The following is a 57,671-nucleotide window of genomic DNA, read 5'->3' on the forward strand; positions in this document are numbered from 1 at the left end:
ATCGCAATAGGCTTTATGCTATTTGCGTTCTTTTTGGGAGCTGGCAATATTATTTTCCCTCCTCTAGCGGGTCAGTTAGCGGGTGAAAACTTGCTACCTGCTATGTCCGGTTTCTTGCTAACAGCGGTAGGTCTGCCTCTTATTACTATCGTTGCTATTGCTGTTGCAGGAGGTACTTGGGACCATCTCACGCAAGATCTACCGAAAAAAGCGGCTGTGATTATGGCGGCGCTGATCTTCATCATCATTGGTCCTGCATTTGCGGCGCCACGTACTGGGTTAGTGGCTTACGAAATGGCGGTTAAGCCGTTCTTTATTGAAGCGACTCAGACGCACCTTACTGCGTTTTCCGTGATTTTCTTCTGTGTGGCAATGCTGTTTTCTTGGTTCCAAGGCCGTCTTATCGACCTCATTGGTAAAGTATTGACGCCGGCGCTATTCATTGGTTTGTTGGTCCTTGCTGTAGCAGTATTTGTCGATCCGCAAGGCGATATGATGTCGGCGCATGGCGAGTACCTAACCCAGCCGCTAACCAAAGGCTTTTTGGAAGGTTACAACACCATGGATACTTTTGCTTCGTTGATGTTTGGCATGTTAATGGTCGATGCGCTGCGTGGCAAAGGCATTACTGAACGTTCAGCAACCACTAAGTATCTGATCTTTGCCGGTTGTATTGCTGCTGCTGGTTTGGCGTTTGTTTACATTTCACTATTTTACCTTGGCGCAACGAGTGCGACTGTTGCCGCGGGTGCGGATAATGGTGGTGTGGTGTTAAGCCAATACGTTCAAGCATTGTTTGGGCCATATGGACAAATTGTGTTGTCAGTGATTGTGCTTTTAGCCTGTTTAACCACAGCCATTGGTTTGATTTCTGCTTGTTCTGATTTCTTTGCTTCTAAAACATCGCTGTCGTACAAGCACTGGGTGCTGATCAACGGTGCAGTGTGTGCGTTGGTTGCAAACGTTGGTCTTACGCAGTTGATAGCGTTGTCTGTACCAGTATTGTTTGCACTTTACCCGGTGGCGATTGCGTTGGTTGCACTGACATTTGTGCGTAGCAAGCTACAAAACACACGTTTTGCTTATCGTGCTGTGTTGTTGGTATCACTACTGTTTGCCTTAGTCGATGCGGCGAAAGTTGCAGGTATTGATGTGTCGGCATTTAACTTCCTACCATTGTTTGAATATGGCATGGGGTGGGTACTACCGACTTTCGCAGCAATTGTTTGTATGTTCTTTATCTCGAAGCCTCAAGCCGAGCTTGCAGAAAAAGCGGCGTAATTGCGCTGAATATACGTGACTATCACTTGATACTCATTGAATAAAAAAGCTCGATGGCGTCATCACGTCCATCGAGCTTTTTTGTTTTCTATGCTTGGTATGAGATTTACAGCGTATCGTGAAATTCAACGAGCACTTGCTCACACCACTTTTCAATACGCTCATCGCTGAGCTCATATTGAGAGTCTTCATCTAACGCTAAGCCAACAAACTGACTGCCGTCCTCGGTTAATGCTTTTGAGGCTTCGAAATTATACCCTTCATTTGGCCAGTAACCGATAAACTGGGCGCCCGTGGCTTTGAGCTCGTCATGAAGCAGTCCCATTGCATCTAAGTACCATTCGCCATACCCTTCTTGATCGCCCAGACCAAACAATGCGACGACTTTGCCTTTTAGCGGCGTTGATGAAATGTCTTGCCAAATTTCATTCCAGTCTTCTTGAATTTCGCCAAAGTCCCAGGTTGAAATACCAATGAGCAATAAATCGTAATCCGCCATTAGTGAAAGCGGGGTTTCTTTCACATTGTGAATGTCGACAAGATCTTCTCCAATCATGTTTCGAATTTTTTCTGCTGCCATTTCGGTGTAGCAGGTCGTTGAGCCGTAAAAGAGTCCTATTTTCATTGCTTATGTCATTAGTTTTTGTTGCTGTTGGGGAGGATTTTAACCTTAAATTGATGCTGAATGCAGCGAATATCGTGAGATTGCTTAACTAAGGCAATTTTTTATAGCATTCAACGGGGCGCTGCCTTACTCTCATCAAATAGTAGTAAATAGAGAAAAGGAAGCATCCATGACGGCACAACAGCCTGTCAATCAACAAGATTTTGCTTTGGTAGAGCAGTTCTTGGATACGATGTGGATGGAGCGTGGGCTGTCTGAGAACACATTGGCTTCGTATCGAAATGATTTAGTTAAATTGCTCGTGTGGATGGAGCAGCAGAGGTATCGCCTTGATTTCATCAGTTTATCGGGGCTGCAAGAGTATCAAACCTACTTGGTTGATTTAGATTATAAGCAAACCTCACGAGCTCGGATGTTGTCCGCTATTCGGCGTTTATTTCAGTACTTGCATCGAGAAAAAGTTCGCGGCGATGACCCCAGTGCTTTATTGGTCAGTCCGAAGTTGCCTCAGCGCTTGCCTAAAGACATCAGTGAAGAACAGGTCGATGCCTTGTTGGATGCTCCCGATCCGAATGACCCCGTTGAGATGCGTGATAAAGCGATGTTGGAGCTACTCTACGCGACGGGCTTACGTGTTACCGAGTTAGTAAGCCTAACGATGGAGAACATCAGTTTGCGTCAAGGCGTTGTCCGTGTCACGGGTAAAGGTGGGAAGGAACGTTTGGTGCCCATGGGAGAAAGCGCGGTAGATTGGATAGAAGCGTTTATTCAACAAGGTCGTCCCGCACTGCTTGGCGAAACCTCTTCTGACGTTGTTTTTCCGAGTAAACGGGCCAGACAAATGACGCGTCAGACGTTTTGGCATCGGATTAAATACTATGCTGTGATCGCGGGTATCGATACGGAGCAATTGTCACCACACGTTTTACGACACGCGTTTGCGACACATTTATTGAACTACGGCGCAGATCTCAGGGTCGTACAGATGCTGCTGGGTCATAGTGACTTATCGACCACGCAAATTTATACTCACGTGGCGACTGAGCGATTGAAGCAGATCCACAGTCAACACCACCCAAGAGCATAATGATAGAATTTTAAGGTGAATTTAATGAGCGTATTACGCCGACTAACTCTACTGACGTTACCCTTTTTTGTTGCCGCCTGTGGTGCAGAAGAGAGTCAGGCAAAAACGGAAACCCCAGCACCTCAGATCGCAGCTGCGGCAACACAACACTTTGACGAAGCGGAATTGAAGAGTAAATTTTCGAAGTTGGGATTGTCGGTAATTGACGTCCAGCCATCGGATGTTGCAGGTTTGGTTGAGATTCAGACCAATGGCGGTGTGTTGTTTGCTTCGAATGATGGTGATCACTTTATTGCTGGGACGCTCTATGCTCTTGATGAGAATGGCGGATATAAAGATGTTATCGCAGAGCGTCAAGCGCCTATCAATGCTGCAAAACTGGCGAAGTTTTCTGATAGCGTGATCGAATATAAAGCGGACAACGAAAAGTATGTAGTCACGGTGTTTACGGATATCACATGCGGTTACTGTGTGCGCTTACACAGCCAAATGCAGGGTTACAATGACTTAGGCATTACGGTCCGCTACATGGCTTATCCTCGCCAGGGAGTTACAGGCCCTGTGGCTGAGCAAATGGCAACCATTTGGTGTGCGGAAGATCCTAAATCCGCAATACATAACGCGAAAGTAAACCGTACTTTCGAAAACCCAGCGAAAGATCTAGAACAGTGTAAACAAACGGTTCAACAGCATTATGACCTGGGGCGTGAGTTAGGTATCTCAGGCACTCCTGCGATTTTCTTACCGAATGGCGAGATGGTTGGCGGTTACCTACCTCCTGCAGAGTTACTCAAACGGTTACAGCAACAATAATCCTTTAAGGAGTGGGGTTGTGATATCACCAACTCCTTTTTATCATGATAGAAATTCAACGACGTCCTGAGCCGGACTTGTCCCGTTTACCCGATTCGATACCACCCATTTTAAAGCGTATTTATATCAACCGTGGCATCACAGATATCGCGCAACTCGAGACTTCTGCTCGAGGCTTGCACTCATATCAAAAGCTTGGCGGCATTGACCAGGCGGTCACATTACTCTTCCAAGCGATTCGAGAACAAAAGCGAATTATTGTCGTTGGCGATTTTGATGCCGATGGTGCGACAAGCTCCGCTTTGTCAGTCCTCGCATTAAGAATGCTAGGCAGTTCGAATGTCGATTATTTAGTCCCCAATCGGTTTGAAGACGGTTATGGCTTAAGCCCCGAAGTGTTGATCAAGCGTTGGAACTCGGAGCGGAGATGATAATGACCGTGGATAACGGCGTCTCCTCCATTGATGGAGTTCGCTACGCTAAACAAAACGGTATTACTGTGTTGGTGACGGATCACCACTTGCCTGGACAAGAGTTACCCGACGTGGACGCCATGGTGAACCCCAATCTAGAAAGTTGTGCTTTTCCGTCTAAAGCCTTAGCGGGCGTCGGTGTGGCGTTTTATCTTATGATGGCGTTGTGTGTCCACATGCGTAAACACAACTGGTTTACTGAACAAGGGATGCAAGAACCAAAGCTCATGGAGCTGATTGACCTTGTCGCGTTAGGTACGGTGGCTGACGTCGTGCCTCTGGACGAGAACAATCGAATTCTGGTCCATCAAGGTTTGCAGCGTATTCGTGCGGGCAAAGCGCGACCTGGGATTCAAGCGCTGATCGAAGTGGCGAAACGTGATGCCCGACGGCTGGTTGCTTCTGACTTTGGATTTGCTCTTGGTCCTCGTATCAATGCCGCAGGTCGTCTCGATGATATGTCTTTCGGTGTCGAGTTATTGATGTGTAACAATATCCATGCTGCACGTCGTATGGCAAGTGAGCTCGATGGGTTGAATCAAACTCGAAAAGAGATTGAAGAGGGGATGAAACAAGAAGCGATGGCGTTTTGTGAACGCCTGCAGTTTGGTGAAAACAGTAACCTGCCACACGGCCTCGCGCTGTTTCAACGCGACTGGCACCAAGGTGTGATTGGTATTTTAGCTTCTCGTATCAAAGAAAAATTCCACCGTCCCGTCATCGCGTTTGCCGATGGGGGTGAAGGCACCATCAAAGGCTCTTGTCGTTCCATCCCCGGTTTGCATATGCGAGATGCATTGGATTTTATTGATACGCAAAATCCGGGGTTGATCATGAAGTTTGGTGGTCACGCGATGGCGGCTGGCTTAACCATCAAAGAGCAGGATTTTGAGCGTTTTAGCCGCTTGTTTGATGATGTTGTGAAAAAAGAGTTGGATCAGGCGGCACTAAAAGGGGTAATTCTGTCTGATGGTGAGCTTAAACCAGAAGAGTTTTCCATGCATGTTGCGGAGCAGCTCCGTGCAGGTGGGCCCTTTGGTCAGGCATTCCCAGAGCCGGTTTTTGATGGTGAATTTAAAGTATTGCACCAAAAGTTGGTCGGAGAAAAACACCTTAAACTGATGTTAGAGCCGCTCTACAAAGGTCTTCCTACCAACGTCATGATTGATGGTATTGCCTTCAATATTGATTTGCGTCGCTGGCCGGATGCCTCAGTAAAAACGGTGCGTTTGGCATATAAGCTGGACATCAACGAGTTCCGTGGTAACCAATCTTTGCAATTGATGATTGATCATATCGAAGCGAAGTAAACGCTAATTTGAGCATGGCCTTGTGGGATGTCGAGGTCGTGCTTCATTCCATCGTAATCTCATTTCTCATTCGAAATTTTCCTGTATCTCTGTCACATTTTTCAGTAGAATTCCTCGGTTAAATTCTAGTCTAAAATGTTGAGTAAACATGTTTGAAATCAATCCAATTAAAAACCGTCTGCAGGACGTGTCTGAGCGCACGAATGTCCTGAGGGGGTATCTTTGACTATGACGCTAAGAAAGAGCGTCTAGAAGAAGTTAACGCAGAACTTGAACAACCGGATGTATGGAATGAGCCTGAACGCGCACAAGCGCTGGGTAAAGAGCGTGCATCTTTGGAAGCCGTCGTTGAAACGATCGACCAACTTGACCAAGGTGTAGAAGACGTTGACGGTCTTCTCGAGCTTGCGGTTGAAGAAGAAGATCAAGAAACATTTGACGAAATTGAACCAGAGCTTGTTGAGTTAGAAGAAAAACTAGCCAAGCTTGAATTCCGACGCATGTTCTCTGGTGATCACGACAGCTCCGACTGCTACATCGACTTGCAGTCTGGTTCTGGCGGTACTGAGGCACAAGACTGGACCAATATGTTATTGCGCATGTACTTACGCTGGGCAGAAGCAAAAGGCTTCAAAGCGGAAGTCATTGAAGTGTCAGAAGGCGAAGTGGCAGGTCTTAAATCTGCGACAGTCCGAATTTCTGGTGAATACGCTTACGGTTGGTTACGTACAGAAACTGGTGTCCACCGCTTAGTGCGTAAGTCGCCATTTGATTCTGGCGGCCGTCGCCATACATCATTTGCGTCTGCGTTTATCTACCCTGAAGTAGATGAAAATATTGATATCGACATTAACCCTGCGGATCTACGTATTGATGTATATCGTGCGTCAGGTGCAGGTGGTCAGCACGTCAACACCACGGAATCAGCGGTGCGTATTACTCACGTACCAACCAATACAGTGGTTCAGTGTCAAAATGACCGTTCTCAACATAAAAACAAAGATCAAGCGATGAAACAGCTTCGAGCGAAGCTATTTGAGCTTGAGTTGCAAAAACAGAATGCGGAAAAACAAGCCAATGAAGACGCGAAGTCAGACATCGGCTGGGGCAGTCAGATCCGTTCATACGTATTGGATGACTCACGCATTAAAGATCTCCGTACAGGCATTGAAAACCGTAATACCCAAGCGGTGCTCGATGGCGACCTTGATAAATTTATTGAAGCTAGCCTGAAATCAGGTCTATAACGCTTTTCACCGACAAAAACAGGATACATCGAAAATGACTGATGCTGTTCAAAACGAAACCGCACAAGAAGAGAATAAGCTGATTGCTGAACGCCGCGCTAAGTTGGATGAAATCCGAAAGAGCTGCAAAGCAAACGGCCACCCAAATGATTTCCGTCGTGATGCTCTGGCTGGCGACCTGCAAAAAGAGTTCGGTGAAAAGACCAAGGAAGAGCTAGAAGCGCTTAACCATGTGGTTGCGATCGCGGGTCGTATTATGGCGAAACGTGGTCCATTCCTTGTGATTCAAGAAACGTCTGGTCGCATTCAAGCGTACGCGGCAAAAGATGTACAAAAAGAACTTAAAGCTAAATATCAAGGTTTAGATATTGGTGACATCATCGGTGTGAAAGGTGCACTGCATAAATCTGGCAAAGGCGATCTGTACGTCAACATGGAAGAGTACGAGTTGCTAACCAAAGCATTGCGTCCTCTACCAGAAAAATTCCACGGTCTGACTGACCAAGAGATGCGTTACCGCCAACGTTACGTTGACCTGATCGTGAATGAAGATTCTCGCCAAGCGTTTATCGTTCGCTCTAAACTGGTTTCTGCGATTCGTAACTTCATGAGCTCAAAAGGTTACTTAGAAGTAGAAACGCCAATGATGCACGTGATTCCGGGTGGTGCGACTGCGCGTCCATTCATCACGCACCACAACGCACTAGACATCGATATGTTCCTACGTGTGGCACCAGAGCTATACTTGAAGCGTCTGGTTGTTGGTGGTTTTGATCGTGTATTCGAAATCAACCGTAACTTCCGTAACGAAGGTCTTTCGCCTCGTCACAACCCAGAATTCACCATGATGGAATTCTACCAAGCTTACGCTGACTACAAAGATCTGATGGATCTGACGGAAGAAATGCTCAGCACAGTCGCAATGGAAGTTTTGGGCTCTACATCCATGCCATACGGCGAGGAAACGGTTGAATTCGGTGGTACTTACGCACGCATGAGCATGTTTGAAGCGATCAAACATTACAATCCAAACCACGAGCAAATTCAGGCATTGACTGAAGAAGATCTGCAAAACCGTGATCTTATGGTTTCTATCGCGAAGTCAGTGCATGTAGAAGTGGAATCTTTCTGGACTTGCGGCCAGTTGTTGGAAGAAATTTTTGGTGAAACCGCTGAGCCTCAGTTGATTCAACCAACATTCATCACTGGCTACCCAGCGGATATTTCTCCACTGGCACGTCGTAGCGATGATAATCCATTCTTCACTGACCGTTTTGAGTTCTTTATCGGTGGTCGTGAAGTCGCGAACGGTTTCTCTGAGCTTAACGATGCGGAAGATCAAGATGAGCGTTTTAAAGCGCAAGTAAACGCGAAAGATGCGGGTGATGATGAGGCAATGTATTACGATGCCGATTATATTACCGCTCTTGAACATGGCCTTCCGCCAACAGCGGGTCAGGGTATTGGTATCGATCGTCTTGCCATGCTGTTCACGAATACACACACGATCCGTGATGTTATCTTATTTCCAGCGATGCGTCCGCAAGCATAATTCGTGCTGAATGTTTAAAAAGCCACCTGCGGGTGGCTTTTTTTGTGTCTGTTATTTAATTTGAAATATTAAGTTGTCATTTATGCTAGACATATGAGTCATATAGTGGATTACAGGCATTATTAATTATAATAATTAGTTTAATAATAAAATCGTGGTTTATATTAGCACCATATCCTGCTTTGTTTAGTGACTTGAACAGGTCCTATCTGAGAGGTGTATCGAGTAGATATAAAAATGAGTGTTAGCAAAATCTCAATTTATTGCATAGTCTTAATGTTAAGACAGACTTGGCAAAAAGTAGTCTCGATAATGTTACTCGTCCGCAAAGTAGATTTGTGACGCGAAATTTCTATTAATAATGCATAAAGGGTTAGAAAATGGCTGGGCAGTTTAAGATGGATTCCATTCCGGGATCGCTTGTCGTCGTTGGCGGAACTTACGAACCTTGGTTATCAGTACTAGAACAAGTGGGTTGGAAGTGTCACCAAGTGGGTGATTTGCGTAAAGCCAATACTTTATTAGAAGATATTGGACCGTGTATTGGTATCGTCGATCTCAGCCAAGATGAATTCAGCTTAAATGGTTTAGCCAACTTGGTCAGCACGCATAAACATGTTCGCTGGTTGGCATTTATCCGTGAGTCTCAATTAGGCACTGACACGATTTGCCAATTCATCGTCAATTTCTGTATCGACTTTTTCACCGCGCCCATTCCGGACGCTCAGTTACTCAGCACCATTGGTCACCAGTTAGGTATGCTGAAACTCGAGAAAAAAGTTTGGCCGACATTTGGTAGTAGCTTAGATATGGGGCTAGTGGGCGAATCCATTCCGATGAAGCGCCTACGTGACCAAATTAAACGTATCGGTCCTACAGATGTCAGCATCCTGATCTCTGGTGAAAGCGGAACAGGCAAAGAGGCTGTTGCACGCTCTATACACAAAGTGTCTTCACGCTCTCATAAGCCCTTTATGTCAGTCAACTGTCGAGCTCTAAGTGAGCAACGTTTCCAAGCGGAAGTGTTTGGTGGGGAAAATTGTGCGGATTCTGGCCCTAGCATACTAGAACAAGCTGACGGTGGTACGGTACTGTTTAACGACATCCTCACCATCTCTAAAGAGCAGCAGATGAACCTGTTGAGGTTCTTGCAAGAAGGCACTCTCGAGACGAAAGATGGCTTAAAAAATGTCAATGTGCGTGTGTTAGCTGCTAATTCAGCCGATGTTGAGAAAGCCCTGATCAATGGTGACTTCAATGAGGAATTGTACCATTACATTAATGTACTGCGTATCAACGTGCCGAGTTTGAAAGAGCGCGCTAGTGATATCGCATTGTTAGCTCGATTTTACTTATTAGAGTTTTCAAAAGAATATAACTCGCAAGCGAAAAGCTTTTCAGAAGACGCGATTAAAGCGTTAACCCGCTACTTTTGGCCTGGTAACGTGCGCGAATTGATGAACCAAATTAAGCGTGCGGTATTGATGTCAGATAGCATTATTATCGAAGATTTTCACCTAGATTTACCACAGCGTAACGAAGCAAAGAGAAGCTTAAAATCGATCCGTGAAAAAAGTGAGCGTGATGCATTGCTCGTGGTTTTAGAGTCACACTCTGGTCAGGTTTCCAATGCGGCAAAAGAGCTTGGTGTTTCTCGCGCGACCATGTACCGCCTATTGAACAAGCATAACCTAATTTCAGAACCTGCTATGTAGTGGTTTTTATATCTGAAGCAACAGCAAAAAAGGAGCGATGGTCGCTCCTTTTTTTGTTTTTTAGAGTCATTTCAGGGTGATGAATTAATGGGTGTTCATGCTAGTGATGAACTAATGACAGCGTTAAACTTTGCATAATAATTATTCATTAGGCGAATGTTTTGTGTTTATTTATATATGCAACTAAGCCTTGGTGGATTGGTTTGTTTTTAACCAAAAGTTAAAAAACTGTTTGATATAAATCCTCATTTGCATACAATTTAACCATAACTCAAGGAGTTATATCACTTATTAAACGGATTAATTTTTAGCTAGGAGGCGCAAGATGAAACATTACGCAGTTAATACTCGTGCTTGCGCTGATCGAATTGTTGTCGCGACCATTCGCATGATGGCCGATAAACACACATCTGGCTCAAAACATAAAATTAATCCGTAACCTTTCTAATGTTCACTAGGCTGCGGAAAATAGCGGCTTAGTCTATACAGATATTTGTTCTCTTCGTCCTATTTTCCCAGTCAACTCTATGTCGATAACTGGGAGAAAATTATGCGTCACTCAATCTACTTAAAACTTGCAACTCTGCTTTTAAAAGCCGACCTAAAACGTGAAGAAAAAGAATGGCAGCGTAAGGTACGCCGTAGTGCTCACGATATTCCATGGGCTAACCCTCATTTACTAAGAGATATCGGTTTGGATGAAGATGGTCGCTCAACTCAAGCGAGCGTGCCGGATGCAGTCAAAATTGAACGTCGTGTTCGTCACCTTCGCCGAGCTTTAACTTCGCGAATAAGTACGTAATTGATTGCGTGTTGGGATTGAGTCATTTTCTATTGACGATTGTATTTTCGCTCAACACGCGATACAGATAAATGTGAAAGCAAAAGGCTGGCCTTGATGGCCAGCCTTTTGCGTTTACGAGCGTTTTTTACAGGCTGTGTGGGGAGAGCCATTAGGGACAAGGATTGGAGTATGTGGTCCCAATCGCTTGAATTTCAGTCAAGATCTCATCCGTTAGCTGGATATCAATACTATCGATATTGGCTTTTAACTGATCGAGATTCGTGGCGCCTATGATGTTGGAGGCAACAAACGGTCGTTGATTGACAAAAGCGAGGGCCATTTGAGCCGGATCCAAACCGTGATCTTTCGCCAAAGCCACATACGCTTCGGTTGCTTTGACACCCTGTGGTGTAAAGTAACGTGCAAAACGTTCCCATTTTGAACAGCGGGCGCCAGCTGGTTTTGCACCGTTTAAATATTTGCCACTCAAACAGCCAAACGCCATTGGTGAGTAGGCCAGTAACTGCACGCCTTCGTAGTGGCTGATTTCAGACAAGCCGACTTCGAAGCTTCGGTTTAGTAGATTATAAGGGTTTTGGATTGAGACAATACGTGGCAAATCGTGTTTTTCTGCTAGACGTAATAGAGACATGACGCCCCATGGTGTTTCGTTAGAAACACCGATGTAACGTACTTTTCCTGCTTTCACTAGATCGTTCAGCGCTTCGAGTGTCTCAATCAGAGTGACTTCTTCTTGCTTATCTGGGTAGGGATAGTTGAGTTGACCAAAGCAGTTGGTTTGACGTTGCGGCCAGTGCAATTGGTACAGGTCCACGTAATCCGTTTGCAATCTCTGTAAGCTGCTATCAATGGCGTCATGGACATGTCGGCGGTTTAAACTCATGTTCTCGCGAATATAAGGCACATTGCGTGGACCGGCGACTTTAGTCGCTAAGACTACTTTTTCACGTTTGCCTGATTTGGCTAGCCAATTACCAATGTATTGCTCAGTAAGTCCCTGTGTTTCTGCATTGGGAGGGACTGGATACATCTCTGCGGTATCGATGAAGTTGACCCCATGATCAAGGGCAAAATCAATTTGTTCAAAGGCTTCTTTTTCTGTGTTTTGTTCACCAAAAGTCATGGTGCCTAGGCAGATCTTGCTGATCTCGAGCGAGGAGTGCGGTAATTTTGTGTATTGCATTTCACGTCCTTGAGAGTTACCCGCTTAATAAGTCATTCCAATATAGGGGATTTTACGTCTAATCCGCAAATGATTTACAAATTAGATGCCCAATGACTCGAAAGCTATACACACCACAACTACACTTAAAAAATGTTTAGAAGGAGGTGCACTATGCAGAAGCATCAACTGGACATGTGGGTACATGGTCAACATAAATCCAGCTATAAGGTGCCCAAGATCTTTGTCATCGGATGTTCGGATGTCTCTGAGTATTTATTAGCGGTGGAATACAAGCATCAACTTGAACCAATCAAAGACGGTGAAGATCCTGTGCATTTTGGTTCGCTTGAATTGGTAAAAGAAGAGCTATTAAGGCTTGGGATCGATAAAGCTTATTTGAGGTTACATAACGCTTATGACGAGTGTGGCAGTGAGGGATCGGCTTCCTATTGCGACATTGAGCTCTCTTTAGTCACACATTAGTGTTTCCGGTTACCGACCATGCGAGAGTGAGGGATCCACCGCAATAAACCTAGGCTTATTGGTTTTGCTGAGTGTTTATGTAGTGTTTTAATAGGATCTGCTCGGTAAATTGTGTTCTGAGATAAAAACCTCGAGGCAACGTTTTTATCGGCTTACCGTTTGAGCTGTACGCTTCGGTGAGCGCTTTGGAGTTTGCGGCTTTCGGACGTAAATGCAGTGCCTCTCCGGTTCTGGCAGAAATTTGATCAAACTTACCGAATACGATCAATTCCATCAATTCTTCCCAATCATTACGCAAAATGCGATCTTCTTCTTCATCGGGCGACCAGATTAACGGGTTACCAACCCGGCGCTCCGCAAGCGGAATTTCTCGTTCGCCTTCGACCGGAACCCAGAGTACACGTGAGAGTTTATTACGTACGTGGCTCGTTTCCCATGTTAAACCATGTACGCCAGTTAACGGGGCGACACAAACAAACGTGGTTTCGAGTGGACGTCCAGAATAGCCAATCGGAATGCTTTTTAATTCGATCCCAAGTTTAGAGAAATCTTGCTGGGGTTTACTACCAGCAGGGGCACCTAAGTGCCACTCGAGCAATTGTCCGACCCAACCTTTATCTCGCTTGAGGTTATCAGGAACGATCATACTGCTTCCTCAGCCAATTCAGCGAAGCTCAACCCAGCAATATCTTGGGCGCGTTCCATCAATTCTGTTTCTGTTTGAGGTTCTGGTTTCATAATGGCAGCATGACGATTGAAAAACTCTAGTCTAACAAATTTCGATAAAATCGCCTGTTTAAGATTGCATCGGATTGGACGAATAATGATCCATCCATAACTTATCCACAGGAGAGCGTCAATTGTCATGGATCGAACGGGATGCTGGATGAATAGACAGGGGTTAAAGTCTGTATTTAGACTTGATTTTATAGCGGTATCGTGAAGTTATACGGAATGAGTGTGGATAAATAAGGTGTTGATGGATCTTTGACCGATCTAGGTTTGGTGAAAAGATCATCAGAATTTAAAAGATCAATTATTCGATAGGTTTGTTTTAAAATCTATACTTATCATTAGTTTAGTGTGCTAATTTTCTTTTTTACTTCAACCTGTGATGAGTGCTTATAAAGCAAAATATTTTTTAACACCGAATTCTTCACAAAGTTATTCACAGAAAAGGTGAATAAATGTGGGCCATGTCTCACAGTTATGTTGATAAGGTCTTTTTCGATTAAAAGATATTCAATATTGCTGAAAAGGTAATAAATCTTGCGTATATCACATCAGTAAGTTTGCTAGTAATGGGGATATGTGGAAAAATCACGGTAATAAAAAATTATTCATAGAGGTTAGCCAGTGATAGATGGCGATGGTTACCGACTGAACGTTGGTATTGTGATATGTAATAACCATGGTCAGGTCTTCTGGGCTAAACGATACGGGCAACATTCATGGCAATTTCCACAAGGTGGAATTGATGAAGGTGAGACTCCAGAACAGGCAATGTTCCGGGAGTTGTATGAGGAAGTCGGTTTAACGAAAAAAGACGTTAAGGTCATTGCAACAAGTCGTCATTGGTTAAGATATAAGCTACCAAAACGATTGGTGCGTTGGGACTCCAAGCCTGTTTGTATCGGCCAAAAACAGAAATGGTTTCTATTGCGATTGGAGTGTGATGAATCACGTATCAACATGCAACGCGGGAAATCTCCTGAATTTGATGGTTGGCGCTGGGTGAGTTACTGGTATCCAGTAAGGCAAGTTGTTTCTTTCAAGCGCGACGTTTATCGTCGAGCAATGAAAGAGTTTGCATCTTTAGCCATGCCTTTTCGAGAAAGAAAAGCGAAAGGGAAAAGAAAAAAACAACGTAGAGGATAGTCATGCTCAGCCAGCTAAGGGAAATAGTTGAAAAAGTCTCCAGAGTCGATGATGTGCATCTGGCCTTCGATATATTGGTGAAAGAGACGTGTGCTGCCCTTCGCACTGAGTGTTGTACCATTTATCTGGCTAATGAAGAAATGCAGCGCCTTGAGTTGATGGCGACTCAAGGCCTTATTTTTGAAGGTGATAGTATTCATATCAACTTCAATGAAGGTTTGGTTGGTCTCGTTAAGCGAAGTGCTGAACCACTTAACCTAGCTGAAGCCTCTAAACACCCTGAGTTCAAATTCTTCCCTCAACTCGGTGAACAAATCTTCCACTCTTTTCTTGCCACTCCAATTATTCATCGCAAACAAGTGTTAGGTGTGTTGGTCATCCAACAAAAAACACCGCGTTTGTTCAGTGAGATGGAAGAGTCATTTTTAGTGACCTTGTCGGCACAGCTCGCAGTATTAATTGCTCATGCCCAAAATCTTGGTCATTGGCAACTAACCTCGAAGCCGACAAAGATTAAAGGTGTGCCTGCCTCAACCGGTGTTGCGATAGGAGAGCTTTGGTTTGACGATACGCAGCCGAGTTTGTCAGACGTCTTTCCCGCCTCCACGCTAGACAAAGATCGAGAACATGAGCTTCTGTTGGTTGCCATCGAGCGAGCACTGAATGACTTTCGTCGAATGCGTAAGAAGCTAGATAGTGAAATCAACAAAGATGCGTTGGCGATTTTTGATTTGTTTACCCACTTGCTTAACGACCCGATGTTGCGCGGTGATCTTAAGAAACAAATCGAGAAAGGAGACCGAGCTGATTGGGCATTGCGTCAGGTTGTTGAATCCTATTCGAATCGGTTTGCTCGAATGTCAGACGTGTACATGCGTGAGCGCGCGCAAGACGTCAGAGAATTAGGTCAACGTTTGCTTTACTTCCTGCAGAACAGCGAACAAGAACAGTCTTCTATTGATCGTCCAGTCATCCTTGTGGCCAATGAGCTCACTGCTACGCTACTCGGTTCTGTTCCAAAAGAGTATTTGTTAGCGGTGATTTCTTTGGAAGGGGGGGCGAATTCCCATGCTGCTATCTTATCACGCGCGCTAGGTGTACCAGCGATCATGGGTGCGAACATCAATACCGAGCTGATCAACGGTAAGCAAGGGATTGTTGATGGCTACACTGGGGAAATTTTTCTCGAACCAAACCGCCAGCTACTGCGTGAATATCGCAGTTTAGTGAGTGAAGAGTCTGAGTTGACCGCGATGGTGAACAAAGATCTCACCTTGCCAGCGATGACACAAGACAATCATCATGTTGAAGTCATGCTTAATGCAGGACTCAGTGCAGACAGTAATATTGCGGTTAATGCCGGGGTAGATGGAGTGGGGCTGTATCGCACTGAAATCGCATTTTTACTTCAGCATCACTTTCCATCCGAAGATGAACAGTACCATCAATATCGTTCGATACTGAAAGGTTATTCGAATCAACGAGTTGTTATGCGTACTTTGGATATTGGTGGCGACAAACCTTTGCCGTATTTGCCGATTGAAGAAGATAATCCCTTTCTAGGTTGGCGAGGCATTCGCTTTACCCTCGATCATCCGGATATCTTCCTGATTCAACTGCGCGCGATGTTACGGGCAAGTGCTGATAGTGGCAACTTGAGTATTTTGCTGCCTATGGTCTCTGGCGTGAAAGAGTTAGATGATGCGCTTGAGCTTATTCAGCAAGCGTACAGTGAAGCTGTGCTGCTCGATGAGCGTATTAAGAAGCCTAGCGTTGGGGTAATGATTGAAGTGCCCTCTATGGTGTACTTGTTGCCTCTGGTTGCAAAGCGAGTCGATTTTGTTTCCGTTGGGACTAACGATTTAACTCAGTATTTATTAGCAGTAGACCGGAACAATTCTCGTGTATCTGATGTCTATGAATCTATGCACCCGGCAGTATTGTTGGCACTCAAACAGATTCATGACGTTTGTCAGCAGCATCAGTTGCCAGTGTGTGTCTGTGGTGAGCTTGCGGGTGATCCATTCGGCGCGCTTTTGCTCTTAGGGTTAGGGTATACCAGCTTGAGTATGAATACCTCGAACGTGGCGAAAGTAAAGTATTTAATTCGCCACAGCCAGCAACAAGAATTAGAGAAACTAGTGGAACGAGCTATGACCCTTTCCTATGGACAAGATATTCATCAAATGATGAACGATTACTTCATTCAGCAAGGTTTTGCTGGTTTTGTACGAGCGGGTAAGAAGTAGATCACAGTGACCATTTCTTTGTTTTTGTTATTGTTGGCGCTGGGCGCATTTGTCGGTGTGATGGCAGGCTTGCTCGGTATCGGTGGTGGGCTGATAGTTGTTCCCGCGTTATTGTACCTTCTCCCTCTTGCGGGGATTTCTCCTGAATTGAGTATGCATATGGCGCTGGCGACTTCGTTAGCCAGCATTATTGTCACATCGGCCTCTTCCACTTTAAATCACCTTAAGTTGGGTAACGTTGATGTGTTTGTAGTTAAGTGGTTAATGCCAGGAGTCGTCGTTGGTGGTTTTTTGGGGGCGAGTTTGGCAGAGTGGATTCCGACTCACTATTTACCCAAAATATTTGGCGTGATTGTGTTGTGCCTTGCAATCCAAATGTTACGTTCAATTAAAATCACAAGTGGTAAACCGATGCCAACTAGTGCCGTTACGATGTGCTACGGTGCAGGCATTGGTATTGTATCAAGCCTTGCAGGTATCGGTGGCGGATCGCTCTCGGTACCTTTTTTGAATAAGCACGGTGTTGAGATGCGTAAAGCGGTAGGTTCCTCTTCGGTATGTGGTTGTGTCATTGCGATTTCAGGAATGATCGGCTTTGTTTTACACGGCGTCAATATTGAAAATTTACCTGCATACAGTCTCGGTTATGTATACCTTCCCGCATTGCTTGCGATTGCAATGACGTCTATGTTGACGACTAAAGTTGGGGCCAAGTTAGCCACGACACTTCCTACCGCAATGCTAAAGAAAATATTCGCGGTATTTTTAATGTTTGTTGCAGCAACCATGCTGCTGTAAAGTTCCTCCATTTGATTTGTGATAAGAAGAGAATTGTTTATGTCTCAGGGATTCATTGAATTTCCTAATATTGACCCCGTGTTGATCTCTATAGGGCCTGTCTCTATCCGCTGGTACGGTTTAATGTACCTCGTTGGTTTTATGTTTGCTTTGTGGCTAGCTAATCGCCGCGCGGATAAACCGGGCAGTGGCTGGACGCGAGAGCAAGTCTCCGATTTGCTGTTTGCCGGTTTTCTTGGTGTGGTGATCGGTGGTCGGATTGGCTACGTGATTTTCTATAACTTTGATATGTTCTTAGAAGATCCACTTTATCTCTTTAAAGTTTGGACTGGAGGGATGTCATTCCACGGTGGTTTACTTGGTGTGATTACCGCGATGTTTTGGTATGCACGTAAAAACGGTCGTACCTTCTTTGGTGTTGCTGATTTTATTGCGCCGCTCGTGCCTTTCGGGTTAGGTATGGGGCGTATGGGTAACTTCATGAACAGTGAGCTTTGGGGACGCGTTACTGATGTGCCTTGGGCGATTGTATTTCCAAACGGGGGGCCACTACCTCGTCATCCATCTCAATTGTATGAGATGGCACTGGAAGGGATCGTGTTGTTCTTCATCTTAAATTGGTTCATCAAGAAACCGCGCCCATTGGGTTCTGTTTCCGGGTTATTTTTAGCCGGGTATGGTACATTCCGCTTTTTAGTTGAGTTCGTGCGTGAGCCGGATGCTCAGCTTGGTCTATTTGGTGGTTTCATCTCTATGGGGCAAATCCTATCAACACCAATGATCGTGTTGGGTGTTCTCATGATGGTGTGGGCGTACAAGCGTGGTCACTATAAAGACGAATTACCACAGAAAGCAAAGTAAGGTATTGGTGTGAAACAGTATTTAGATTTGTGTCAGCGCATCGTTGACCAAGGTATTTGGGTTGAAAATGAGCGTACTGGTAAGCGTTGTCTTACTGTCATCAATGCCGATTTAACCTACGATGTTGCAAGTAACCAATTCCCTTTGGTAACCACTCGCAAGAGCTTTTGGAAAGCGGCAGTTGCAGAGCTGCTAGGCTACATTCGTGGTTATGATAACGCGGAAGATTTTCGCAAGTTAGGCACTAAAACTTGGGATGCGAATGCCAACTTGAACGAAGCTTGGTTAAACAATCCTTATCGTAAAGGCGAAGACGATATGGGACGTGTCTACGGCGTTCAGGGGCGTGCATGGGCGAAGCCTGACGGCGGTCACATCGACCAACTACGCAAGATCGTAGATGACTTAACATGTGGCATTGATGACCGTGGCGAGATACTTAACTTCTACAACCCAGGTGAGTTTCATATGGGATGTTTGCGCCCATGTATGTACAGTCACCACTTCTCATTACTCGGTGATACTTTGTATCTCAATAGCACTCAGCGTTCATGTGATGTGCCGTTAGGCCTCAACTTTAATATGGTGCAAGTCTATGTATTCTTGGCTATTATGGCGCAAATTACCGGTAAGAAACCGGGGCAGGCTTTTCACAAGATTGTGAATGCACACATTTATGAGGATCAACTTGAATTGATGCGTGATGTGCAGCTTAAGCGTGAACCATTACAGGCACCAACGTTCCACATTAACCCAGAGGTTAAATCACTAGAAGATTTGGAAACGTGGGTAACATTGGATGACTTCTGGGTCGAAGGTTATGAACATCATGACCCTATTCGATACCCGTTCTCAGTGTAGCCTGGGTTTGTGTAGCCAGGGTTTGATGCCATGATAAAAAAGCTCCGAATGGAGCTTTTTTATAGGCTTTACTTAAGCGCACTGACAATATAACGATGTATTGGGTCAGTTTGTTGTGGTTTAGTTAGAGCTGGGCTGATTAAAGTAGGTCGAGAAAATATCCCTTTGTTCACCAGAGAACGAATCTGCTCAAAGTATTTAAGTTCTGTTTTTCCACACAACAATAAATAGAAATCCTCTCCTAACTGATCATAAGCATTCAGCACCTCTCGGAAACCGCGTAAATACAAGTAATCCTTCGTTAGGCCGCCACCTCGGTATACGCGTGAGGTGATAGTGAAAGCTTGAGTGTCAGAGGCGTGATATTGTTCCTTCAATAGCCTGAAGGTTTGGCGAAAATCCCGTTCTTTAATCATCGATTCAACGGCAAGTACACGTAGTGCCAGCGTCCGTAGCCGCTTGATGCTGAAATGTCCCGAAAGGTATTCACACAAAATTGCTAAGCCTTCCTGTGTGTTGGTATTCGCAGGGCAGCCTAAACTTAATACGTTGAGCGGTTGTCGACGACCATTTAAGGTAGTCAGTAGGTGTACTCCCATTTCATGGTTAGCGAGTGCTTCCAGTTCATTTGTAGTGACATGAGCGGCGCTATTTATTTTTACCCGTAAGCCTGAGACGAGGGCATTGGCGAGCATCCCATCAAGTACTTGTATTTCACATTCGTAACCATGTTTCTCCGCGAAATGACCCATGAATCGCGCAATAGATTGACTGTCGTGCACTGGCTTACTTTCTTCTTCTGTCGGTAAGTGCAAAATGAAATGCGCATTGGCAATATCTTTGGCGCTTGGTTCTCCGTAGTAACGCAATGAGTTATAAAGAAAATCTTGGGTGCCGATGGTGTCTACTTGATCGAGCTTGTCTGCATAAGATTGGATCACGTCTACGTAGAGCTTTTGCAGTTGTGTATCCTTGATATCTTCCAAAGGTAGTTCATATAAACGACGTTTTGACTGATGGGTATCAAGTGGTGTCTTTTGATACTGAAAGTCGGGCTCTTGTGAATACTTATTGTTAATGAACCGTTCTCGTTCATGCCCGTAATTCAGCGGGTTTACGCTACTAAGAATATCTATCTCGCTAACCAATTGGGTTAGGTTTGCATCTATTGCTAATAGTCGGTTGGAAATCGGTTCGTGAGCGTGAGCCATGATGTTTAACTCCATGTGAAGGGCATACCAACCAGAATGGATATTTTCTTAAGGTGTATGGCTCAAATTATCACCGAGCGTATATTTTGAACAACAAATATTTGTGATTAAGGTGATGCTGAGTTTGGACTCTGTCCTAGTCTACAGATACAAAAAAGGCCCCACGATGCGGAGCCTAAAGCAAATCAAAACAATGGTGCCTCGTAATGATTATGTTGTCAGCGCTAGAATAGCACCAGGCAAAATAATGAACACAGACATGAGGTAACCACCGACCACGGCTTTGTTCTTAATGGCCATTTCCGAAATCATTTCTGCTCCTTTCAATGGAAGTTCACGCAAGAATGGAATCCCAAAGATAAACAGTGTCGCAGTAATGTTGAAGACGAGGTGAACTAACGCAATTTGTAGTGCAAATACCGCAAACTCTCCAGAAACCGCCGTCGCTGCAAGTAGGGCAGTGATACAAGTACCAATGTTCGCACCCAGTGTGAATGGGTAAATATCACGTACTTTCAGCACTCCAGTACCAACAAGAGGAACCATCAAGCTGGTGGTGGTGGAAGAAGATTGTACGAGTACTGTAACGATAGAGCCAGAAACGATGCCGTGGATAGGACCACGACCAATGGCATTCTTTAAGATCTCACGAGCACGACCTACCATTAGGCTTTTCATCAGCTTACCCATGACGGTAATCGCTACAAAGATGGTGGCTATACCAAGGATGATCAGCGTGATCCCACCAACGGTGTCCCCGAACGCACCAAGCGGTTCTTTGATGGCACTTACAACCGGTTTTGTCATTGGTTTAACAAAGTTAAAGCCTTTAAGACTCATGTCGCCCGTGGCAAGTAAAGGTGAAACTAGCCAATGAGAAATCTTTTCTAGGAAGCCGAACATAAGCTCCAAAGGAAGAAAGATAGCTACTGCAAGTAAATTGAAGAAGTCATGGATGGTTGCGCTAGCAAAAGCGCGTTTAAACTCTTCTTTACAACGAACGTGACCCAAAGAGACCAGCGTGTTGGTGACCGTTGTGCCAATGTTCGCACCCATTACCATGGGAATGGCGGTTTCTACGGGTAACCCACCTGCCACTAAGCCGACAATAATCGACGTCACCGTACTAGAAGATTGTATTAACGCGGTCGCTACCAGACCGATCATAAGGCCTGCTATTGGATGGGATGCAAATTCAAACAATACTTTTGCTTGATCGCCCGTTGCCCACTTGAAGCCGCTACCAACCATAGATACAGCTAGAAGAAGCAAGTACAACATGAATGCCAAGTTAGCCCAGCGCAACCAACGAGTTGTACTCGATATTGGCGCTACTGTTGAAGTCGCTTGGTTCATCATAATTTTCTCCGGGACCTTTCAGTTTGTGTTTGGTCTGTAGTTGAAACTGATGGCGATGTTAGAGAAGAAATATTTCAGTAATATGACAGTTGTGTGGCATGGTAAGTTTTTTATTGTCACTTTTAACATTTATTATTTTGGTGATGTACATGATTGCTTAACTATTTGTTTTTTTAATAATTTATTTTTATTTCATCTAAGGTGAGGCCCTCTGTTGAGAATGTAAACATATGTTTTTCTCCCACTTATATGACATTGTGAATATTATTTATTCGGGAAAACTTACTTTTTCTTAGCTTTGAGTGTGGTATTGCCGAATTTATTGTTTATCTCTGTCACATTTGGTATAAAAACATGGCTGATTTTAAGGGATCGACCATGTCACACCTAAACTATAACCACCTCTATTACTTTTGGATGGTCTGCAAGCAAGGCTCTGTCACTAAAGCTGCTGATGCGCTCTTTCTTACTCCTCAAACGGTCACCGGCCAGATAAAAGCACTTGAAGAGCGAATGAAAGGAAAGTTGACCAAGCGTAATGGGCGAACCGTGGAGCCTACCGAACTAGGTCAATTAGTGTATAAGTACGCAGACCGTATGTTTGGCTTGAGTTATGAAATGTTGGATATCGTGAACTACAGCCAACAAGCCAATATTTTGTTTGAAGTGGGTGTAGCTGATGCACTGTCGAAACGTTTGGTCAGTAAAGTGTTGATGACGACAGTGCCGGAAGATAACAGTATTCATCTGCGATGTTATGAATCGACCCACGAACTTTTGTTGGAAAAGTTATCCCAGCACAAATTGGATATGATCTTATCTGACTGTCCCGTCGATTCAACGCAAAGTCCAGGCTTATATAGTAAGAAGCTTGGAGAGTGCAGTATGAGCTTTTTTGCTTCTAGTGATATTGAAGGCGTTCGCTTACCCGAAGTTCTACAGCAGAAAAAATTGTTACTCCCTGCGAGTCAAACCGCAATGGGGCGTAAAATTATTCAGTGGTTTGATCGTCAAGGCATTCAGCCTAATGTGCTGGGAGAATTTGATGACGTTGCTTTAATGAAAGCCTTTGCTCGATATCACGATGACGTGATTTTCTTGGCGCCGACGGTCTACATGTCCGAAATCGGAGATGATCGGAATTTTAAACTCATTAGCCAATTAGATGATTTAAAAGAAGAGTATTATGTCATTTTCGCTGAGAGAATGATCCAGCATCCAGCAGTAAAAAATGTTTGTGATGCGGATTTTAGTCAAATGTTTGAATAAACACGTATCGCCATGCAAGCAAATAGATTACTATCGACAAAAATGTAAACCTAAATGATACGCAACTTAATCTGTGTAACTCAACAAGCTTGCCATGGTTGCATTAAGTAAGTTGTAGTTAGAGGTTCAACACATGAATTTACAAGATATGGAGAAAAACTCCGCCAATGCTGTCGTGTTGCTCAAAGCGATGGCCAACGAAAGACGCCTACAAATTCTTTGCATGCTGCACAACCAAGAGCTTTCTGTCGGTGAGCTGTGTGCCAAACTTGAACTCAGTCAATCAGCATTGTCGCAGCATCTCGCTTGGTTGCGTCGTGATGAGTTAGTTGCCACAAGAAAGCAAGCACAAACGGTGTACTACACATTAAAAAGTGATGAAGTAAAGGCGTTGATAAAAACGCTTCATGCCCTTTATTGTGAGTAAATTGTGCTAATCACGCCAATTTAGATGTTCGTATAGCAGATAAAGGAAAAGCTGGCAGTGCCAGCTTTTTTATTAAAATTTCAGGTATAAAAAAACCGACATAAAGTCGGTTTTTTCTTCTCTGTAAAATCGAGACTCTATTAAAGAGCTTTGATTTGTGCAGAGAAACGAGACTTATGGCGAGCTGCTTTATTCTTATGAATAAGGCCTTTAGTTGCCATGCGGTCTAGGATAGGTGTAACTACAGCGAATGCAGCAGTTGCAGCTTCTTTGTCGCCTGCTTCGATAGCAGCAACAGTTTTCTTCATGTAAGTACGCATCATTGAGCGACGGCTAGCATTGTGCTGACGACGTTTCTCAGCTTGGATAGCGCGCTTCTTAGCAGATTTACTATTTGCCAAGGGTCTAACTCCCAAAAACTTAGTTCTGTGACAATTTAAGGGCGAGGAATATCCCTCATTTGCGCTTAAATGTCAAATGATTTGTGCAAAAACCGTTCTAACTCAAAACAAGTTTTGGTAAGAAAGGTCATCGCGGTTAAGATGGCGGGGATTCTAACAGCATTTTTATACCAATGCTAATAATTATCCGTTTAGAACTAACAATAAGCGGATATATTTTTGACGTCTATTTACAGCCCCTAAAAGCGAATCGGCATAGAGTGGGATGTATGATAGTGATATTCCGAGGTTACAGTGAGTAAACGACTGCTCAAGTCTGGCATGATTGTCAGTGCTATGACGCTAATTTCCCGCGTTCTAGGTTTAGTTCGCGATGTAGTAGTGGCAAATTTAATGGGGCAGGGGCGAGCGCAGACGTCTTTTTCTTTGCCAACAAAATTCCCAATTTTTTACGACGCTTGTTTGCTGAAGGTGCTTTTTCGCAAGCGTTTGTGCCTGTCTTGACTGAAAGCCATGCACAGGGGGACATGGATAAAACCCGTGAGCTTATTGCTCGTGCTGCGGGGACGCTTGGTGTGATTGTCTCTGTGGTGACGCTGCTAGGTATACTTGGTTCGGGTGTCGTTACGGCATTGTTTGGTTTTGGTTGGTTTTTGAACTGGATGCATGGCGAACCTGGTGCTGAAAAATTTGAATTGGCCAGTTTGTTACTCAAAATTACCTTTCCTTATTTATGGTTTATCACCTTTGTTGCGTTGTCGGGTGCCATTCTCAATACGCTGGGTAAGTTTGCGGTTTCCTCGTTTACCCCTGTATTCTTAAATGTGATGATCATTTTGTCTGCTTGGTTCATTTCACCACAGCTGACCCAACCCGAAATCGGCCTCGCGATAGGTGTCTTTTTAGGTGGCTTGGTTCAGTTTTTGTTCCAGGTGCCTTTTCTTATCAAAGCTGGAGTCATGGTGAAGCCGAAGTGGGGCTGGCGAGATCCTGGCGTTGTGAAAATTCGCACACTTATGCTTCCCGCGCTGTTTGGGGTTTCTGTTAGTCAAATTAACTTGCTTTTCGACACCTTTATTGCCAGCTTTCTGCAAACCGGTTCAATCAGTTGGCTTTATTATTCGGATCGTTTATTAGAGTTTCCTTTAGGGCTCTTTGGGATCGCGATTGCGACGGTGATTCTTCCTGCACTTTCTCGGAAACACGTCGACGCCCATAGCGAAGGTTTCTCTCAAACTATGGACTGGGGGATTCGGATGGTGATCTTATTAGGCATTCCCGCAATGTTGGGGCTAATGGTGTTAGCTAAGCCCATGCTGATGGTGCTGTTTATGCGCGGCGAATTCTCGCCACAGGACGTACATCAGGCCTCATTGTCTTTATTGGCTTATGCTTCTGGTCTTTTAAATTTCATGCTAATCAAAGTATTAGCTCCCGGCTATTACTCTCGTCAAGATACGAAAACTCCGGTTAAGTTTGGCATCATTGCGATGGTGACTAACATGGTGTTTAACGCTATTTTTGCTTACTTCTACGGTTATGTCGGATTAGCGATGGCTACAGCTTTGTCTGCCTTTGTCAATATGGCATTGTTGTACCGAGGCCTTCACTTAGCAGGGGTGTATCAAGTGACTAAACGGACGGTCGTATTTATCGCTCGTTTGATGGTTGCGGGAGCTGCAATGGTTACGGCAATTTTATGGCAGCTCGAAGATATGTCGGTCTGGCTTGATTGGAGTTTTGCTTATCGTAGTGGCATGTTAGCGATGTTGATTGGCTTAGGCGCTGCGGTTTATCTTGCGATGATATTTATCCTTGGCGTACGCTTAAAAGACCTAAAAGCTGGGACAGAGTAAGGGTGAGTAGTATATAATCCGTCAGTTTCACACAGTGCAAAGTAAAAACAGAGGCAGATAGCAGTATCCAATGGAATTGATCAGAGGCATTCACAATCTCACATCGCGTCACAATGGGTGTGTTCTGACGATCGGCAATTTCGATGGTGTGCATAGAGGCCATCAGCAAGTATTGCTGCAAGTGTCTGAGCAAGCAAAGGTACTTTCTTTACCTTCGGTTGTGATGACCTTTGAACCTCAACCGATGGAGCTGTTTGCTAAAGACAAAGCACCAGCAAGGTTAACGCGCCTACGCGATAAGTTTGTTCAATTGAGTAAGCTTGATATTGATCGTTTGCTGTGTGTTAACTTTAACCATCACTTTGCCAGTTTGACTGCGGAAGAATTTATCCGCGACTTGTTGGTCGAGCGTTTGGGTGTTAAGTTTCTTGTTGTTGGTGATGATTTCTGCTTTGGCAAAGGCCGAACAGGGAATTTTTCCATGTTACAAGAAGCAGGGAAAAAGTACGGCTTTGAAGTCGTCAGTACCCAAAGTTTTTGCTTACAGCAACTAAGGGTCAGCAGCACCGCAATTCGAGAGGCGCTGGCTCATGATGATTTGCATTCCGCTCATAAGATGCTGGGTAGAAATTACAGCATTAGCGGACGTGTTTCTCATGGAAGAAAGCTTGGAAGAACCATCGGTTTCCCCACGGCTAATATTCCTTTGAAGCGCACTGTTTCTCCGGTTTCCGGAGTTTATGTTGTTCAAGTGCTTGGATTGGGAGAAAAGCCAATCGGTGGCGTGGCTAACATTGGTCAAAGACCCACTGTTAATGGTGTCCGCCAACAATTAGAAGTGCACTTATTTGACTTTCATGCCAATTTGTATGGAAAACAATTAGAAGTGGAGCTTTTGCACAAACTTCGACCTGAACATAAGTTTGAGTCGTTCGAAGCACTTAAGCAACAAATCGAATTGGATGCTGAGGCAGCAAGGGTGTGGCTGCATCAGCTTAAGCGTTGAACGGTTTATTCCACCGTTCAATATAATGTCTAATTTTCGCCCAATATAACGGAATTAAGAATCGATGAGTGAGTATAAAGATACCCTGAATTTACCTGAGACAGGGTTTCCAATGCGCGGCAATCTGGCGAATCGTGAACCAGAAATGCTAAAGCGTTGGTACAAAGAAGATCTTTACGGTGAAATCCGTAAAGCTAAAAAAGGCAAAAAGTCATTCGTGTTGCACGATGGCCCTCCTTATGCAAATGGTGACATTCACATTGGTCACGCACTAAACAAGATTCTTAAAGACATTATTATTAAATCCAAAACACTTTCAGGTTTTGACGCACCATATATTCCTGGTTGGGACTGTCACGGTCTGCCTATTGAGTTAATGGTAGAAAAGAAAGTCGGCAAGCCAGGCCAAAAAGTGACGGCAGCAGAATTCCGCGAGAAATGTCGCGAATACGCAGCAGGTCAGGTTGAAGGTCAGAAAGAGAGCTTCAAACGTCTTGGTATCATGGGTGAGTGGGACAAACCATACCGCACCATGGATTTTGCAACTGAAGCAAACATCATCCGTGCGCTTGGTAAAATCGCGAGCAACGGTCACCTGCTAAAAGGTTTCAAACCTGTTCACTGGTGTACGGATTGTGGTTCAGCTCTTGCTGAAGCGGAAGTGGAATACAAAGATAAAGTATCGCCATCTATCGATGTACGCTTTAAGACAGCGGACGAAGCTGCGCTTCTGTCTAAGTTTGAGCTGACTGAAGGCCATGAAGGTAAAGGTGATATCTCTATTGTCATCTGGACGACAACACCTTGGACGCTTCCTGCTAACCGTGCAGTTTGTCTACGTGATGATCTTGAATATGTACTTATCCAAGTTGAAGGCGAGCAACCTGAACGTATCATTGTTGCGGCTGAACTAGCCAAAGACGTCATGGATCGCGCGGGTATCGAGCACTTCCATAACCTTGGTTTTGCTAAAGGTGCGGATCTAGAACTTTCTCAGTTCCAACATCCATTCTACGACTTCACTGTTCCTGCGATCCTTGGCGATCACGTAACGACGGATTCAGGTACTGGTGTGGTTCATACGGCACCTGGTCACGGTCAGGAAGACTTTGCGGTTGGTAATAAATACAACCTAGAAGTGGCAAACCCAGTGGGTTCAAATGGTGTTTATCTACCAGACACTGAGCTATTTGCTGGTCAGCATGTATTCAAAGCCAATGATGCTGTGGTTGAAACGCTAAAAGAAAAAGGTGCGTTACTGCATCACCACGCTTACGAGCATAGCTACCCGCATTGTTGGCGTCATAAGACTCCAATCATCTTCCGCGCAACGCCTCAGTGGTTTGTATCAATGGACCAAGCAGGCCTACGTGCAAAAGCACTAGAAGCGATCAAAGGTGTTCAGTGGATGCCTGAGTGGGGGCAAAGCCGTATCGAAGGTATGATCGAAGGTCGCCCAGAGTGGTGTATCTCTCGTCAACGTACTTGGGGTGTGCCAATCGCTCTGTTTGTTCATAAAGAAACATCAGAACTTCATCCAAACACACTAGAGCTGATTGAAAAAGTCGCGAAGTTGGTTGAAGAGAAAGGCATCCAAGCATGGTGGGATGTTGATGCCGCTGAGCTACTCGGTGCAGACGCAGACCAATACGAAAAAGTGCTTGATACACTAGACGTATGGTTCGACTCAGGTGTCACTCACTTCTCAGTGGTTGATGCACGTGAAGAGTACAACGGCAACAGCGCAGACCTATACTTAGAAGGTTCTGACCAACACCGTGGTTGGTTCCAGTCTTCGCTCATTTCATCTATTGCGATGAAAGACGAAGCACCATACAAGCAAGTACTGACACACGGTTTCGTGGTTGATGGTCATGGCCGTAAGATGTCGAAATCGATCGGTAACGTGGTTGCGCCAAAAGACGTAACCAACAAGCTAGGCGCAGATATCTTGCGTTTGTGGGTTGCTTCTACTGACTACACTGGTGAAGTGGCGGTTTCTGATGAAATCCTAAAACGTAGTGCAGATGCATACCGTCGTATCCGAAATACCTCTCGCTTCTTCCTAGCCAACCTAAGTGGTTTCAACCCAGAAACGGATATTGTTCCTGCGGAAGAAATGGTTGCTCTGGATCGCTGGGCTGTGGGTCGAGCACTTGCTGCGCAAGAAGAGATCGTTAAAGCGTACGAAGAGTACAACACGCATGCCGTTATGCAGCGTCTAATGCACTTCTGCTCTATCGAAATGGGCTCTTTCTACCTCGATGTCATTAAAGACCGTCAGTACACAGCAAAACGTGGCGGCAACGCTCAACGCAGCTGTCAGACAGCGCTTTACTACATCGTCGAAGCGCTTGTTCGCTGGATGGCACCTATCATGTCATTTACTGCCGATGAAATCTGGAACGAAATGCCAGGTGAACGTGAGAAGTTTGTTTTCTGTGGCGAGTGGTTTGAAGGCCTGTTTGGTCTGGCAGAAGGTGAAGAGCTAAACAACGATTTCTGGAGCGAAATCCAGCATGTTCGTAGCGCGGTGAACAAACTGCTTGAAGCTGCTCGCTCTGAGAAAACCATTGGTGGCTCTCTACAGGCTGAGTTGACCTTATATGCAGATGATGCACTGGCTGCGAAAATTAACAAGCTAGAAGATGAACTACGCTTTGTTCTACTTACTTCTTCTGCAACCGTGAAACCACTGAACGAGAAATCAGACGCGGCTCAAGCAACGGACATTGACGGTCTGTTTGTCGAAGTGAAAGCAACTGAAGCTGAGAAGTGTGATCGTTGTTGGCACCACACGCCTGACGTAGGCACTATTGCGGGTCACGAGACAATCTGTGGTCGCTGTGTGTCAAACGTTGACGGAGAAGGCGAAGTTCGTAAGTTCGCGTAAATACTCGTTGTTGGTGTTGATTGCGTTGCAACTACACCAATAATCTAGGGTATTCACACATTGTGGAACATGTTAGCAATTATATAACCCCAGGACTTTCTGGGGTTATTTTTGTCTCCCAAACAGTGTCGCTGAGAGTTCTCCGTCTCATTCTGACAAGGATATAACGAATGAGTTGGGCTCATAGAGTAATAATGATCGATTATGCTCTGTATCCATGTTTGATCCATATTTGTGGAAATAACGATGTTTGCGGTGGGTTAGTTGATTTAAATAGGGCTAGTAATGAGTAATATTCCATTAAAGCAATCCGGTGTACGTTGGCTGTGGCTAGCGATCGTAATTTTTTTGGCTGATATTGGCATCAAGTTCGTCGTGATGAACAACATGGGGTATGGCTGGGCAAATCGGATTGAGATACTGCCATTCTTTAACCTTCTGTATGTCCATAATTACGGTGCAGCTTTTAGTTTTTTGAGTGATCAAGAAGGTTGGCAGCGTTGGTTGTTTACCGCGATTGCCTTTATTGTTTCGGGGCTGTTGACTTACTGGATGAGTAAGCTTCCAGCGAAAGAAAAATGGAACAATATCGCCTATGCCATGATTATTGGTGGTGCAGTAGGTAATGTCTTCGATCGCGTGATTCACGGTTTTGTGGTGGATTACCTGGATTTCTATTGGGGGACTTACCACTGGCCCGCATTCAATCTTGCCGATATGGCCATTTGTGCGGGGGCGGCGATGATCATCCTGGATGGATTTCGTAAAAAAGAGTCGGATAAGTAAACCGCACCGACAATATTGAATAACCTTAGGCGTCGTCCGTTGATTCGTGCGGCGCTTTTTATTATGTTGGAGCGCACATCAAAGACCAATTCAAATGCGCTGAATTCGAACAAGGAAGCCGTAACGTGACAACAATAACCAAAGACTCTGTAGTAACACTGCATTTTACAATAAAAATGAAAGATGGTTCGGTAGCTGACAGTACGCATAACATGGGCAAACCAGCTAAATTTGTCATGGGTGATGGTAGCCTAAGCGAAAACTTTGAGCAGTGCCTGATCGGTTTGCCAACAGGTGAACAAAGAGCGATTGAGTTAAAAGCCGAAGACGCATTTGGCATGCCGAATCCCGATCATATCCATCATATGGATCGCACCAAATTTGTTGGTGACGCGGAAGTAGAGGTCGGTACTATCATGGCATTTAGCGGTCCGGATGGGATGGAAATTCCCGGTATAATTACTGAAATCGCGGGTGATTCTGTGACCGTAGATTTTAACCATCCCTTAGCAGGGCAAGACGTGACTTTCGAAGTTGAGATTTTGTCAGTAGAATAGCGAACCCAATTAAAGATAATTTCCATGAGCAATGAAATGAAAATCCTATTAGCTAACCCGCGCGGTTTTTGTGCAGGTGTTGACCGTGCGATTAGCATCGTAGAACGTGCGCTAGAGATGTATCAACCGCCGATTTATGTCCGTCATGAAGTGGTGCACAACCGTTTTGTGGTTGAAGGGCTAAAACAACGCGGTGCGATTTTTGTGGAAGAGTTGCACGAAGTACCTGATAACAACATTGTGATTTTTTCTGCTCATGGTGTCTCACAAGCCGTGCGACAAGAAGCGAAACAGCGCGATTTAACCGTATTCGACGCGACGTGTCCATTGGTAACAAAAGTGCATATGGAAGTGGCGCGAGCAAGCCGTCGCAACATGGAAGTCGTATTGATTGGCCATGCCGGACACCCAGAAGTAGAAGGCACGATGGGGCAATACTCCAGTGATACGGGTGGCATGTACCTGGTAGAAACGCCCGCAGATGTAGAGAAGCTAAAAAATATCGTAAAAGATCCGTCAGAGCTTCACTACGTAAGCCAGACAACGCTCTCTGTGGATGAAACCGCCGATGTTATCGATGAACTACGCCGTGTATTCCCTGATATTCAAGGGCCGCGTAAAGACGATATCTGCTACGCTACACAAAACCGTCAAGATGCCGTGCGTGAGTTAGCAAGCGATGTGGATGTGATGGTTGTCGTTGGCTCGAAGAACTCGTCTAACTCAACACGCTTGAAAGAGCTGGCTGAGAAGCTGGGGACTCCTGGTTACTTAACTGACTGTCCTGAAGATATCAAACCAGAATGGTTTGAAGGCAAAACCAAAGTGGGGGTCACCGCAGGCGCTTCCGCACCGGAAGAGTTGGTGAACCAAATCCTTGAGCGTATTAAAGAGATGGTTGGCGCGCGTGCGGTTGATGAGGTGTTAGGCCGTGAAGAGAACATGTTTTTTGAAGTGCCCAAAGAGTTGCAAATCAAGCAAGTTGACTAATACGAATCAGCAAAAGGCGACCTCCGGGTCGCCTTTTTACTTTTTGGTTGTTAGAGCCTAGAGACTAATACCCAGCAGCTCTTTGAGTACTTTCAGGTAACGACGGCTCACTGGGATTTCAAATCCCGTTGTCGTGATGATCTCCGCTAAGCCGTTTTCTAATAATTTGATTTCACTAATGGCTTTGATGCTGACCAAGTACTGACGGTGGCAACGAACGAGTAAGGTTTTTTCTTCAATGGTCTTAAGGGTTAATTGTGTGCTGGCGGTTTGAGTCGCAGAGCGAACATGTACACCACTGATATCACTGTACGCGCATTCAACCGTATCGGTTGACATGATGACGATACGGTTATGGCCAATGCATGGGATTTGATCTAACGTCTCCGGTACAAGAGCGGAAAACTGTTGGGTCAATGCGGATTGATTGATGTTTTTGTGCAGACGCTTCACCGTTTTATTTAAACGTGAAGGGTCGACGGGCTTGAGTAAGTAATCAAAAGCATTATCTTCGAAAGCTTGAATCGCATACTGATCATACGCGGTAACAAACACTACATAAGGCATGGTCTCGGGGTCAAGCATACCGAGTAACTCGATCCCTGTGACCTGAGGCATTTGAATGTCCAAAAACACGACGTCAGGCTTGAGTTCATTGATTTTCTTCAAGCCTAAAATCGCATTTGATGCGTCACCAATGACGTCGACTTGACCAGTTTCAGCTAATAACTCTGACAGTTCTTCACGAGCAAACTGTTCATCATCAATGACGAGTGCGGTTAACATCTGATACTACCTTTTACTTGAGCGTTTAAGTTTTCGCAGGAATGATAAAGCTCATTTTAGTAAATTGATGCTTCTCACTGGTAATTTTTAGCGCTGCGTCACGCCCAAATTGATTAGTCAGTCGTTTATCAACGATTTCCAATCCTAGACCAGAGTGGTCCTCTTTTGGTGGTTCAAAGCTGCCTGCGTTGTCTTCCACTGTGATCTGATGGCCTTCGGGAGTCGGATGGCTGTATATTTTTACTTTACCACCTTCCAACATGTTTGAGATGCCGTGTTTAATGGCGTTCTCTACCAAGGGCTGCAGTGTAAAGCTTGGCAACTTGATGTCCAGTAATTCTGGCTCAATGTTTATTTCAACTTCTAGTCGGTCGGTAAAGCGCGCTTTTTCTATGCTCAGATACGAGTTCACATGGGCGAGTTCTTCTTTTAATGTCACTGTATTGATGTTTTGTTTTAAGTTGCTACGGAAGAAGTGCGATAAGTTTTGTATAAGCTCACGTGCTTTGTCTGGATCGCGACGAGTGATGGCACTGATGGTATTGAGCGCATTGAATAGAAAGTGTGGGTTGACCTGAGCATGCAGTAGCTTAATTTCGGCTTGTGCGAGTAAAGCTTGTTGTTGCTGGTAGTCGCCATATAAGATCTGGCTCGAGAGCAACTGGGCGATCCCTTCTCCCATCGACTTATTGACTGTTGAAAACAGTTTTCTCTTGGGTTCATAGAGTTTGATGGTACCGATGACGGTATCGCCCGCACGAAGGGGAATAATCAGTGCGGAGCCTAATTTACAGTCTCTCGCTAGTGAACATTGGTAAGGACGTTCTGTGCCATCAAGATAAATGATGTCGTTTTGCTCCATCGAGTCCAAAGTACTTTGCGATGAAATCGGTGTGTTGGGTTTATGGTGATCGTCTCCGATACCAACAAACGCTAAAATCTTCTCTTTGTCCGTGATAGCAACAGCGCCTACATTGGTTTCTTCATAAATAATGCGTGCGATTTTCTTTGCGTTTTCGGTATTGAAGCCATTACTTATTATACCCACGGAGCGATCAGCAATAGTTAATGCCCTACGGGAGAAGGTGGCGGAGTATTTTTCAAAAATCGTTTTACGGTCTTGTAGAATGCTCATAAAGAGCGCAGCGCCAAACGAGTTAGCAATGATCATCGGTGCTGCAATGGCCGACACTAACTCATAAGCTTGATCAAACGGTTTTGCCACTGCCAGTAATAGAAGCATTTGCACGATTTCTGCAACGAACGTCACGCTGAATACCACGCTCGGGTTAAACAATACCGCTCCCTTATTACGCTTGGTGAGATAGACATGCAGCAAGCCGCCGATCACACCTTCTGCGGTCGTTGAGATAGCGCAAGCGAGATCAGTAAAACCGCCCAGTGAATAGCGGTGAATACCACCGGTAAACCCAACCGCAAAGCCAACAACTGGCCCGCCGAATAGCCCACCCATAACCGCACCAATCGCCCGGGTATTGGCGATAGCATCATTGATGTGCAAGCCAAAATAGGTGCCGAGAATACAAAAGCCAGAAAAGAGTACATAACAAATTAAACGATGACTAAGACGAGACGAAATACTGAGCAACGGTAAGATAATCGGGGTTTTACTCAGCATGTAAGCCAGTACCAAGTACACACACATTTGTTGCAATAGAGAAATAATCAGTTCCATAGCGAACCTAACCTAAAATGAATGCTGTTATTGTATACCTAAACACCCTCAGAGTTTTGTTCACTTTTTAAGGTCACTTAGGTATAAAACCAGTCACTTAGATATCAAACAAAAAGAGCCTGCAATGAGCAGGCTCTTGGTCTCAATCAGTCAATCATTGAGAATGATTTAAGCAGTTTCTGAAACCGCTTGTGGTTTCTCTTCGTCTGCCAGTTCCGTTTCGCCTTTCCCTTTCGAGATTTTAATTACATAAGCCGTTACTGCTAGTGAGAAGATGATACCTGCAATGGTTGACACTTGCATCGGCAGACCAAAACCTAGTGAACTGTTGTTCAAAATGAAGGTTGCACACACGGTGGTCATGAACATCGCTGGAACTGTGGTAATCCAGTGCAGTTTGTTGTGGCGTAGTAGGTAAGCCGACGCTGTCCAAAGCATCATTACCGCTGTGGTTTGGTTGGCAAAACCGAAGTAACGCCAGATGACACCGAAGTCTACTTGAGTCAGGATGCCACCGATAACGAACAATGGAAGAGCCATTAGTAGGCGGTTACGGAGTGTTTTCTGTTCCATGTTGAAGTATTCAGCAAGAATCAGACGGCTTGAGCGGAACGCAGTGTCACCTGAAGTAATCGGTAGGATAACCACACCTAGGAACGCGATGATACCGCCGAATACTCCAAGTAGACCGAATGATGCGCTATAAACCACATTTCCAGGACCACCGTTAGCCACGGCTGCTTGAAGACCTTCTAGTGAATCGAAGAAAGACAGAGCGATTGCACACCAGATTAGCGCGATAATACCTTCACCAATCATTGCACCGAAGAATACAAAGCGACCGTTTTTCTCGTTTTCCATGCAACGCGCCATCAGTGGGGACTGAGTTGCGTGGAAGCCAGAGATTGCACCACATGCGATAGTGATGAACAGTGCAGGCCATAGCGGCATATCATTTGGGTTGAGGTTAGACAGCATGTCTGATACCTGGAAATCACCCATGACAGTGTGCTCACTAGAGAAGGCAACCGCCGTCATTAGGCCAACAGACATGAAGATTAATAGCGCGCCAAACAGTGGGTAAAAGCGGCCGATGATTTTATCTACAGGAACGATAGTTGCGATGATGTAGTAAGCAAAAATCGCAATAACCATCGTTGTCATGCTGACGCTTAGGCTAGTTTGATCGTTGATTAGGTTGGTGATCATGCCAGCAGGCGCGGATACGAATACCACACCAACAAGAAGCAGCAGAACAATGGCAAAGATGTTCATAAAGTGTTTTGCGCCATTGCCTAAGTAACGACCCGTAATGGTTGGGACAGAGGCTCCACCGTTACGAACTGAAAGCATACCAGAGAAGTAATCGTGGACTGCGCCAGCAAAGATACAACCAACGACAATCCACAACATTGCTGCAGGACCGTAAAGTGCACCCATGATTGGGCCAAAGATTGGACCTACGCCAGCGATATTAAGTAGCTGAACGAGGTAAACTTTTTTGGTTGACATTGGAACGTAGTCAACACCATCTGCTTTAGTATGAGCAGGTGTTTGGCGTTTTTCATTAATGCCGAAGATTTTCTCAACGAAAGCGCCGTAGATGAAGTATCCGCCGATGAGGGCTGCGACACAGGTTAGAAACCACATCATAGCAATTGTCCTTGTTCTGTAGGGTAGGGTAATTGTTTTAATTTCAGAATGCATAATATTCTCAGCAGATGGAAAGTGCATTGGCTTAGTCGGTGAGTGGTCGAATAGGGGGGTGAGTGGTCGATATTACTCGTGAGTGGTTTTTAGCCTTGTTGAGTGGTTGAAGTGATATGTCAGCGGCAGAACATCAGGGATGAACGGCTAAAGTGGATAATTAGTGGTAAGCTTAGTTAAGAAAACAACGTGTTAAGGATAAGAAATGAAACAAGCAGCGTTAGGTATCGTGTTGGCTTTACTCGTGGGTTGCACAGCAACGACACAAGAGCTGGCTCAGGCGGGGGATTGGTATCAAATTGGTTATCAAGATGGAATTACAGGCCATACATCCAAAACCATGAACGAGTTAAAAAAATTAGGCAGTGTTAATCAAGGGGACTATGACCAGGGGTATCTCGAAGGCGTGACAGAATATTGCAATCCGGATTTTGCGTATCAAATTGGATTGTCGGGTCAATACTATACCGGTGTTTGTGAAGGCACTAAGCAAGCACAAAAGTTCCGTATGGAATGGCAACGTGGCTGGAATGAATACAATAACTAGTTTGCGTTCGTTTCGCTTTTGAAGTATGTGATATTTGATGCGTATTTAACATCGACGTTGGATAACTGTGCTTTACTCTCATCATTGAGATCGAGACTGGAGTCGAGATATGAAGAAGTACGTGTGCCTTGTTTTAGTCATGCTGCCGTTAATGGCCAATGCATCTAATGTATTGAAAGACACAATCAAAGCGAAGCGAAAAATTGAACACAGTAAAAACACGCTGAATAATACCAAACGTAACATTAATGAAATTAACAGCGGCACTTACGTTGAGAACCAAGCCAAGCGTGAGGTGAACAAAGCGACCAGTAAGTACACGGATAAAGTGGATGACGTGAAGCATATCGCGGAACCTGAACATATCAAACGCAAAGCCAACAACGAGATCAATCGTCAGGTGGATGAATGGCTGTATGAAGACTAGGGTTTGGCGAAAGAGAACAAAAGGTGGCAGGGCGTCACCTTTGATCTCTATTCCCGCTATTTGTCTTTTCTAAGCTATTTATTTTGCTGACTTTCTACCGCTTTGCGTAGGAATCCATCTTGATGAGAAAGCTGTTGTCTCGCTGTATCAATATCCAGATCAGTGAGGATCATTAAGATCGCCAGTTTTACATCATAATTGGTTTGTTTGAGCATGCTCTTTGCCTGTTCTTTTTCGCAGTCTGTGGCTTGCATGACAATACGAGCGGCACGTGCGATCAGCTTGTCGTTAGTCGCTTTTACATCCACCATAAGGTTTTGGTAGCTCTTCCCAATGCGGATCATACTGGCCGTAGTGAGCATATTCAGTACCAGTTTCTGCGCGGTACCTGATTTCAATCGGGTAGATCCCGTTAACGCTTCTGGGCCAACGACAGGGCTAATTGCGATATCTGCAATATCGGCAATGGGTGAGTCAGGATTACAAGACAGAGCCACGGTCGTCGCACCAATGTCATTGGCGTACTCTAAACCACCAATGACATAAGGTGTGCGACCGCTGGCAGCGATTCCTACGACGACATCTTTATCGCTGAAGTGAATGTCTTTTAGATCTTGTTCACCAAGTTGGGGCGAGTCTTCAGCGCCTTCTTTTGCTTTTAAAATCGCTTCTGGTCCACCGGCTATAAGCCCAATCACCATTTTATCAGACACCCCAAACGTGGGTGGGCATTCTGACGCATCGAGTACGCCTAGGCGACCACTTGTACCAGCCCCTAAATACACCAGTCGGCCACCAGCTTGAAATGCGTCTGTGATTTTATCAACCGCTTGTGCGATTTCAGGCAGCACTTGCTCCACGGCCAGTGGAACTTGTTTGTCTTGTTGGTTGATCCGCTGGACAATATCGAGTGAAGGCAATAAATCGATATCCATGGTCTCTGGATTGCGCCCTTCAGACACAAGTTGAGAGATAGCGGCAATAAGAGCATCATTTGTCATAATAAAATAAACCTTGTCTGACGAGTCGGGACTCTTTAGTTACGTTTAGTTTTTGGGATAGAGTACACCGAGTGAAGCGAGGCGACTTGCGCCAGTAACTTCCGGCAAGTTACTCGGTAAGCCATGAATGTGACGCTGTGCTAGCCAGGCAAATGCCATAGCTTCCATGTAATCGCCATTCACCCCTTTCTCTGTTGTTGTGGCGACTTGCCATTGTGGCAATAATGCAGACAAACGCTCCATGAGAAGTGGGTTACGCGCGCCACCTCCGCAAACCAAGAGTTGTGGAGATGCTCCAGACGCATACTTCTCGACTTCATTGGCCATCGTGATTGCAGAGTACTCACATAATGTTCGCTGTATGTCTTCCGCGCTTAACTGGAGGTCGCCAATTTGAGAGCGCAGCCAGTCGATATTAAACAACTCACGACCGGTACTTTTTGGCGCGGAAAGCGTGAGATAAGGCTCTCGCAGTAACTGTACAAGCAAGGCTTGGTTCACGCGTCCTTGCCGCGCAAATTTTGCGTCTTTATCGAATCCCTGCTTGGTATGAACGTCACACCAAGCATCCATCAGCATATTACCGGGACCCGTGTCATAACCGATCACTGGCTGCTGTGGGTGTAATACGGAAATATTGGCGATACCACCAATGTTTAGCACGATAGTCGTCGAGTCTTGCGGCGCAAAAATACTCTTATGGAAGGCGGGGACCAGAGGGGCACCTTGTCCTCCAAGCGCCATATCTTTACGACGAAAGTCCGCAACGGTGTCAATGTCGGTCTTCACTGCGATGATATTGGCATCGCCTAATTGAGTGGTGAAGGGACATGCGCCACTTGGCTGGTGGAACACGGTTTGACCATGGTTGCCAATCGCGCGAATTTGGCTTGCCTTATAGCCGGATTTCTCCAGTAATTGCAGTATTGCGTCTGCAAATAAATGGCCAAGCCGGTGGTCAAGTTCACCGAGCACTTTTAGATTTGTACTTTGCCCTGTGCACACTGATAGCAGTATCTGTTTGATGTTTTCTGGCATGGGATAGTCATCGTGCGCGAGTAAGCGAACGTGATCGCCCTCTATTTCGACTAAAGCGGTATCCACTCCATCCATACTGGTGCCGGACATTACACCTATGTAGTGTTCTTTTACATTCACCGTCTCGTTAAAATTCACAGTCGATCCCGTCAATTCTTCATTTGTTTATTGTAAAGCAAATCTTAAGCGAATAACCTCATTCCGTACCAGATATTTGAGGAGAGAAAATGGGTCCGTTATGGGTTGATGTTGCAGGCTATGAACTGACTGCTGAAGACAGAGAGATTTTACAGCATCCTACCGTTGGAGGGTTGATCCTATTTGCGCGAAATTACCACGACAGTGCGCAACTTCAAGCGCTGACTAAATCAATTCGTAAAGCGGCAAAACGTCCGATTTTGATTGGTGTTGATCAAGAAGGGGGGAGGGTACAGCGTTTTCGTGAGGGCTTCTCAATTATCCCTGCTGCGGATGAGTATGCTAAGCATTCAAACGGGGAGGAGCTTGCTCGAATGGGCGGTTGGTTGATGGCGGCGGAGTTGATTGCTCATGACATTGATCTCAGTTTTGCCCCTGTCTTAGATAAAGGGCATCAATGTAAAGCAATTGGTAGTCGGGCTTTTGGTGACGATGTTGATACGATCCTTCGCCACAGCAGTGCTTATATGCAAGGGATGAAAAGCATTGGAATGGCAACCACGGGTAAACATTTTCCAGGCCATGGTGGTGTGATTGCCGACTCACATCTAGAGACTCCCTATGATGACCGCAGTGATATTTTTGAACTCGACATGGCGATATTCAAATCGCAGATTGATTCAGGAATACTGGACGCATGATGCCTGCTCATGTGATTTATCCAAATTATGATTCTCAACCAGCCAGTGGTTCTGAATATTGGTTAAAACAAATATTACGTCAACAGCTTGGTTTCAAAGGACTGATCTTTTCTGATGATTTGACCATGGAGGGCGCGGCGATCATGGGAGGCCCCGCAGAGCGAGCAAGCCAAGCGCAAAAGGCGGGATGTGATATGCTGTTAATGTGCAATAAGCGTCAGGCCCAAGTGGAAGTGCTAGACAACTTACCTATTTCAAACGTTGTCTTGGCGACATCTTTGTTGAAGAAACAGAGCGTTTCCTTAAGTGAGCTCAAGTTATCTCAAGAATGGAAAGCGGCGACAGAAGCAATGAAACGGTTAACGGATTCACGTGACTGATGGACATGGCATCGAAGCAAACTTTGTCTTTTTATTTCGAGTGTAGTCTGCTCCAGATTTAATTTAAGTGTAAACTTTAATTTACGTTAAATGTTTTTTATTGTGTACACTTGTTTTTCTTGGATAGCCTGTTATCTTGTTCGAAAAGCTTAGTTAGCTCACCAAGAGTTTGGTTGGGTGTAAATTAAAATATACAGGTCAGAGTTATGCAAAAAAGTGAATTGAGCGATATCAACATCATCGAAGAGCAGGTGTTAATCACACCTGATGAGTTAAAAGTCAAACTTCCTCTGAGTGATAAAGCACGTCGCTTTATCCAAGAGTCTCGCCAAACTATTGCTAACATCATTCATAAAAAAGACCATCGTCTGCTAGTGGTGTGTGGGCCATGTTCTATCCATGATGTAGAGGCGGCAAAAGAGTACGCTAAACGTCTCAAAGCATTGTCTGAGCAACTAAGCGACCAACTGTATATTGTTATGCGCGTTTACTTTGAAAAGCCTCGTACGACCGTAGGTTGGAAAGGCTTGATCAATGACCCTCACTTGGATGGTAGCTTTGATATTGAGCACGGCTTACACGTGGGACGCGAACTATTGGTTGAGTTGGCTGAGATGGACATTCCTCTTGCCACTGAAGCGCTAGACCCAATTAGTCCGCAATACTTAGCGGATACGTTCAGCTGGGCTGCGATTGGCGCACGTACAACAGAATCCCAGACTCACCGTGAAATGGCCAGTGGTTTGTCTATGCCAATCGGTTTTAAAAACGGTACTGACGGCAGCTTATCTACCGCTATCAATGCGATGCAAGCAGCATCTTCTAGCCATCGTTTTATGGGGATTAACCGCGAAGGTCAGGTAGCACTTCTTACCACTCAAGGTAATAAAAACGGTCATGTTATTTTACGTGGTGGTAAACAAACCAACTACGATTCAGTTTCCGTTAATGAGTGTGAACAAGAAATGGCGCAATCTGGCTTAGACGCTTCGTTGATGGTGGATTGTAGCCATGCAAACTCTCGTAAAGATTACCGTCGCCAACCATTGGTTGCAGAAGATGTGATTCACCAAATTCGTGAAGGTAATAAATCCATCATTGGTCTAATGATTGAAAGTCATATTAATGAAGGTAATCAACCTTCTGATATTAAACTGGATGAAATGAAATACGGCGTATCTATCACCGACGCGTGTATCAATTGGGACTCTACTGAGGCACTATTACGTCACGCTCACGAAGAGCTAGTGCCTTTCCTAGAAAATCGTCTAAAAGGTTAAAAACGGGAACTTATTTAAGGAACATCAATGGCAGTTGAACTTAACGCATTACGCGATCAGATTGATGCAGTGGACAAGCAAATGCTGGAGCTGTTGTCTCAGCGTTTGGCTTTGGTAGAAAAAGTCGGGGAAGTAAAAAGCGAGCACGGCTTGCCAATTTATGCCCCTGACCGCGAAGCTGCGATGTTGGCCTCTCGCCGAGCTGAAGCCGAAAAAATGGGGATACCCCCTCAACTGATAGAAGATATTCTTCGTCGTACTATGCGTGAGTCTTATGCCAGCGAGAAAGATTCCGGTTTTAAGTGTTTGAATCCTGAACTACGCTCAGTTGTGATTATTGGCGGTAATGGGCAACTGGGTGGATTATTTGGCCGCATGTTCAAATTATCGGGCTACCAAGTGAAAGTACTCGGTAGTAAAGATTGGGAACATGCCGATGATATCTTGAAAGATGCTGGTCTGGTGGTCGTTACCGTTCCGATTCATTTGACTGAAGGTGTGATTGAGAAGCTTGATAACCTGCCAGAAGATTGTATTTTGTGTGACTTCACATCGATCAAGTCCAAGCCATTACAAGCGATGCTTAAAGTACATGCTGGGCCAGTTGTGGGACTGCACCCTATGTTTGGTCCAGATGTGCCGAGTCTTGCAAAGCAAGTTGTTGTGTACTGTGATGGCCGTGGTAGTGAACATTACCAATGGTTGCTGCAACAATTTAGCATTTGGGGCGCAAGTTTGTGTCAGATTGAAGCGGAAGAGCACGATCATGGCATGACATTAATTCAGGCATTGCGTCACTTTACTTCCTTTGCTTACGGCATGCACTTAAGTAAAGAGAACCCCAATATTGACCAATTGTTGAAGCTCAGCTCCCCTATCTATCGTCTTGAGTTAGCAATGGTTGGGCGACTGTTTGGGCAGGATCCGAACTTGTATGGCGATATTATTTTCTCATCGCAAGAGAACATCGACATGATTAAGCGATTCCATCAACGCTTAGGCGACGCTGTGGCGATTTTGGATGGTCAAGATAAAGCCAAGTTTGTAGAAAGCTTTAAACAGGTGAGTGATTGGTTTGGCGGGTACTCACAGCAGTTCATGAATGAAAGCCAAAACTTGCTCAAGCAAGCTAACGACAACATTCATCGTGGATGAGGTTGACACGGTATATCCCGAATGACGAAACCGAAAAAGAGCAGCTAGGCTGCTCTTTTTTATCGTCTATCTAATGAGTATCGACCTCATGCAATCAGTTCACTGAGGTTTCACTCTCTTTCTTATTTGGGTTCGACGCAGTATCGATGCTGTTGTCTCGATAAGGGGAGTTAGTCAAATTGATTTGAAGACGAACGACGTTATCAATCAATTGCACCAGCGGGCCCCATTTTACTTTGTGTTCTTTTTCGAAGACCGAGTTGAAGTTTTCTGGTGTCCAGTCCATGAAATACTTCGGGTTCAATGCTTTGCCTAAAAAACGAACTTCATAATGCAGGTGAGGGCCTGTGGAGTTTCCAGAGTTGCCGCATTGAGCAATGACGTCTCCTTTACTGACAAACTGACCATTTTTCACTGAGAAATGGCGTAGGTGAGCATAGACGCTACTAAACCCAAATGAGTGGCGTAAAGTGATGTAGTTGCCGTAACCAGAGTACCCCCAACGCGCGATATCCACTACGCCATCGGCTGGCGCATAGATGGTCTTGCCCTGATCGCAAGTCAAATCAATTCCCGTATGTACTTTTTGTCTTCCTGAGATAGGGTGAGTACGTCTACCAAATGGAGATGAAACTCGATTGTATCTCATTGGACTGTCATTTGGGATCAGACGAAACATGGTCGCGCGAACCGCAGAGTCGATCGCCGCGGCATCAATCCTTTCTTCTAATGCTTGTTGGTTTGTGTTGTCCATCATGTCTTCGTCAGCAAGACCGAGCACAGATTCGACATCGAATACGCGCTTACCTAATATTTGAATCTCGCCATCTTTATCTGTTAAAGATTGAGACAGAATATGATTGGTATCAACTTGCTCTTCGTAAAGGGCAGTCATTTCTGCTTTCTCGCTTTCTAGCTTTGCTATGGTTTGAATTAACTCATTCTGATTGTTCAGTTGATGTTGATTCATATACCACGCGCCACCTAGGACGGCTGGTAAAGTGATAACCGAAGCGACAATAGCTAGGACCGAAAAGCGGCCCAAATAAAAGTGCTGATCACCTTTTTTTGTCGGTATCTGCATGATGATTTTTTTAGACATAGTTATTATTTTTTCGATTAGTTTGTGCCCTTCTTAAAAGCGAAGTGAACTCAATGCACCGTCGTTTAAGAAGGTCGTGGTCGCCGACATCCAATTGGCCTATAAGCGGTATGATTACCGCATCCAAAAGCGTTACAGATATGAATGCAACACCGAATCGTTTGTGTCATTCCTAATTTATACCGAAGTGAAACGGTATCATAATCAAGAAAATCGGCTGAGCAGTATATCAAGTAGAACAAAAAGTGTTCAACTGTGTTTAAGAAAACACCGAGCCAGCTCTAAAGCAATGTACGCTTTACGGTTGCTGTACACAGAAAAATGCGAACTCCATATTCAAAGAGTTTGGTCGCCCCGACAGCAATGAGTAAAGCAAGAAAGGCCGCTATAATAGCGGCCTTTGTACAAATTACAATCAAAGCTTGAGAACAATCACTGGAGACGCTGTTCTCACGTATCTATTTTGTAATACGTTTATATTTGATGCGGTGAGGTTCTGCAGCTTCAGGGCCCAGTGTTTTCTTCAACCAGTCCATGTATTCCGTGTAGTTACCTTCGTAGAAGTTCACTTGTCCTTCATCACGGTAGTCGATAATGTGCGTGGCAATACGGTCAAGGAACCAACGGTCGTGTGAGATAACCATTGCACAACCAGGGAACTCTAGCAGTGCTTCTTCTAGTGCACGCAGTGTTTCAACATCCAGGTCGTTGGTTGGCTCATCGAGTAATAATACGTTGCCACCCGCTTTTAGCAGCTTCGCTAGATGTACACGGTTACGTTCACCACCAGATAGTTCACCAATAACTTTTTGTTGGTCTGAGCCTTTGAAGTTGAAGCGTGAACAGTAAGCTCGAGCTGGAATCTCGAAGTTGTTGATCTTAATGATATCAGCGCCTTCAGAGATCTCTTGGAATACGGTATTTTTATCGTTCATTGAATCGCGAAACTGTTCAACCGATGCCAGTTTGACGGTATCACCAAGTTCGATCGTACCTGAATCCGGTTGTTCAGTACCGCTCAGCATTTTGAATAGAGTGGATTTACCAGCACCGTTGGCACCAATAATACCGACAATTGCGCCTTTCGGAATGCTGAATGAGAGATCATCGATCAATACGCGACCGTCGAACGATTTAGTTAAGTTATTTACTTCAATAACTTTATCACCCAAGCGTTCGCCTGGTGGGATGAACAGTTCGTTCGTCTCGTTACGTTTTTGATGATCGGTGGTTTGTAGTTCTTCAAAGCGAGCCATACGAGCTTTGGACTTCGCCTGACGGCCTTTAGGGTTTTTGCGTACCCATTCCAACTCTTTCTCGATGGTCTTTTGGCGAGCGCTTTCTTGAGATGCTTCTTGTTGCAGACGCGCATCTTTTTGCTCTAGCCAAGACGTGTAGTTGCCTTCCCATGGAATGCCTTCACCTCGGTCAAGTTCGAGGATCCATCCTGCAGCGTTATCGAGGAAATAACGGTCGTGGGTGATAGCGACAACCGTGCCTGAGTAATCGACTAAGAATCGTTCTAGCCATGCAACGGATTCGGCATCCAAGTGGTTGGTCGGCTCGTCGAGAAGTAGCATATCTGGCTTTTCTAGCAGAAGGCGACAGATAGCGACACGACGTCTTTCACCACCGGAAAGATGAGCAATCTTTTGATCCCACTCAGGTAGACGCAGTGCATCCGCGGCACGCTCAAGTGCGTTATCTAAGTTATGGCCATCTTTAGCTTGGATCAGTGCTTCTAGCTCGCCTTGTTCTTTCGCAAGAGCATCAAAGTCAGCATCAGGTTCTGCATAGGCTGCGTATACTTCATCTAGACGTTTCAGTGCGCCTGCTACATCTGACACCGCTTCTTCTACAATTTCACGAACGGTTTTAGATTCGTCCAGCACTGGTTCCTGAGGCAGGTAGCCGACGTTCAAGCCGGGTTGTGGACGCGCTTCACCGTCAATATCAGTATCGATACCCGCCATGATACGTAGCAGCGTCGATTTACCTGCACCGTTCAGACCTAAAACACCGATTTTTGCACCAGGGAAGAAGCTCAGAGAGATGTCTTTAAGAATTTGTCGCTTAGGTGGCACGATTTTGCTCACGCGCGACATGGTATATACGTATTCAGCCATTGCCGATCATTCCTAAATTAACTGTCATGTAAACGCTCTATTTTATACCAAGTGCCACGGTTTTGTTACCACATGGTAAGAATTTCCGTTTTAAGACGATTTCTTATTTTTATATGACCGGAAACTTACTCCGATAGGTATAAACTTTCCCAAGTATAATTTTTAATACAACAAGCCGCTTTACAGAGTCAGTGATCTTCTGTGTAAATAGGTTTGAATACATTCTAATAAAAGACCGTAGAGTCTGGGGAAAGAATATAAATGAAATTCAACGTTACAATATTGGCTAAAGGTGTTTGCTGTGCCGCTGCAATCAGTGCGGTGAGTATGTCGGCCAACGCATCGCTGAGCTTAGAAAAGCAGCGGATTGTTTATGAACAGGCTCAAGATTTTTTAGATGCGAATAACATTGATGCGTACTTGGCCATTCGCCCTAAAATTGCCGATTATCCGTTAACACCGTATGTCGACTATCGAACTTTTATTCGCCAACTGCCAAGCAAGACGCCACAACAAGTCGATGATTTTATTGATCAACACGAAGCGTTCCCTTTTTCGCGCCGTATCCGCGCTTCGTACCTAGATCAGCTTTATCGTAATAGTGATTGGAAAACGATTACTGAGTTTCAAAAAGTGATACCAAGTGGCGAACGTTACCAATGTATATTTTATCGTGCTCAGCTCAAACAAGGTAAGCAAGTTGCGGCATTTAAAGGTGCAGAAGATATGTGGTTGAGCGGGTCGAGTATCGCTAGTGAGTGTGATCCGTTATTTGTATCTTGGGATAAAGCGGGCGGTCGAACTGACGATTTGATTTTGCAGCGTATGTTGTTGGCGTTTGATGGACGTAACGGCAGTTTGATGAACTACCTACAAAAATTGCCTAAATCAGCAAAAGCTAAGCAGCAGGCAAAGGATATGGTAGCGCTTTTCAATAATCCTGCATCGGTGGGTGACTTTGCGAAGCAGAAGCCAGCAAATGACTTTAATCGCAAACAAAGCCTGTATGCATTAGAAAAACTGGCACGTATGAATATAAATCAAGCTCAGCAGGCGTATTCCCGTGTTGTCGACGGCCAAAAATTCTCAGCAGAAGAGGCGCAATCTCTCGCGGATTACATTGCGTTTCGATTAACTCGAACGGAGTCTCCAAAGCTAGCGCAATGGCGTGATGACAAAACCAAAACCAGTCAGTACTTACCGTTGATAGAAACTCGTATTCGTCTCGCGGTACAAAATGCAGACTGGAAAGGCATTCAAGAATGGATCTCTGTTCTGAATAAAGAAGAGCAAGCGACATTAAGATGGCAATACTGGCTTGGCAGAAGTGAAATTGCGTTAGGTGATGATATTGCCGGTAAGAAGCGTTTGGCGACGTTGGTCGGTGAGCGTAACTTCTATAGTGTGGCTGCTGCTAATGCGATTGGCCAGTCAATCAAGTATCCCAAACACTCGGTTAAACTCGATAATCAAGTTCTAGCCCCTTATCAAGATTCGCTTGCTCGTATTGAAGAGTTGATTGAAACAGACAAAATCTCTGCCGCGAAAAGTGAATGGGCCCACCTGCTTCGCCGTGTGGATAACGATGAAAAACAGATGCTTGCTGCGTATGCGTCTTCTAAGCACTGGCACCACCTAACGGTTATTGCAAGTATTCAAGCACAAATGTGGGACAATATTGAACTCAGATTTCCAATCGCACATCGCTGGTGGTTTGATTTTTATGCCAAAAAACACAATATCGATCCTGTGATGATGATGTCTTTGGCACGTCAGGAGAGTGCGTTAGACTCTAATGCGCGCTCCCCAGTTGGTGCGCGTGGCCTTATGCAGATTATGCCTGCGACAGCGAAATACACGGCTCGCAAGTACAACCTCGGCTATCAAGGCACTCAAGATTTATATAATGTTGGTAAGAACATCGAAATTGGTAGCCATTATCTGCAAGGATTATTAGAGGATTACGATAATAATCGTATTTTCGCGCTTGCGGCTTATAATGCGGGTCCTAACCGAGTAAAAACGTGGCGAGAGCGAACCCAAGGGAAGTTGGATGCGTATGCCTTCATCGAGGCGATTCCATTTAAAGAAACTCGTGGATATGTGCAAAACATTTTGATGTTTGAAACTTACTATCGCGATCTTTTGGGTATTGACGGCGCGTTCTTGAATCAACATGAGATCAATACCAAGTATTGAATGAGGTAATTGGATGTCACACCAACCTGAGTACAAAGACTGGCAGCAGATTATTGAGCTGATCCGATCAAGTGTGAATGACCAGCAGCATGACATGTTGTTAACCATGCTAATGACTCCGGATGAAAGAGAAGCATTAATTGCGCGGGTCAATATTCTCAATGAACTTCTGAAAGGGGAGTTATCGCAACGTCAGATAAGTCAGATGCTTGGGGTGGGCATAGCCACTATCACTCGTGGTTCTAATGAGTTGAAGTCAAAATCCGATGAGGAAAAAGACAAGCTCAAAGTATTGTTAGAGCAAGTCGTAAAGTAATCATAATAAAGGGCGGGATATCCGCCCTTTATTATTCACATGACCCGTCCTAAATAAGGTTCGCTGGAAAGTGCTCTGAATTGGTAAAAGGAATCAAAGCGAGAATCAGCGCTTGATGATATACCGAGCTGCGCGTCAGTTGGTTTTGCGTTAATAAACTGATAGCTCCGCCTTTCTGCTTAATATTCTCGGTGCCAAAGACCTCGTCCATCACATCACCCAATTCATTAGCGTGTTCCAGTTTCATTAACACATCTGGTGGTAGCATCAAGCTTGCCGAGCGGGATTCACCTCGGTGTGTATCTGACTCTATCACCATCCAGGCGAAAGTGACGTTGCCTTCAATTCCTGCCTCTAATCCAACGTAGAAATCTCCGTATGGCAGTTCTACTTTTGCATTTCGTACTCGATTCAATGCGCCTAAATGTGTCTCGTCATTACTCATCGGTTGATCTGCCACACCGCTAGGCACGTTAACTCCCACAAATTCAAATGATTGTAGAGGGAATGCACTGACAAAGGCACTTTCCACAGCGGCTATTTTAGCTGGGTTCAAAGAGGCGATGACGACTTTTTGGGTTACCATGATCTTTTTACTCACTGGTGTCTTTTAACTCAATTTTACTTGGGTTGGTTTGACGTTTTCACTTGGGTAACAACCGAGTACTTTCAAATGCTTAGTGATCTTTGTGAGCTCTTGTATCGCCTGTTGCATTTTTTCTGAATCGAGGTGAGACTCTAGATCGACATAGAACATCTCTTCCCATGGGTTACCCATGATTGGACGAGATTCTAGCTTGGTCATGTTGATGCCATAGCGCTGAAGTACCAAGAGCGTTTCGACCAGTGAACCTGCTTCTTGAGAAGTCGACATTATTAATGTGGTTTTGGCTGGAATCTGTGTCGATACTTCTACAGGTTTACGGGCAACGACGATGAAACGAGTGTGGTTTTCTGTTTGATTGGCAATATTCCCCTGAATTGCTTGAAGGCCATATAACTTGCCACTTGATGCGTTGCCAATGGCTGCTACGTCATCACGATTCAGTTCTTGTACCTTTTGCATGGCATCTGCAGTGCTCGCGCAAGACTCTAATTTCACTCCTTTCAGACGGCTAAGAAATTCGCTGCATTGTTGATGAGGTTGTGGGTGAGAATATAGGGTTCTGAGGTCTTCTAAACGTATGTCTTTAGTCGCAACAAGGCAATGCTCAATCGGCTGGGTTAACTCCCCTACGATGTATAATGTGGTGTGTTGCAGCAGATCATACACCTCGTTGATCGAACCAGAACTGGTGTTTTCAATCGGCAGTACACCATAGTCAGCATGTCCCGATTCTACCGTTTGAGTGACTTCTCTAAAATGCTCACAGTTTAATTCAATCAACTCGGTATTTTTACGGCTGAAGTATTCACGGCTCGCCAAGTGAGAGTATGAGCCTTTGGCGCCAAGGAAGGCCACTCTCGCGAGCGGTTTACGGCTTTGTTGAGGATTGACTAGGTTTTGCAAATAACTTTGTTGCAAAAGCACCGAGTCTTCAATAATCGTATGAAAAAGTTTGGTGATGTACTGCGCATCCAGCTCGTATTTATCACGACCATTGGAAATCAGTTTCACCAATAATTGCTGTTCACGGACGGCATCGCGAACGGGCTTTGAGGTTTGTACTTTGCTTTTGGCTACTTCAATGCTGAGTTTACGACGTTCTGACAGCAAGCTAAGTAGCTCATCGTCGAGCTCATTCAGACGTGAACGGATCTTTTCCAGGGAAATAGGTTGGTCAGTCATCAATTCTTTCCTTATAAAAAAGCTCCCGTTTTGGGAGGCTTTCTGTTTGTTTTTGACTTTTCTTTCTACAAACGAGTTAGCCTCTCCAACTAGAGAAGGAAAAAGAAGTCAAAAATAAACAGTGTGGATAAATGCATAAATAGTACGTAATTTGTGAGTGTTTAAACACAATAAGCAAGCTAGCGTAGGGCGTCAAGCAAAAAAATAGCGCCTTTCGGCGCTACTTCCTCAATCTGATTGATTTAGTCATCTTCTTCCACAAGCTCTGGCTTGTTAGCACGACGAGCTTCAGGTTTGTGGGTCAGCTTATTCAATTGACGTTCTAGTTTTTGCTCCACTTCGTTAACAGCTGCGTAAAGATCTTCATTACATGCTGAAGCAATCAACTGACCTTTAGGTACTGTGATAACGGCTTCGAACTTCTTCTGTTTATTAGGCTCTTCACTGAAAGTCGCTTGGCACCCAATAATGTCGACTTGCCATTTTTCCAGTTTTTTAAATTTGCTCTCTATATGAGCACGGATTGCAGAGGTGATTTCGATGTTTTTGCCAGTAATGTTCATTGTCATATGTTTTTCCTCTGTTTCATCCCTCATGGGTTGAGTTCAGATTACCGCGTTAAGCATAAAATTATGTGATATAGATCACTTTTTAGGGTTGTGGTTTTATAATAAAAAACGAATGTGATCTTACTCAAGAAGTGCCGATATTTATCATTAAATAGCTTGTTATTGGTTCGCAAATCATTAGATTGAATGGAGTAGTCAGCTGAAAACCCATCCGTTTTTAGAGGCGTTGTGCAACCTAGAATCGTCAATGGTCAGAATTTGGCTTACATAGCGGTGTGATCTTCTTCACTTAGGACGCTAAATAGATTGAGATATTTTTAAAGCCGCTAATTGATAAGCGGCTTTTTACTTTCCGTTTCTTGGTGCACTTTTCTTAATGGGATCATAAATACTGGATCTTCTGGTATCAGCAAGACGTTGTCTAAGGTTTTGGCGAGATCTAAACTTTCTAACTGTTTGTAGATGATGTAGTAACGATTGATGGTGGTCACGTAGCCAGCAGTCGCGCTGAGGCTTTTACGCATTTCCACTTCCACGTTGTTAAACCAGACATTGGGATCAAACCCGTTGCGAGCTGCGCGTTTACGTATCTTTTCAACGTTTCCAGGCCCTGCATTGTAAGCGGCTAAGGTAAAATAAATTTTGTTTTCCGCAGTGATAGCTTTGTCGCTAAAGTATTGGCGACGTAAAAATGCCATGTATTTTACGCCAGCATGCACGTTGTTCTCTAGGTTACGTATATTTTTAATATTGATATTAGGGTCTCTTGCCGTGCTAGGTAAAATTTGCATGATGCCGACCGCGCCTCGACTGCCAACTAAATTATTATTAAACCCCGACTCTTTGTATGCTAATGCGGCAATCAGTAAATAATCAAAATCGTATTTTTTTCCATAGCGAGAAAATAATGCGGACAACTTATCTAACGAGCGATCTTATCTGGGTTAAGTGCTCTGTTGAGCCAGTTGGTATTATCGATATACTTTGCGTAAATAACATTACCCAACAGGGTTCCTGAGCGTGACTTTTTGATGAATTGGTTCACAACGCCTTTGAGCTGCGGGCTGTCTTTGCGCATCACCCAGCTATTTTGCCATTTTTACGTAGCGGGATTTTCTTATGGACACGGATGTCATCCATGACCTTGAGCCATAATTTTGCTTTGTGACTGTCTAAGACAATCGCTTTAATATAGCCATTATTGAGCATACCCACTAACTCGTAATCTTGCAGATTTTCTTCGACAAAGTTGACGATCACAGGCGGTAAATTTTTTTGATTTAATTGTTTATTCAATAACTGAATACTTTCAAAGTAGCTCGAACTGGGTCTAACCCAGATCTCTTTGCCACTCAGTTGTTCCAGCTTTGTCATTGCTGGTGTTTTATTATTGGTAATGACCCATTCTTCAATTCCGGAAAGAATTGGATCGCTAAAGTCGACGTTCTGTTGACGATGCTTGGTTATGGTTAAATTTGCCACTATTAAATCGCCCAAGCCCTTTTCTAAAGTGGGAAACAGTTCATCACGAGATAAGGGAATAATTTGCACATTGATTTTTGGTTTAATTTTTCGCAAGTCTTTTTCGAAATGAGCCAGTAGTTCCGCTCCAATCCCTTTCGGCGTGCCAGCTTCGACGTAGTAAAAACCCAGATCAGCAGAAACGAGCACGCGCAGTAAGTTTTTTTCTTTTATCACGTCCAAGTCGCCCGTGTATGGAGGCTGCTTAAGAGGAGAAACTTGTAATGCGGAAGCGGATGCGGATAGTAGGATCAGCAAAGTGGTCCATAGTTTAAATATCTTCACGTTCACATCCACAGTCAGAGGGGAGAGCTTTAAGAATATGTCTTGATTAAAAAAGCATCAAGTGGGTGTGTTTGATCTTGAGAGCTAAGAATGAGAAAGGACTATAATGAAACCGCCACGGTAGTGTGACTGTGGCGGTTATTGCTCGGTGTTACTCAACAGGGTTAAGTTTTATTAAGGCTTCTGTTCTTGCAATGGAGTCTTCTAGACCTAGCTGTTTATATGCCTTTAGCTGTATTGCAAGTGACTTACGTGCGGCTTCAGTATCTGGGAATGCTTTTTGTAGCTCTTGGCTACGAGTGATTGCTGCAATCCAAGCTTCTCGGCGAAGATAGAAATCCGCAGTTGCTAAGTCGTAGTTGGCTAAGCGGTTCTTTAACGCGACCATACGTTTTTGCGAATCTTCAGCATATGGGCTGTTCGGGTAGCGTTGCAGTAACTTCTTAAAGTCATCAAAGGCTTTTTTGACGGGTTCTGGATCCCGATCACTGCGATCAATGCTAAATAAGTCATGCATAAAGTTACGATCTTGTGCCATGTGGCTCAGGCCTCGCATGTATAGTACCCAGTCCATTTTTTCATGGGTCGGATTTAAACGCATGAAGCGAGAGATGGTGGCTAAACCTAAGGCTAGGTCGTCGTTTTTATAGTACGCGTAGATGAGGTCAAGTTGGACCTGTTCTGAGTAGGCACCAAACGGGTAACGTGAGTCTAGTGCTTCGAGTTTTTCAATGGCGGTAAGCAATTGCCTGTTTGAAGCGAGGTTTGTGCGTCGGCGTACAGTTCTGAAGGTGGCACATCAGGAACGATTTTTTCTTTGCTTGCACATCCAAATAGGAAGGATACCGCTAAAAGGCCTATTAAAGTCTGACGTTTCATATCAGGAGTCTGTTCCTTGAATCTAAATATTTCTTAAGCTGCCGTTACTTTCTTTGCAGTAACAGATACAATGACGTAATAGTCTATTTTTTCACAGTCGTGAGCATTAGTCTCACAGTTTTTAAAAAAGTTCGATATGGCTCAGCAGATAGTATTAACAAATACCGTAAAAGATAGCCAGTTAGGTCAACGTTTAGACCAAGCTATCGCAGAATTATTCGCTGATTTTTCCCGCTCTCGCCTGAAAGAATGGCTTGTAGAGGGAAAAGTTAAAGTGGATGGTGAAGTTGTCACCAAACCTCGCACCAAAGTCATGGGCGGCGAGGAAATTACATTGCAAGCCGAACTGGAAGATGAAGAGCGTTGGGAAGCGCAAGATATCCCTCTAGATATCGTTTATGAGGATGACGACATCATCGTTATCAATAAGCCTCGTGGCTTTGTTGTGCATCCAGGAGCGGGCACGCCTGATGGAACCGTGCTAAATGCCTTGTTGTATCATTATCCTGACATTGCAGAAGTCCCGCGTGCGGGGATTGTTCATCGTCTAGATAAAGACACAACAGGGTTGATGGTCGTTGCGAAAACCGTACCTGCTCAAACGCGCTTGGTTCGTGCGTTGCAAAAGCGCAATATTACTCGTGAGTATGAAGCCATTGCTATTGGCCGTATGACCGCGGGTGGTAAAGTGGAGCAGCCGATTGGTCGTCATTCGACAAAACGTACCTTGATGCTGTTACGCCGATGGGGAAACACGCTGTGACGCATTATCGCGTCGCTGAGCATTTCCGTGAGCACACTCGTATCCGTTTGCGTCTTGAAACTGGACGAACTCACCAGATCCGTGTGCATATGTCTTATTTGCAGCACCCGCTGCTCGGTGATACGGCATATGGCGGGCGGGCGCGTATCCCGTCTGGTGCGTCAGAAGAATTAACCGCAATGATCCGTGGGTTTGACCGTCAAGCGTTGCACGCAGCCATGCTACGATTTGAGCACCCAGTTACGGGAGAGGAGCTGGAGTTCCATGCGCCTATCCCAGATGACATGGTCGCGATAACAGAAGCATTGCGCCAAGATACGGAAGAGCACGGTTTACCCGACGAGTTTTAATATGAAGACGATTATCCCTAACTGGCCAGCGCCAAAAAATATTAAGGCTTTCGCATCAACGAGACAGGGTGGTTTTTCTACAGGCCCGTATCGTGGGCTGAATCTTGGTACTCATGTTGGGGATAATTTGTCTCATGTCGAGAAAAACCGTCAGTGGTTAGTGCAACAAATGAATATGCCAAGTTCGCCAATTTGGCTAAATCAAACCCATTCAACGGTCATAGCTGATGTTGCAGATTCTACGTCTGAAGTACTGGATGCGGATGGGTGTTTTACCTCATCACCTCAAGTGATCTGTTCTGCAATGACCGCAGACTGTTTGCCTGTATTACTGACCAATACGTTAGGAACGCAAGTTGCAGCGGTACATGCTGGTTGGCGTGGATTGGCAAATGGCATTGTTGAAAATGCACTGGGCTTGTTTTCTGGTGAAGTTATGGCTTGGCTAGGTCCTGCTATTGGTTCAGCGGTGTTTGAAGTTGGAGAAGATGTACTGCAGGCTTTTGTTGACTTCGATCCTCAAGCTCAACTTGCATTTACGCCGCGAGACGTCGAAGGAAAATGGCTTGCGGATATGTCAATGCTTGCGACGCAGCGTCTTAATAAAGCTGGTGTTTCTCAAGTGTTTGATTCAGGTTTGTGTACCTTGCAAAATAGCGACGATTTTTATTCTTACCGCCGTGATGGCATCACGGGTAGGCAGGCAACGTTTATCTGGATTGAAGAATAACGCTTGATTACAGTGCGCATGCTGCGCAAATTTTGTGCAACTATCTTTGCCTGAACCCTTGAAATTCCCCCTCCTAGTATCCATCTTTCTAACTGTCAAAAGACTATTTTATTTGAGGTTAGGAAGGTAGATATGCGTCTTGATCGATTCACAAGTAAGTTTCAAATCGCTATCTCTGATGCTCAATCATTAGCGTTAGGGCGCGATCATCAATATATCGAGCCAGTCCATTTAATGGTGGCTTTGCTCGATCAAAATGGCAGTCCAATTCGTCCGCTGTTGACGATGTTGGACGTGGATGTCACTCAACTCCGTTCTAAATTGAGCGAAATGCTCGATCGACTGCCAAAAGTGAGTGGCATCGGCGGCGATGTGCAGCTTTCTAGCGCGATGGGTACGTTGTTCAACTTGTGTGACAAAGTGGCTCAGAAGCGTCAGGACTCCTATATTTCGTCTGAGGTTTTTTTACTTGCTGCCATTCAGGATCGTGGTCCGCTTGGCCAGCTACTAAAAGAAATTGGATTAACTGAAGAGAAGTTGAGCCAGGCGATAGAAAAGATCAGAGGTGGTCAAACCGTCGATGATCCGAATGCAGAAGAGCTGCGTCAGGCACTTGAGAAGTTCACCATTGATCTGACTGAACGAGCGGAGCAGGGTAAGTTGGATCCGGTTATTGGTCGTGATGATGAAATTCGTCGTACGATTCAAGTTTTGCAGCGCAGAACAAAAAATAACCCAGTTATCATCGGTGAACCCGGCGTGGGTAAGACTGCGATTGTAGAAGGCCTTGCCCAGCGTATCGTCAATAACGAAGTACCTGAAGGTCTGCGTGGGCGACGAGTGCTTGCTCTGGACATGGGAGCTTTGGTCGCTGGGGCGAAATATCGTGGTGAATTTGAAGAGCGCTTGAAATCGGTGCTGAATGAATTGGCGAAAGAAGAAGGTAACGTCATTTTGTTCATTGATGAGCTTCATACCATGGTTGGCGCTGGTAAAGGTGAAGGCTCAATGGACGCAGGGAATATGCTGAAGCCGGCATTAGCCCGTGGTGAACTTCATTGTGTCGGTGCAACAACGTTAGATGAATACCGCAAGTACATTGAGAAAGACGCAGCTTTAGAGCGTCGTTTCCAAAAAGTGCTGGTGGATGAACCAACGGTTGAAGATACCGTGGCGATTTTGCGTGGGTTAAAAGAGCGATACGAGCTACACCATCACGTTGAAATTACCGATCCAGCCATTGTTGCAGCTGCGAGCTTGTCACATCGCTATGTGTCAGACCGTCAGTTGCCGGATAAAGCAATCGACTTGATCGATGAGGCGGCTTCGAGTATTCGCTTACAGATTGACTCTAAACCAGAGTCTTTGGATAAGCTTGAACGTAAGATCATTCAGTTGAAGATTGAGCAACAGGCGTTAAGCAATGAGCACGATGAAGCCAGCGAAAAGCGTCTCAACACGTTAAATGAAGAGCTGACTGAAAAAGAGCGTGAATATGCAGAGCTTGAAGAAGTGTGGAACACAGAAAAAGCCGCGCTTTCAGGCACGCAGCACATTAAATCAGAGCTTGAACAAGCACGTATGGACATGGAATTTGCCCGCCGTGCTGGGGATCTGAACCGAATGTCCGAGCTTCAGTACGGTCGTATTCCTGAGCTTGAAAAACAGCTCGATTTGGCGGCTCAAGCCGAAATGCAAGAAATGACGTTGCTGCGTAACAAGGTGACGGATAATGAAATTGCCGAGGTGCTCTCCAAACAAACTGGTATTCCAGTCTCTAAAATGCTGGAAGCAGAGAAAGAGAAATTGCTTCGTATGGAAGATGTGTTGCACCGACGTGTTATTGGGCAGGTTGAAGCCGTTGAAGTGGTCTCTAATGCGATTCGTCGTAGCAGAGCGGGGTTGTCCGATCCAAACAGACCGATTGGCTCTTTCCTATTCTTAGGGCCAACAGGGGTGGGGAAAACTGAGCTGTGTAAAACCCTCGCAAGCTTTATGTTTGATAGCGAAGATGCCATGGTGCGTATTGATATGTCTGAGTTTATGGAGAAGCACTCCGTGGCTCGACTGGTTGGTGCGCCTCCGGGCTACGTTGGCTACGAAGAGGGCGGCTATCTGACAGAAGCAGTTCGTCGTAAACCTTATTCGGTTATTTTATTGGATGAAGTGGAAAAGGCACATCCAGACGTCTTCAACATTTTGTTGCAAGTGTTGGATGATGGCCGTTT

General features: G+C 44.9%; 43 protein-coding genes, 7 pseudogenes and 1 other annotated feature (2 of these 51 running past the window's edge). Of the genes and pseudogenes, 32 read left to right on the forward strand and 18 right to left on the reverse strand.

Going from position 1 to position 57,671, the window contains the following annotated elements; genetic code table 11:
• Positions 1-1,281 carry the 3' portion of a branched-chain amino acid transport system II carrier protein gene (brnQ, locus tag SU60_RS19420; protein WP_041156960.1) on the forward strand. 30 nt of this gene lie to the left of the window's left edge, so only the last 1,281 of its 1,311 coding nucleotides appear in the window; its start codon lies beyond the left edge, outside the window; the stop codon is at positions 1,279-1,281.
• 106 nt (positions 1,282-1,387) lie between these two features.
• On the opposite strand, the gene fldB is transcribed toward brnQ, so the two are convergent.
• Entirely contained in the window at positions 1,388-1,906 is a 519-nt protein-coding gene (gene fldB, locus SU60_RS19425) for a flavodoxin FldB (protein ID WP_041156961.1), read from the reverse strand.
• Between the two features lie 169 nt (positions 1,907-2,075).
• Between fldB and xerD the strand changes: the two genes are divergently transcribed.
• From xerD to SU60_RS19460, 7 genes and pseudogenes are all read left to right on the forward strand, one after another.
• Entirely contained in the window at positions 2,076-2,993 is a 918-nt protein-coding gene (xerD, locus tag SU60_RS19430) for a site-specific tyrosine recombinase XerD (RefSeq protein WP_041156962.1), read from the forward strand.
• A gap of 24 nt (positions 2,994-3,017) precedes the next feature.
• The gene (gene dsbC / locus SU60_RS19435; protein ID WP_041156963.1) at positions 3,018-3,806 is read left to right on the forward strand and encodes a bifunctional protein-disulfide isomerase/oxidoreductase DsbC; all 789 of its coding nucleotides are present in this window, start codon (positions 3,018-3,020) and stop codon (positions 3,804-3,806) included.
• Positions 3,807-3,850: 44 nt separating this feature from the next.
• Positions 3,851-5,589: pseudogene (gene recJ / locus SU60_RS19440) on the forward strand (single-stranded-DNA-specific exonuclease RecJ).
• 148 nt (positions 5,590-5,737) lie between these two features.
• Positions 5,738-6,836, forward strand: a protein-coding gene (prfB, locus tag SU60_RS19445; RefSeq protein WP_128814729.1) for a peptide chain release factor 2 whose coding sequence is annotated in 2 segments (ribosomal slippage) — positions 5,738-5,812 and positions 5,814-6,836 — 1,098 coding nt in all. Because the reading frame shifts where the segments join, the coding sequence is not laid out codon by codon here.
• A gap of 34 nt (positions 6,837-6,870) precedes the next feature.
• Positions 6,871-8,388: a lysine--tRNA ligase gene (gene lysS / locus SU60_RS19450; protein WP_041156965.1), complete on the forward strand. Its 1,518-nt coding sequence runs from the start codon at positions 6,871-6,873 to the stop codon at positions 8,386-8,388.
• Positions 8,389-8,768: 380 nt separating this feature from the next.
• Positions 8,769-10,103, forward strand: coding sequence for a cyclic-di-GMP-binding transcriptional regulator VpsR (gene vpsR, locus SU60_RS19455; RefSeq protein ID WP_041156966.1), 1,335 nt, complete (start codon positions 8,769-8,771; stop codon positions 10,101-10,103).
• 550 nt (positions 10,104-10,653) lie between these two features.
• Complete coding sequence (locus SU60_RS19460) at positions 10,654-10,905, forward strand: hypothetical protein (protein ID WP_041156967.1); 252 nt, start codon at positions 10,654-10,656, stop codon at positions 10,903-10,905.
• A 151-nt stretch (positions 10,906-11,056) separates the two neighbouring features.
• Here SU60_RS19460 and SU60_RS19465 read toward each other — a convergent pair whose 3' ends face one another.
• Positions 11,057-12,091 carry an NADP(H)-dependent aldo-keto reductase gene (locus tag SU60_RS19465; protein ID WP_041156968.1) on the reverse strand — a complete coding sequence of 345 codons (1,035 nt, stop codon included), beginning with the start codon at positions 12,089-12,091 and terminating at the stop codon, positions 11,057-11,059.
• Between the two features lie 153 nt (positions 12,092-12,244).
• Here SU60_RS19465 and SU60_RS19470 point away from each other — a divergent pair, with 153 nt between their 5' ends.
• Positions 12,245-12,556, forward strand: coding sequence for a DUF6482 family protein (locus SU60_RS19470; protein WP_041156969.1), 312 nt, complete (start codon positions 12,245-12,247; stop codon positions 12,554-12,556).
• 55 nt (positions 12,557-12,611) lie between these two features.
• Here the strand turns inward: SU60_RS19470 and mutH are convergent.
• Positions 12,612-13,294: pseudogene (gene mutH / locus SU60_RS19475) on the reverse strand (DNA mismatch repair endonuclease MutH).
• 618 nt (positions 13,295-13,912) lie between these two features.
• Between mutH and rppH the strand changes: the two are divergent.
• Genes rppH through SU60_RS19500 form a run of 5 tightly spaced genes read left to right on the forward strand, consistent with a single transcriptional unit; the run spans position 13,913 to position 19,203 of the window.
• Positions 13,913-14,434 carry an RNA pyrophosphohydrolase gene (rppH, locus tag SU60_RS19480; protein ID WP_041156970.1) on the forward strand — a complete coding sequence of 174 codons (522 nt, stop codon included), beginning with the start codon at positions 13,913-13,915 and terminating at the stop codon, positions 14,432-14,434.
• Positions 14,435-14,436: 2 nt separating this feature from the next.
• Positions 14,437-16,683 (forward strand): phosphoenolpyruvate--protein phosphotransferase, encoded by a 2,247-nt coding sequence (gene ptsP / locus SU60_RS19485; protein WP_041156971.1) that lies wholly within the window; start codon positions 14,437-14,439, stop codon positions 16,681-16,683.
• 6 nt (positions 16,684-16,689) lie between these two features.
• Positions 16,690-17,481, forward strand: coding sequence for a sulfite exporter TauE/SafE family protein (locus tag SU60_RS19490; RefSeq protein ID WP_041156972.1), 792 nt, complete (start codon positions 16,690-16,692; stop codon positions 17,479-17,481).
• Between the two features lie 39 nt (positions 17,482-17,520).
• Positions 17,521-18,342: a prolipoprotein diacylglyceryl transferase gene (gene lgt / locus SU60_RS19495; protein WP_041156973.1), complete on the forward strand. Its 822-nt coding sequence runs from the start codon at positions 17,521-17,523 to the stop codon at positions 18,340-18,342.
• A 9-nt stretch (positions 18,343-18,351) separates the two neighbouring features.
• A complete protein-coding gene (locus SU60_RS19500) occupies positions 18,352-19,203 on the forward strand; it encodes a thymidylate synthase (protein WP_041156974.1) in 852 nt (283 codons plus the stop codon).
• A 68-nt stretch (positions 19,204-19,271) separates the two neighbouring features.
• On the opposite strand, the gene SU60_RS19505 is transcribed toward SU60_RS19500, so the two are convergent.
• The gene (locus SU60_RS19505; RefSeq protein WP_084735967.1) at positions 19,272-20,429 is read right to left on the reverse strand and encodes a flavohemoglobin expression-modulating QEGLA motif protein; all 1,158 of its coding nucleotides are present in this window, start codon (positions 20,427-20,429) and stop codon (positions 19,272-19,274) included.
• 195 nt (positions 20,430-20,624) lie between these two features.
• Positions 20,625-21,770: a Na/Pi symporter gene (locus tag SU60_RS19510; RefSeq protein ID WP_041157011.1), complete on the reverse strand. Its 1,146-nt coding sequence runs from the start codon at positions 21,768-21,770 to the stop codon at positions 20,625-20,627.
• A gap of 381 nt (positions 21,771-22,151) precedes the next feature.
• Here SU60_RS19510 and nhaR point away from each other — a divergent pair, with 381 nt between their 5' ends.
• Together nhaR and SU60_RS19520 are read left to right on the forward strand one after the other, a co-directional pair.
• Entirely contained in the window at positions 22,152-23,042 is an 891-nt protein-coding gene (nhaR, locus tag SU60_RS19515) for a transcriptional activator NhaR (protein WP_041156976.1), read from the forward strand.
• Positions 23,043-23,175: 133 nt separating this feature from the next.
• Positions 23,176-23,469: an ArsR/SmtB family transcription factor gene (locus SU60_RS19520; protein WP_041156977.1), complete on the forward strand. Its 294-nt coding sequence runs from the start codon at positions 23,176-23,178 to the stop codon at positions 23,467-23,469.
• A 140-nt stretch (positions 23,470-23,609) separates the two neighbouring features.
• Here SU60_RS19520 and rpsT read toward each other — a convergent pair whose 3' ends face one another.
• A complete protein-coding gene (rpsT, locus tag SU60_RS19525; RefSeq protein WP_041156978.1) occupies positions 23,610-23,870 on the reverse strand; it encodes a 30S ribosomal protein S20 in 261 nt (86 codons plus the stop codon).
• A 294-nt stretch (positions 23,871-24,164) separates the two neighbouring features.
• Between rpsT and murJ the strand changes: the two are divergent.
• The 6 genes and pseudogenes from murJ to ispH all read left to right on the forward strand — a co-directional run bounded on the left by murJ (position 24,165) and on the right by ispH (position 31,958).
• Positions 24,165-25,726: pseudogene (murJ, locus tag SU60_RS19530) on the forward strand (murein biosynthesis integral membrane protein MurJ).
• Between the two features lie 70 nt (positions 25,727-25,796).
• Positions 25,797-26,732 carry a bifunctional riboflavin kinase/FAD synthetase gene (gene ribF, locus SU60_RS19535; protein WP_041156979.1) on the forward strand — a complete coding sequence of 312 codons (936 nt, stop codon included), beginning with the start codon at positions 25,797-25,799 and terminating at the stop codon, positions 26,730-26,732.
• Positions 26,733-26,796: 64 nt separating this feature from the next.
• The gene (ileS, locus tag SU60_RS19540; protein WP_041156980.1) at positions 26,797-29,625 is read left to right on the forward strand and encodes an isoleucine--tRNA ligase; all 2,829 of its coding nucleotides are present in this window, start codon (positions 26,797-26,799) and stop codon (positions 29,623-29,625) included.
• A gap of 285 nt (positions 29,626-29,910) precedes the next feature.
• On the forward strand, positions 29,911-30,411 hold the full coding sequence (gene lspA / locus SU60_RS19545) for a signal peptidase II (protein WP_041156981.1): 501 nt from the start codon (positions 29,911-29,913) through the stop codon (positions 30,409-30,411).
• A gap of 125 nt (positions 30,412-30,536) precedes the next feature.
• Entirely contained in the window at positions 30,537-30,968 is a 432-nt protein-coding gene (gene fkpB / locus SU60_RS19550; protein WP_041156982.1) for an FKBP-type peptidyl-prolyl cis-trans isomerase, read from the forward strand.
• A 24-nt stretch (positions 30,969-30,992) separates the two neighbouring features.
• Positions 30,993-31,958, forward strand: coding sequence for a 4-hydroxy-3-methylbut-2-enyl diphosphate reductase (gene ispH / locus SU60_RS19555; protein WP_041156983.1), 966 nt, complete (start codon positions 30,993-30,995; stop codon positions 31,956-31,958).
• A gap of 57 nt (positions 31,959-32,015) precedes the next feature.
• Here the strand turns inward: ispH and btsR are convergent, their stop codons facing one another.
• The 3 genes from btsR to SU60_RS19570 form a co-directional block, all read right to left on the reverse strand.
• Positions 32,016-32,744, reverse strand: coding sequence for a two-component system response regulator BtsR (btsR, locus tag SU60_RS19560; RefSeq protein ID WP_041156984.1), 729 nt, complete (start codon positions 32,742-32,744; stop codon positions 32,016-32,018).
• A 25-nt stretch (positions 32,745-32,769) separates the two neighbouring features.
• Positions 32,770-34,440, reverse strand: a complete 1,671-nt coding sequence (locus SU60_RS19565; RefSeq protein WP_041156985.1) for a sensor histidine kinase — start codon at positions 34,438-34,440, stop codon at positions 32,770-32,772.
• 168 nt (positions 34,441-34,608) lie between these two features.
• Positions 34,609-36,093 (reverse strand): carbon starvation CstA family protein, encoded by a 1,485-nt coding sequence (locus tag SU60_RS19570; protein WP_041156986.1) that lies wholly within the window; start codon positions 36,091-36,093, stop codon positions 34,609-34,611.
• Between the two features lie 259 nt (positions 36,094-36,352).
• On the opposite strand from SU60_RS19570, the gene SU60_RS19575 reads away from it, so the two are divergent.
• Positions 36,353-36,694 carry a DUF2799 domain-containing protein gene (locus SU60_RS19575; protein WP_041156987.1) on the forward strand — a complete coding sequence of 114 codons (342 nt, stop codon included), beginning with the start codon at positions 36,353-36,355 and terminating at the stop codon, positions 36,692-36,694.
• A 109-nt stretch (positions 36,695-36,803) separates the two neighbouring features.
• Entirely contained in the window at positions 36,804-37,121 is a 318-nt protein-coding gene (locus SU60_RS19580) for a hypothetical protein (RefSeq protein WP_041156988.1), read from the forward strand.
• Between the two features lie 74 nt (positions 37,122-37,195).
• Here SU60_RS19580 and murQ read toward each other — a convergent pair whose 3' ends face one another.
• Together murQ and SU60_RS19590 are read right to left on the reverse strand one after the other, a co-directional pair.
• The gene (gene murQ / locus SU60_RS19585; RefSeq protein ID WP_041156989.1) at positions 37,196-38,122 is read right to left on the reverse strand and encodes an N-acetylmuramic acid 6-phosphate etherase; all 927 of its coding nucleotides are present in this window, start codon (positions 38,120-38,122) and stop codon (positions 37,196-37,198) included.
• Positions 38,123-38,167: 45 nt separating this feature from the next.
• Complete coding sequence (locus SU60_RS19590; protein WP_041157012.1) at positions 38,168-39,280, reverse strand: anhydro-N-acetylmuramic acid kinase; 1,113 nt, start codon at positions 39,278-39,280, stop codon at positions 38,168-38,170.
• Between the two features lie 107 nt (positions 39,281-39,387).
• Between SU60_RS19590 and nagZ the strand changes: the two are divergent.
• The 3 genes and pseudogenes from nagZ to tyrA all read left to right on the forward strand — a co-directional run bounded on the left by nagZ (position 39,388) and on the right by tyrA (position 42,814).
• Positions 39,388-40,379: pseudogene (gene nagZ, locus SU60_RS19595) on the forward strand (beta-N-acetylhexosaminidase).
• Positions 40,380-40,585: 206 nt separating this feature from the next.
• Positions 40,586-41,659 carry a 3-deoxy-7-phosphoheptulonate synthase gene (locus tag SU60_RS19600; RefSeq protein WP_041156990.1) on the forward strand — a complete coding sequence of 358 codons (1,074 nt, stop codon included), beginning with the start codon at positions 40,586-40,588 and terminating at the stop codon, positions 41,657-41,659.
• 27 nt (positions 41,660-41,686) lie between these two features.
• Complete coding sequence (gene tyrA / locus SU60_RS19605; RefSeq protein ID WP_041156991.1) at positions 41,687-42,814, forward strand: bifunctional chorismate mutase/prephenate dehydrogenase; 1,128 nt, start codon at positions 41,687-41,689, stop codon at positions 42,812-42,814.
• A 94-nt stretch (positions 42,815-42,908) separates the two neighbouring features.
• Here the strand turns inward: tyrA and SU60_RS19610 are convergent, their stop codons facing one another.
• Together SU60_RS19610 and ettA are read right to left on the reverse strand one after the other, a co-directional pair.
• The gene (locus SU60_RS19610) at positions 42,909-43,916 is read right to left on the reverse strand and encodes a M23 family metallopeptidase (protein WP_041156992.1); all 1,008 of its coding nucleotides are present in this window, start codon (positions 43,914-43,916) and stop codon (positions 42,909-42,911) included.
• 458 nt (positions 43,917-44,374) lie between these two features.
• Positions 44,375-46,042: an energy-dependent translational throttle protein EttA gene (ettA, locus tag SU60_RS19615; protein ID WP_041156993.1), complete on the reverse strand. Its 1,668-nt coding sequence runs from the start codon at positions 46,040-46,042 to the stop codon at positions 44,375-44,377.
• 261 nt (positions 46,043-46,303) lie between these two features.
• On the opposite strand from ettA, the gene sltY reads away from it, so the two are divergent.
• A complete protein-coding gene (gene sltY, locus SU60_RS19620) occupies positions 46,304-48,241 on the forward strand; it encodes a murein transglycosylase (protein ID WP_041156994.1) in 1,938 nt (645 codons plus the stop codon).
• Between the two features lie 13 nt (positions 48,242-48,254).
• Positions 48,255-48,557, forward strand: coding sequence for a trp operon repressor (gene trpR, locus SU60_RS19625; RefSeq protein ID WP_041156995.1), 303 nt, complete (start codon positions 48,255-48,257; stop codon positions 48,555-48,557).
• 49 nt (positions 48,558-48,606) lie between these two features.
• Here the strand turns inward: trpR and yjjX are convergent, their stop codons facing one another.
• The 5 genes and pseudogenes from yjjX to SU60_RS19650 form a co-directional block, all read right to left on the reverse strand.
• Positions 48,607-49,143, reverse strand: coding sequence for an inosine/xanthosine triphosphatase (yjjX, locus tag SU60_RS19630; protein WP_041156996.1), 537 nt, complete (start codon positions 49,141-49,143; stop codon positions 48,607-48,609).
• A 24-nt stretch (positions 49,144-49,167) separates the two neighbouring features.
• Positions 49,168-50,346 carry a prephenate dehydratase gene (gene pheA / locus SU60_RS19635; protein WP_041156997.1) on the reverse strand — a complete coding sequence of 393 codons (1,179 nt, stop codon included), beginning with the start codon at positions 50,344-50,346 and terminating at the stop codon, positions 49,168-49,170.
• 12 nt (positions 50,347-50,358) lie between these two features.
• Positions 50,359-50,481, reverse strand: a sequence feature (Phe leader region).
• 107 nt (positions 50,482-50,588) lie between these two features.
• Positions 50,589-50,915, reverse strand: a complete 327-nt coding sequence (gene hpf, locus SU60_RS19640; RefSeq protein ID WP_041156998.1) for a ribosome hibernation-promoting factor, HPF/YfiA family — start codon at positions 50,913-50,915, stop codon at positions 50,589-50,591.
• Positions 50,916-51,241: 326 nt separating this feature from the next.
• A pseudogene (locus SU60_RS19645) lies at positions 51,242-52,721 on the reverse strand (MltF family protein).
• 151 nt (positions 52,722-52,872) lie between these two features.
• Positions 52,873-53,600 (reverse strand): annotated as a pseudogene (locus SU60_RS19650) (outer membrane protein assembly factor BamD).
• 136 nt (positions 53,601-53,736) lie between these two features.
• Here SU60_RS19650 and rluD point away from each other — a divergent pair.
• The 3 genes and pseudogenes from rluD to clpB form a co-directional block, all read left to right on the forward strand.
• Positions 53,737-54,713 (forward strand): annotated as a pseudogene (rluD, locus tag SU60_RS19655) (23S rRNA pseudouridine(1911/1915/1917) synthase RluD).
• Position 54,714: 1 nt separating this feature from the next.
• Complete coding sequence (gene pgeF, locus SU60_RS19660) at positions 54,715-55,443, forward strand: peptidoglycan editing factor PgeF (protein WP_041156999.1); 729 nt, start codon at positions 54,715-54,717, stop codon at positions 55,441-55,443.
• A gap of 132 nt (positions 55,444-55,575) precedes the next feature.
• Positions 55,576-57,671: the 5' portion of an ATP-dependent chaperone ClpB gene (gene clpB, locus SU60_RS19665; RefSeq protein ID WP_041157000.1), read on the forward strand. It continues 478 nt past the right edge of the window; only the first 2,096 of its 2,574 coding nucleotides appear in the window; its start codon is at positions 55,576-55,578; the stop codon falls past the right edge of the window.

Source organism: Vibrio mytili (assembly GCF_000830505.1).
Classification (GTDB): Bacteria; Pseudomonadota; Gammaproteobacteria; order Enterobacterales; family Vibrionaceae; genus Vibrio; species Vibrio mytili.

Coding starts and splice junctions, on each gene's coding strand:
- fldB (WP_041156961.1), bottom strand. CDS start 1,906: ATGAAAATAGGACTCTTTTACGGCTCAACGACCTGCTACACCGAAATG.
- xerD (WP_041156962.1), top strand. CDS start 2,076: ATGACGGCACAACAGCCTGTCAATCAACAAGATTTTGCTTTGGTAGAG.
- dsbC (WP_041156963.1), top strand. CDS start 3,018: ATGAGCGTATTACGCCGACTAACTCTACTGACGTTACCCTTTTTTGTT.
- lysS (WP_041156965.1), top strand. CDS start 6,871: ATGACTGATGCTGTTCAAAACGAAACCGCACAAGAAGAGAATAAGCTG.
- vpsR (WP_041156966.1), top strand. CDS start 8,769: ATGGCTGGGCAGTTTAAGATGGATTCCATTCCGGGATCGCTTGTCGTC.
- SU60_RS19460 (WP_041156967.1), top strand. CDS start 10,654: ATGCGTCACTCAATCTACTTAAAACTTGCAACTCTGCTTTTAAAAGCC.
- SU60_RS19465 (WP_041156968.1), bottom strand. CDS start 12,091: ATGCAATACACAAAATTACCGCACTCCTCGCTCGAGATCAGCAAGATC.
- SU60_RS19470 (WP_041156969.1), top strand. CDS start 12,245: ATGCAGAAGCATCAACTGGACATGTGGGTACATGGTCAACATAAATCC.
- ptsP (WP_041156971.1), top strand. CDS start 14,437: ATGCTCAGCCAGCTAAGGGAAATAGTTGAAAAAGTCTCCAGAGTCGAT.
- lgt (WP_041156973.1), top strand. CDS start 17,521: ATGTCTCAGGGATTCATTGAATTTCCTAATATTGACCCCGTGTTGATC.
- SU60_RS19505 (WP_084735967.1), bottom strand. CDS start 20,429: ATGGAGTTAAACATCATGGCTCACGCTCACGAACCGATTTCCAACCGA.
- SU60_RS19510 (WP_041157011.1), bottom strand. CDS start 21,770: ATGAACCAAGCGACTTCAACAGTAGCGCCAATATCGAGTACAACTCGT.
- nhaR (WP_041156976.1), top strand. CDS start 22,152: ATGTCACACCTAAACTATAACCACCTCTATTACTTTTGGATGGTCTGC.
- SU60_RS19520 (WP_041156977.1), top strand. CDS start 23,176: ATGAATTTACAAGATATGGAGAAAAACTCCGCCAATGCTGTCGTGTTG.
- ribF (WP_041156979.1), top strand. CDS start 25,797: ATGGAATTGATCAGAGGCATTCACAATCTCACATCGCGTCACAATGGG.
- ileS (WP_041156980.1), top strand. CDS start 26,797: ATGAGTGAGTATAAAGATACCCTGAATTTACCTGAGACAGGGTTTCCA.
- lspA (WP_041156981.1), top strand. CDS start 29,911: ATGAGTAATATTCCATTAAAGCAATCCGGTGTACGTTGGCTGTGGCTA.
- ispH (WP_041156983.1), top strand. CDS start 30,993: ATGAGCAATGAAATGAAAATCCTATTAGCTAACCCGCGCGGTTTTTGT.
- btsR (WP_041156984.1), bottom strand. CDS start 32,744: ATGTTAACCGCACTCGTCATTGATGATGAACAGTTTGCTCGTGAAGAA.
- SU60_RS19565 (WP_041156985.1), bottom strand. CDS start 34,440: ATGGAACTGATTATTTCTCTATTGCAACAAATGTGTGTGTACTTGGTA.
- SU60_RS19570 (WP_041156986.1), bottom strand. CDS start 36,093: ATGATGTGGTTTCTAACCTGTGTCGCAGCCCTCATCGGCGGATACTTC.
- SU60_RS19575 (WP_041156987.1), top strand. CDS start 36,353: ATGAAACAAGCAGCGTTAGGTATCGTGTTGGCTTTACTCGTGGGTTGC.
- SU60_RS19580 (WP_041156988.1), top strand. CDS start 36,804: ATGAAGAAGTACGTGTGCCTTGTTTTAGTCATGCTGCCGTTAATGGCC.
- murQ (WP_041156989.1), bottom strand. CDS start 38,122: ATGACAAATGATGCTCTTATTGCCGCTATCTCTCAACTTGTGTCTGAA.
- SU60_RS19600 (WP_041156990.1), top strand. CDS start 40,586: ATGCAAAAAAGTGAATTGAGCGATATCAACATCATCGAAGAGCAGGTG.
- tyrA (WP_041156991.1), top strand. CDS start 41,687: ATGGCAGTTGAACTTAACGCATTACGCGATCAGATTGATGCAGTGGAC.
- SU60_RS19610 (WP_041156992.1), bottom strand. CDS start 43,916: ATGTCTAAAAAAATCATCATGCAGATACCGACAAAAAAAGGTGATCAG.
- ettA (WP_041156993.1), bottom strand. CDS start 46,042: ATGGCTGAATACGTATATACCATGTCGCGCGTGAGCAAAATCGTGCCA.
- sltY (WP_041156994.1), top strand. CDS start 46,304: ATGAAATTCAACGTTACAATATTGGCTAAAGGTGTTTGCTGTGCCGCT.
- trpR (WP_041156995.1), top strand. CDS start 48,255: ATGTCACACCAACCTGAGTACAAAGACTGGCAGCAGATTATTGAGCTG.
- yjjX (WP_041156996.1), bottom strand. CDS start 49,143: ATGGTAACCCAAAAAGTCGTCATCGCCTCTTTGAACCCAGCTAAAATA.
- pheA (WP_041156997.1), bottom strand. CDS start 50,346: ATGACTGACCAACCTATTTCCCTGGAAAAGATCCGTTCACGTCTGAAT.
- hpf (WP_041156998.1), bottom strand. CDS start 50,915: ATGACAATGAACATTACTGGCAAAAACATCGAAATCACCTCTGCAATC.
- pgeF (WP_041156999.1), top strand. CDS start 54,715: ATGAAGACGATTATCCCTAACTGGCCAGCGCCAAAAAATATTAAGGCT.